This is a genomic window from Kitasatospora sp. NPDC058032, from assembly GCF_042885845.1.
Lineage (GTDB): Bacteria > Actinomycetota > Actinomycetes > Streptomycetales > Streptomycetaceae > Kitasatospora.
In genome coordinates, this window is the sequence record NZ_JBHVRK010000017.1 from 56420 (window position 1) to 109200 (window position 52781).

Genomic DNA, 52781 nt, shown 5'->3' on the forward strand with positions numbered 1-52781 from the left:
ATGCCCGCTGACCGTCCCGCCTCCGCCGCTCCACCGGCCTCCCCGGCGGATTCGTCCGCCTCATCCGCCGCACCCGCTTCGTCCGCCCGGCGGCGCCGCGCCCGGCTGCTCGTCCCGCTCGCGCTGCTGGTCGTCTGGCTCGGCCTCGGCGGCGCCTTCGGCTCCTACGCGGGCCGGCTCGGCGAGGTCGCCACCAATGACCGGGCCGCCTTCCTGCCGCGCAGCGCCGAGTCCACCGAGGCCGCCCGGCTCGGCGCGGACTTCCGGGCCGAGAACGCCCTGCCGGTGATCGTCGTCTGGGAGAGCCGCACCGGCCCCGTCGACGACACCCGGCGCGCCGCCGCCGAACAGGCCCTGCACGCCGCCGCCGCGCTGCCCGGCGCCACCGGACGCGTCTCGCCCGCCCTCCCCGCCGCCGACGGCCACGCCCTGCAGGGCGTCGTCCAACTGCGCGCCGACCTCGGCCGGGAGACCGGCGACACCGTGCGCGCGGTCCGCGCCCTCGCCGAACGCGTCCCCGACAGCACCGTCGGCCTCGCCGGACCCGCCGCGATCCTCGCGGACCTCGGCGGCGCCTTCGCCGGCATCGACGGCCTGCTGCTCGGCGTGGCGCTCGGTGTCGTCCTGCTGATCCTGCTCGCCGTCTACCGCGCCGTGCTGCTGCCCCTGCTGGTGATCCTCGGCGCCGTCTTCGCCCTCGGCATCGCCTGCGCCCTGGTCTACCTGCTCGCCGACCACGGCCTGGTCACCGTCGACGGCCAGGTCCAGGGCCTGCTGTCGATCCTCGTCATCGGCGCCGCCACCGACTACGGCCTGCTGCTCTGCGCCCGCTTCCGGGAGGAACTGCACCTGCACGGCGACCGGTTCGCCGCGATGCGCACCGCCTGGCGGCGGTCCGTCGAGCCGATCACCGCCTCCGGCGCGACCGTCGCGCTCGGCCTGCTCGTCCTGCTGCTCTCCGACCTCACCAACAACCGGGCGCTCGGCCCGGTCGGCGCCATCGGCATCGGCTGCGCGGTGCTCTCCGCGCTCACCTTCCTGCCCGCCGCCCTGGTGCTGGCCGGCCGCGCCGCCTACTGGCCGGCCCGGCCCACCGCCGACGGCCGGGCCCCGGTGCACGCCGTCTGGGGCCGGGCCGCGGCGCTGGTCGCCCGCCGCCCGCGCGCCCTGTGGGCGGCGAGCCTGGCCGTGCTGGCGGCGCTGGCCGCGCTCGCGCCCACCCTGGACGCCGGTGGCGTGCCGCAGAGCGAACTGTTCGTCAAGGCCCAGCCCTCGGCGGCCGGCCAGCGGATGCTCTCCGCGCACTTCCCCGGCGGCAGCGGCAACCCCGCGGTGGTGATCGCCGCCGCCGACCGCTCCGAGGCCGTGACCGCGGCGGTCGCCGCCGTCCCCGGGGTGGCCGGCGTGCGCGCCACCACCGCCGGGGCACCGGGCGGCGCGCCGCTGGTCGTCGACGGCCGGGTCCGGCTGGAGGCGACGCTCACCGACCCGGCCGACAGCGACGAGGCGATCGCCACCGTCCACCGGCTGCGGCAGGCCGTGCACGCCGTCCCGGACGCGGACGCGCTGGTCGGCGGCTACACCGCCCAGCAGGAGGACACCCGAACCACCGCCGCGCGCGACCGCACCCTGATCACACCGGTGGTGCTGCTGTGCGTGCTCGCCGTGCTCGTCCTGCTGCTGCGCTCGCTGCTCGCACCGGTGCTGCTGGCCGCCACCGTCGCGCTCTCCTACCTGGCGACGCTCGGCGTGAGCGCGGTGGTCTTCCCGCACGTCTTCGGGTTCTCCGCCGTCGACCCGTCCGTGCCGCTGTACGGGTACGTGTTCCTGGTCGCGCTCGGGGTCGACTACAACATCTTCCTGATGACCCGGGTGCGCGAGGAGGCCTTGCGCTCCGGCACCCGGGAGGGGGTGCTGCGCGGGCTCACCGCCACCGGCGGGGTGATCACCTCGGCGGGCGTGGTGCTGGCCGCGACCTTCGCCGCGCTGGGCGTGATCCCGCTGGCCTTCCTCGCCCAGATCGCCTTCATCGTGGCGTTCGGGGTGCTGCTGGACACCCTGCTGGTGCGCTCACTGCTGGTGCCCGCCCTGGTGCGGGACCTCGGCGACCGGGTCTGGTGGCCGGCCCGGACCGGGCGGGCGGTCCCGCGGTCGGTTCCCGCGGCGCCGGAGCCCTCGGGTGAACGGGTCGGCCCGGGGGTGTGAGCGCGGGCGGTGGGCAGTCGGCGGCGGGCGGCGGACGGCACCGTTAGGCTGAACGGGTTAGCCCGACGTCGCACGCAACCGGAGAACACGCCTTGGCGGAACAGGCGGAACAGGCGGAGCAGGGGGAACCGCGGGGCTCCGGTACGCCGGAACTCGGCCGTCTGCTGCAGGACCTCGCCTCCGAGATGAACCTGCTCGGCCACGGCTTCGCCGCCGCGAGCGGTCTGCACACCACCGACGTCCAGGCGCTGCTCGCGATCATGCGCGCCGGTCCGACGCCGCACGGCGCCCAGGACGGCCCCGCCGACCCGCCCCCGGGGATCACCCCCGGGCGGCTCGGCGAGGAGCTCGGCCTCTCCTCGGGCGCGGTCACCGCGGTGCTGGACCGCCTGGAGCGTGCCGGGCACGTCCGCCGTACCCGGGACGCGGCCGACCGGCGGCTGGTCCTGGTGCACTACCTCCCCGGCGCCGGCCGGATGGCGGCCGAGTGGTTCGCGCCGGTCGCCCGCCGCACCGAGGCGGTCCGCGCCGAGTTCACGCCCGGCGAACTCGCCGCCGTGGCCCGCTTCCTGGACCGGATGACCGGCGAGCTGGAGGACCTGCGCCACTCACGCTGAGCCGGCCGCCGGCCCGCCGCCCGGATCGCGCGGCGCTCCGCCGCCCGGTCCGCGCGCCGCCTGCTCGGTGATCCGCCGGGCCATCCCGCCGAACACCAGGGCGTGGAACGGCGCCACCGCCCACCAGTAGGCGTGCCCGGCCAGCCCGCGCGGGTGGAACAGCGCCCGCTGCCGGTAGCGGCTGCCGCCAGTGCCGTCCGGGGCGACCGTGAGTTCCAGCCAGGCCGGGCCGGGCAGCCGCATCTCCGCGCGCAGCCGCAGCAGCCGCCCCGGTTCGATCTCCTCCACCCGCCAGAAGTCCAGCGACTCGCCGACCCGCAGCCGCGCCGGGTCCCGCCGCCCCCGGCGCAGCCCCACACCGCCGACCAGCCGGTCGACCCAGCCGCGCACGGCCCAGCCGAGCGGGAAGGAGTACCAGCCGTTCTCGCCGCCGATCCCCTCCACCACCCGCCACAGCGCCCTCGGATCGGCGTCCACCCGCAGCTCCCGGACGTCCTGGTAGAGACTGCCGCCGGCCCAGTCCGGGTCGGTGGGCAGCGGGTCGCTCGGGGCGCCGGGAAGCGAGGCGGAGGACCACCGGGTGGCGACGTCGGCGTCCCGGATCCTCCGCAGCGCGAGCCCCACCGCCGAGTCGAAGCCGATGCCGCCGCCCGGGGGCTCCGGCAGGTACCGGTCGAGGTCGTGCTCGCCGCGCACCACCTCGTACCGCAGCGACTCCACCAGCGGACGGGCGAGCGACCCCGGCACCGGCGTCACCAGGCCGACCCAGAGGCTGGAGAGCCGAGGGGTCAGGACCGGGACGGCGAGGATCAGCCGGCGCGGCAACCCGGCCACCGCCGCGTAGCGCTCCATCATCCGCCGGTACGTCAGCACCTCCGGTCCGCCGATGTCGAAGGCGCGGTTCACCTCGGGCGGCAGGCCGGCGGCCCCGACCAGCAGCCGCAGCACGTCCCGCACGGCGATCGGCTGGATCCGGGTGTCCACCCAGCGCGGGGTCACCATCACCGGCAGGCGCTCGGTGAGGTACCGGAGCATCTCGAAGGAGGCCGATCCCGAACCGATGATCACTGCGGCCCGCAGCTCGGCGGTCGGCACGCCGCTGTCCCGCAGCACCCGGCCGACCTCGACCCGTGAGCGCAGGTGCGGGGAGAGCCGCCCGGTCGGAACCCCGGCGGGGGCGAGTCCGCCCAGGTAGACGATCCGGCGCACCCCGGCCCGGGCCGCCGCCCGTCCGAACGCCGCGGCGGCGGCCCGGTCGGTGGCCTCGAACCCGGCTCCGGTCCCGAGGGCGTGCACCAGGTAGTAGGCGACGTCGATCCCGGCGAAGGCGCCGTCCAGGCTCTCCGGGCGGGTGACGTCCCCGGCGGCGGCCTCCACCCGCTCGCGCCACGGGTGGTCCCGCAGCCGGTCCGGATCCCGGACCAGGCACCGGACGCCGTGTCCGGCCGCCAGCAGCTCCGGCACCAGCCGGCCGCCGATGTAGCCGGTGGCCCCGGTGACCAGGCAGCGCAGTGGGCGAGCGGGGTCGGGGTCGGGGTCGGCGGCAGCGGGCACGGTGGCTCCCGGGCGGTGGGTGGTGGATGGCGGGGTCGGTGGTCGGTGTTCGGCGGTCGCCACGATGATCTCCGCGCCGGGCCGTACTCGCACCCGCACCGTCGGCCGCCGCCGTCCTGGCCCCGCACGTCAGCCGGTGGTCGCCAGTGCTCCGGCGCAGGCCGCCGACGCCGCCGCCGCGCCGGAGGGTACGATCGGCGCCGACCGTGCCGCACCTGAACGACGACGTAATCCGGTGAGCCGATGACCACAGTCAACGCCAAGGGGATCACCCTGGGCATCGAGTCGTTCGGTGACGACGACGCGCCCCTCGTCCTGCTCGCGGGCGGGACGACGATGCTCTCCTGGCCCGACGCGCTCTGCGAACGGCTCGCCGCCGGCGGGCGCCGCGTGGTGCGCTACGACCTGCGCGACAGCGGGGAGTCGACGGCGGCGGATCCGCAGGCGCCCGCCTACACCCTGCGCGACCTCGCCGCGGACGCGGCGGCCCTCGTCGACGTGCTCGGTGGGGGACCCGCGCACCTCGCGGGCATCGGCGTCGGCGGGATGGTCGCCCAGGTGGCCGTGCTCGACCACCCGGGCGCGTTCTCGGCGCTCACCCTGGTCGGTACCCGGCCGGTCGCCCCGGGCCCGGTCGACGACGACCTCCCCGACCACGACCCGGCGACGATGAGCCGGCTGTTCGCGCGCCCGATGCCCGACTGGGCCGACCGCGAGGCGGTTGCCGCGTTTGCCGCCGCAGGCGCGGAGATCCGCGGCGACGACCCCGCCGCCGCCCGCGCCGTCGCCGCGCGCGTCTGGGACCGTACGCCCGGCACGACGCCCCCGGTCCAACTGGCCAACCAGCTGGGCCTGGTGTTCTCCGGGCTCGACTGCGCGCCCCGCTGGCGCGAGCGCCTGCGGGAGATCGCGGCCCCCGCCCTCGTCGTCCACGGCCGCCGCGACCCGTTCTTCCCCGTCGGCAACGGCGAAGCACTCGCCCGCGAGATCCCCGGGGCACGGCTGCTCGTCCTCGACGAGGCCGCCACCGCGATCCCCGGCACGGCGGTCGGCGAGGTCGCCGCGGCGATGCTCGCGCTCCGGTAGCGGACGGGCGGCCCCGGCGGGTGACCGGGAGGGCCGGCAAGCAGGTCGGCAGGCCGGTGCAGCCCGGTGTCGCCCGTCCGGCGTAGTGGCGCCGTCCCGGGTGGCGGGGCGCGGGCGGGGCGGCCCGGTGCGGTCCGGGTCTGAACGGCGTAGGGCGGGGAGGTCCTTGGTCCCGTCGATTCAGCCCCTTGGCCCCTGGCGGATCGCCCGGTCGGGGGAGATGCTCGCTGGTACAGCCGATCGGACGACAGGGGTCTGTCCGGTCGGACCGCGCCTTCGGACGAGGTGAACCGGCGTGCGGCATGCCACCGTCGAATCAGTCATGACCAGTCCCGTGGTCCAGGTCGCTCCCCAGACCGGCTTCCGGGAGATCGTCGCGCTACTGGCCGAGTACGACATCACCGGGGTGCCGGTGGTGGACGGCGACGGCCGGCCGCTCGGCATAGTCTCGGAGGCGGACCTGCTGCTCACCCTGGCGGCCCAGGAGGACCCGGGGAGCCACATGCCGCCGCCGGACCTCCCCCGGACCGGTCCGGGCGGCGCGGTCACCGCCGCCGATCTGATGACCGGCCCGGCGATCTGCACCACCCCGGAGGCCAGTGTGGTCGCGGCGGCCCGGCTGATGAGCCGGCACGGCCTGAAGCGGCTGCCGGTGCTGGACCAGGACGGCCGGGTGTTCGCCATGGTCAGCCGGGGCGACCTGTTGCGGGTCTTCCTGCGCGAGGACCGGGTGATCCGCCGGGAGATCGTGGAGGAGGTGCTCGGCCGGATCGAGGGCGTGAGCCCCGCCGAGGTGGGCGTCGAGGTCGACCAGGGGCGGGTGGTGCTCAGCGGTACGGTGCCCGAGCCGCATCTCGTCCCGATCGTGCTGAACCTCTGCCGCTCGGTCGACGGCGTGGTGTCGGTGACCGACCGGCTGAGCGCCGACATCTTCGGCGGCGTGGGCCCGGACGGCGGCTCCCCGGTCGCGTCAGACGACGGAATCGGTGGAATCGGTGGAATCGGTGGGTCGGGGGGCGTGGGCGGTGATGGCGCGCGCGGGAGCGACGCGCCTGCATCCATAGCCTGAATCCGCACGCCCGCGCACCGGGCCCGCCTCCGCGTCGTTCGACCGGACGCCCGGCTGGACCCGGAGCGTCCGGTTCGAATATCGCGCTGCGCACCGGGTATCTCACTCGGCGTGTGCGGCGGTAGCGGGCCGCCGCGCCGCCGGTTACCGGGGAGGCAGCCGTGGCCGTCGTGTTCGACGCGGACTTCACATCGACCAGCCAGTGGGTCGCGGGGCGCAGTAGCGCCTATCCCCGGATGGGGCCGACCAACCGGGGCGACCACAAACTCGACTTCCTCAGCCGCGCCTACTGCCCCGACGGGCTGTTCACCGCCACCCGGCGGCACGGCGGGGACCTGTGGACGTGCAACCTGCTCACCACCGAGGGCAGCCCGGACGGCTTCCAGCTCCGCACCGGCGACACCCTGAGCGCACAGGTCACCCTGCCCGTCGCGCTGGGCGCCTGGCCGGCGATCTGGACGTGGCGGGACGGCGGCAACGAGATCGACGTGTTCGAGTACCACCCCGACAACCCGGACCTGCTGGAGATCTCCAACCACGTCCGGGGCGGCTACCGGTACTGGCACGGGGCCGACGCCGGCATAGCCCCCGGGGCCACCTTCGGCCTGCGGGCCGTCTTCGGCGCGTACTCGGTGGACTGGTTCGTCGACGACACCCTCATCCACGCCGACCGCCGTGGTGTCGGCTCCGACTGGCACGCCTACCTGATCGTCAACCTCTCGGTCGCGGACGGCACGTACCACGCCCGCCCGCCGGCCTACGGGCCGGACCGGTTCGGCTGGACCTGCCACAGCCTGTGGGTGGAGCGCGGCGGCCCGGGTGCGGGCGCGGGAACGCCGGGGCGGACGTGACCGGCGGGTCGTGCCGTGGTGGTCGGTGCTCGGGTGGTCGGTGCCGTGGTGGTCGGTGCTGGGGTGGTCGGTGCTCGGGCGGTCAGTGCTCGGGCGGGAACATCGCCGTGATCAGGCCGCGCGGGCCCGAGCGCTGGAACCAGACCACCCGCCGGTACGGGCCGATGTGCGCGGGATACGTCACGTAGAGGTCGTTGCGCGGCGCGGACTCGTTGCCGGGCGCGAGCGCCGCGTCCACCGCGTTGGCGGCGATGGCCCGCAGCAGCGCGTGCGCGGTCGTCGCCGCGGCGTCGGGCGAGATGGCCAGCGCGGTGAGCTCGAACCAGAGCACCGTGGAGACGTAGCCGATGGAGGAGTGGCCGAGGGCGGGGTGGGGGCGGTGGTCCTGGTAGCGGAGCAGCACCCCGGCCGCGACGAGGCGCTCACGGTCGTCGGCCGGCGGGTGGTGGTTCATGGGGCGAACGCTACCCGGCCCGGTGCGGGCGGGCCCGGGCCCGGGCCCGCAGGATTCCCGGATCGCCGGGCGGGTGCCGACGCATGCTCGTCGGCTCTCCGCGCGCCGTGGCCTCCGCCCCCGTCCCCGGGTCGCCGCCCCCGTTCTTCACGCCGCTCCGACGGGCGCGGGCGCACGATGGTGGTGAGGCGCCGATCGCCCCGGTGCGGGCCGGCCGTCACGGCCGCCACCCGCCCGGCCGGGGTGGTGAGGAGGTCGTGATGAGGTACTGGAACGGCCATGGCTACGGCCATGGGTTCGGCGGCTGGGGCCTGGGTCTGATGGCGCTGGGGCTGCTGCTGGTGGTGCTGGCGCTGGTGGCCGTCGCGGTGGTCCTGGTCCGGCAGTCGCGGGCGCCCGGGCCGCCGTCCAAGGGCGCGTGGGCCGCGAGCCCGCCGGGGTCACCCGGTCCGTCGGGCGGGGCGCCGCCGGTGCCGTTGCCCGAGCAGGTCCTCGCGGAGCGGTTCGCGCGCGGTGAGATCGACGCCGAGGAGTACCGGCACCGTCTGGACGTGCTCCGTTCCACGGGCGGCGGACCGGCGCCCGGTGCGCCGCCGCCTGTTCCGCCCGCCCCGCCCGGCCCGCCTCCGCCGCCGCGTCCGCCCGAAGGGCCGGGCGGCTGACGCGGCGGGGCCCGCCGCGCACCTGCGCGACGGGCCCCGCCGACCGCTCGGATCGTCCGGCTGCTCGATCGGTTCGACCTGCGTGATCTACTCGACGACGAGCTCGACCGGGATGTTGCCGCGGGTGGCGCGGGAGTACGGGCACACCTCGTGGGCCTTCTTGACCAGCAGCTCGCCGGTCTCACCCGCCAGCGCCTCCGGCAGCTCGACCCGCAGCACCACCGAGAGGCCGAAGCCCTCGCCGTCGCGGCCGATGGACACCTCGGCGGTCACCGAGATGTCACCGGTGTCCACCTTCGACTGCCGGCCGACCAGGCTCAGCGCGCTGGCGAAGCAGGCGGAGTAGCCGGCCGCGAACAACTGCTCCGGGTTGGTGCCCTGACCGCTGCCGCCGAGGCCGGGCGGCATGGCCAGAGCGAGGTCGAGCTGCCCGTCGGAGCTGACGGCGCGGCCCTCCCGGCCGTTGGCGGTGGCCACTGCGGTGTAGAGCGCGTCCATGTCCGTTCCCTTCCGTCCTGCGTTCGAAGTCTCGGTCCGGCACGGCCCGGGCGGGCCGCCTGCCGGAGACAAGTAGAGCACGCAATTAAATTGCGCACAACTTAATCGCGCATGGGTCCTCGCTACCATGGACCCATGACCGAGCCGACCGCGCTGTCCGACCTGCCTGACGTGCCCGACCTCTCCGACCTGCCCGACGACGCCGATCTGCTCCGGCTGGACCGGCAGATCTGCTTCTCGCTGAACGCCGCCTCCCGCGCCTTCGGGGGCGTCTACCGGGTGCTGCTCAAGGACCTCGGCCTGACCTACCCGCAGTACCTGGTCATGCTCGTCCTCTGGGAGGACGGCGACCTGCCGGTCAAGCGGATCGGCGAGCGCCTGCGGCTCGACTCCGGCACCCTGTCCCCGCTGCTCAAGCGGCTGGAGGCGGCAGGCCTGGTGCGCCGCGAGCGCAGCCCCGAGGACGAACGCTCGGTCACCGTCCGCCTCACCGACGAGGGCTCGGCCCTGCGGGAGCGCGCCGGTCTGGTGCCCCGCCGTCTGCTTGCCGCCACCGGCCTGCCCGTCGAGGAACTCGCCGCCCTGCGGGCCCTGCTGGACCGGCTCACCCTCGCCCTCGACACCGCTGTCCCGGGGCTCGCCGCCGAGCACTGAGCCCTGCGGCCGGGCTCAGCTCCCGGCGGCTTGCCAAGGGTCGAAGGGGCTGTCGGCCCCCGGGCCGCTCTGCCGGGCGGTGCGCAGGACGGCGTCCGGTCCGAGCGCCAGGACGACGCGGTGGCCGACGGCGTCGAGCGCCACGGTCGGCGCGCCGACGATCAGCCGGCCGAGGTCGGACCACGCCGCGGCGGAGCCCCGGTTGGCGGCCGACTGCGAGGCCAGGCTGATCCCACCGGCGCCGTTGCGGATGGCCACGGTCGTCCGGCCGTCGGTGCCGGTCACCGCGGCGACACCTTCCAGACCGGCCGGGCCGCCCAGCGACTCGGGTGTGGTGGTCCAGGAGCCGTTCGGCCGCACGTAGCGGGTGACGACCTGTCCGGTGCCGGCCTGGTGGAAGAAGAGCCCCAGCCTGCCGTCCGCGGTGCGGCTCGCGGTGAGCGGTCCCGCCGGGGGCGGGCCGAGGAAGGCGGCGTCCCGGACGAGCGGGCCGCCGGGCGCCGACTGCCGCCAGTGCCCGATCCCGTCCCTGGTCGGCGCGAACAGCTCGACCCGGCCGTCGGCGGCGAGGGTGGCGGCCAGGCCGTCCCGCACCTGGGTGCCGCCGAGGTCGGTCCAGTCCGCGGGCCAGCCGCCGTCGGGCAGTTGGCCGAGCGCGCTGACGCCGCCGCCCGTGTTGCGGACGAAGACGGTCAGCCGCCCGTCACCGCCGAGGACGGGGACGGGGCTGCCGATGAACCCCGGGGTGACGGGGTCGGGGTTGCCGAGCACGGTCCAGTCGCCCCAGCTGCCCGGGGCGGTCTGGGCGACGGTGACGATCCGGTCGTCGTCGAGCCGGACCCCGAACAGGTGGATCAGCCCGGCGGTGTCCCGCACCACGCCGAGCGCGGCCGCGAGGCCCTCCCCGCCGGGCACGGGCACCGGTCCGCTCCATGCGCCGCCCGCTTCGGACTCGCGCCAGGACTGCACCCGGTTGTCGAGCACGGCGAAGGCGTTCAGCGCGCCGGTGCCGTCCTGCGCCGCCCATGCGGTGCCGTTCGACCAGCGCGGATACTGCCGGGACGGGAAGTCCGCGTAGAAATTCGCCTCGTCCGGATTCGCCTCGGGGTCGTACGCGCCGGAATATCCGCTGTAGGTTCCGGGGCGTTTCGGTCCCAGATAGGCGAGAAAGGTCTTCCTTTTCTCCTTCGTGGAACTGGCGGGAAGGTTCGGCGGCTCCATGCGCACGTTGTAGTCGCGGTAGTTCCGGAGAATCACCCGGCCGCTTCCGTCCGGTCCGTGATAATCGAGCGCGGCCTTTCCGGCGAATCGCGCGGTGGCGATGTGGTCGGCGTGGTCGGCGGGATTGAGCGGATCGCGGCTGTAGCCGTACGGCACGCGCGGGTCCTGGGCGCGCAGCACGGTCGGGCGGAACCGTTCCATCAGCTCGGTCAGCGTGGCCACGAGCTCGTCGTGGGTGTAGTCCTGGTGCGCGTACGCGGGGTCGCACTCCCCGTCGGCGGGCAGGCTGCCGAGCGTGGACTGGTGGGAGGGTCCGCCCGAGCCCTCGGTGAAGAGGGTGTCGAGGGTGGCCCGGTTGTGGCCGTCGGGGTAGTTCCAGTCGCCGCCCTCGTGCAGCCTGAGGAAGACCAGCTTGATCTGCGGCGCCTGGTCCAGGGTGTCGACCTGGACGGTCTTCCCGCCGGCCAGCCGTAGTGCGGTGGTGCTCCAGGTCGGCTCGGCCACCCCGGCCAGCCGGGCGTGCGCGGCCCTGGCGCCGGAGTTCCGGCTCTCGGAGTAGGCGCACGGGCTGCCGAGCGAGGTGCCCGGTGTCTCGCCGCCGGTCAGGTAGACGGTGACCGACGGCGCCGCGTACTGCCGGTTCAGGTCCGGGTTCATGAAGAGGATGTCGTCGTCCTGGTGCGCGACGATCTGCAGGAACGATTCGTCGCCCGATGCGGCGGGTGCGACGGCCGTGGTTGCCGACTCGGTGAGGTCCTTCGGGGTGGCGCCGATCGGCGCCTGGGGCGCGCTCAGGGCTGCCACGAGCAGCGTGCCCACAACCTTCGGAAATCGCATCGAGCCCCCGCTCTCCTCGCCCCCGAGCAGGAGATCGGTGGTGTCGCCCGGTCGGTCCGGAACGGACTATCCCCAAGGCGATCGGCCGACGTCAAATCCCGGTCGGCGAACCCCGCCGATCGTCGGGGGTGCGGGCCGGACTCCTCGTGATGAATCCCACAAAGAACGGATGAAATTGATCACTGCTCGCATAGCGCTCTGTACCGCTACAAACCGGACAATGGGCGGGCGGGGCATGGCGGAGGAAATCCGGGCGGGGTCGATTTCGGGTGACCGGAGGCTGCCGTGGGCGGTCCGGGGGCGGCGGGCACGCCGACGCCCGGCCGGGATCGTCCCGGCCGGGCGCGCGAATGTCGGATCCGGCGGCCGTCAGCCGTTGGTCCGCTCGTTCAGGCAGAGGATGTTGCCCTCGCTGTCCTTGAACCAGGCGGCGCGCATGCCCTCGGCCTCCGCGACGCCGTTGACGGTCTTCAGCCCGGGTATGTCGTAGTCCTCGAATTCGACGCCCCTGCCGCGCAGCGCGGCCATCTCCGCGTCCAGATCGGGAACCTTGAAACTGGCCAGGGTGTGGGCGGCCTGGCCGCCGCTGGGTGTCTCGTAGATGCCGAACTCGGTGCCGCCGCATTCGAAGGTCAGGTCGCCCTCCGGACCGGCATCAGTGAGTTTGAGGCCGAGAGTGTCGGTGTAGTAGGCCTTCGCCCGGGCCAGGTCGACGGCAGGGATGATCGCCACCAGGGGTGCGTCTCCAAGCATGTTGATCGCCTCCTCCCTCCAGCGTAGGTACGCGGCACCGGCCTCGGCCACGCAGGGCGACTGCCGGACGCCGGGCATGGCCCGGCGTGTTCGACGGACGACGGGGCGTCACACCGGGGCGAGGCGCCACAGCGATGTCACCTCGGCGGCGCGGGCGGCACGGAGCGGATCGATGCTCCGGACACCGGTGCGTCGGGTGGCCCCGGTCGCGCGCGGGTGCCGGGGGCGGATGTCGCGGCGGCCGACGACGCGCAGACCGGCGGCGGCGAAAGCCGCGTGAAGGTCGGCGCGCGACCGCAGACCGAGGTGCTCGGCGAGGTCGGAGAGGATCAGCCAGCCTTCGCCGCCGCGCGCGAGCCGCTGTGCCAGCCCGCCGAGGAAGCCGTGCAGCATTCGGCCGCCGGAGTCGTAGACGCCCTGCTCCAGAACGGAGGTGGGCTCGGCCGGCAGCCACGGTGGATTGCAGACCACCAGACCGGCCCGCCCGTCGCCGGGCGGGTAGAGGTCGGTCCCGGCCGCTCGGATGCGGTGGGCCAGGCCCAGGCGGCGCGCGTTGTCGCGGGCGCAGAGCAGGGCTCGCGGATTCACGTCGGTGACCAGCACCCGTCCGGCCCCGCGTCGCGCCAGGACGGCGGCCAGTACTCCGGTCCCGGTGCCGAGGTCGAACACGGTCCCGCCGGCGAGCACGGCGGCGGGCATCGGCGCCCGGGCCACCAGATCGACGTACTCGCCGCGGACCGGGGAGAACACGCCGTAGCACGGATGGACACGTGCGCCGAGCGCGGGCACATACACGCCCCGCTGGTGCCACTGCCACGCGCCGAGGACGCCGAGCAGTTCCCGGAGCGCGACCAGTCGCGGCCCGTCCGACGGTCCGTACGCCTCGCGGCAGGCCTGCCGGACGTCGGGTGCGCGAGGCAGCAGGAGGGCGTGGTCGGCCTCCAACCGCACCACGAGGCGGCCGAGCAGGCCCGCGGTCCGGGCGCGCTCGCGCCGCTGTTCCCGGAACGCCTCGCCCGGGGTGGTCGAGTCGGCCGTTCGAGGCGGGCGTTCCTCGCGTTCGGCTCGGCGGGCGAGCGCGGCGAGCAGTTGGCGGGCGCCGTGGTAGTCGCCTTGCCAGAGCACAGCGGCACCTTGGGAGACCAGCCGGTGGGCGGTGTCGGCGCGCAGGCGGTCGTCGGCGAGGACGACGCGGCCTGGCGGCGGCGCGTTGGTCTCGCTGTGCCAGCGGGCGGTCAGGGAATCAGCAGGAGTGAGGGCGGTGACGGTCGTGGTGACGTCGGTGCGGGTGGTTGCGGGCACCGGGACTCCTCGTGGTCGAACGTGCGAACGGACACGAAGGACACGCCGACGAGGAGGGGAACAACGGTGGGTCAGACGAGACGTGGCTCCCCGGTCGACGTGCGGACCGACGAGTCGCCGAGCACCAGGCCCGGTACGGCGCAGCCTGCCATGAGCAGCCCCTTCCCTGGGATCACCTTCTTGGGATCACGGTCACGGTGTCACGTGCTGTGGTCGTCCCGCAACCGGCTTTTGCCCGATGGCGGTCCGTCACCAGGCGTGCGGGATGCGCTCCAGGACACCGCCCGCGAAGACGTCGTACAGCGGCAGGGTCTCCAGGTGGACGTAGCCGATGTGGCAGTCGCAGACCGGCAGCGGGCAGGCGCGCGGGGCGAGGCGGGCGCGGTAGGAGCCGTCGTAGAGGTTGCCCAGCTCCTCGCGGACGAAGTGGCAGCGGCGGACGGTGCCGTCGCCGTCGACCGAGAGCACCGACTCGCCGGTGCGGCAGGGGAGGCCGGCGCTGGGGTGGGCGTGGCGGCTGAAGCCGAAGTGCGGGTCGAGCGCGGTCCAGTCGGCCGCCTCTTCGTCGGTGTAGGTGCACCCCTCGGCGGCGTTGATCCAGAGGTAGACGGCGGGGGACAGCTCGGCGCGCAGCCGCCGGGCCGCCGCCAGGTGCTCCGGCTGCCCGACCACCCCGATGCTGTACCGCGCGCCCAGGGCGTCGAGTTCGCGGCACTTGGCGAGGAAGCGGTCGTGGTCGACCTGGCCGGGGTGGTAGGTGACCCAGAGCGCGAGGGTGTCGAGGTCGGCCTCGGCCAGCCAGCCGGTGCGGCAGCTGAGGTTGGTCTGGACGGCGACCCGCCGGACGTGCGGCAGGTGGCTCAGCTCCACCATGGCGCGGCGGTACCAGGACCGCACCAGCGCCTCGCCCCAGGGGGTGAACAGCACCGAGACGGTGTCGCCGGTGCCGGCGCGGCCGGCCACCCAGTCGGCGAACCGCTCCAACGCGGCACGGTCGGCGCGCAGTTGCCCGGGCGTGTCGCGTCGCTTGGCGAACGGGCAGTACGGGCAGTCGTAGTCGCAGGAGGCCAGCGGGCCCCGGTAGAGGATGCCGAGGTCGACGGGCCGATCGGGAGCGGCGTCGGTGGAGGCCGGGCCGACGGCGGGCGGACCGGCGGTGGGCATGCCGAGGAAGGTCATTTCGCCTCGTATCCGGCCATCAGCGTGCGCACCTCGGACGAGAACAGCATCGGTCCGACCGCGTCCGAGTGCGCCAGCCCCTCGGGGGACAGCCGCAGTCGGTGGGCCGCGTCCGTGTCGTCCGCCAGCCAGCGGCGGGCCGCGAACTCCGCCAGTTCGGCGGGGAAGTCCTCGGCCGGCGTGCCGCCGAAACGGGCCCGGTAGTCGTCGAGCGCCAGCCCCTCGGCCTGGAGCAGCGACTGCACGAGGTGCCGTCGCCGTGCCTCGGCCGGTGTCATCGCCCGGCCGACCACGGCACGGTCGAACGACTCGGTCGCCACGTAGTCGTCGATGATGCGGCGCACCTCGGTCGCGTCCACCGCGTAGTCGAAGGAGTAGTGCAGCCGGGACGTGTAGGAGCGGGCACCGCAGCCGAGGCCGACCATGCCGTCGGTCTGGCAGGCGTACTCGCTCACCCCGGCCTGCGGCGCGGCCGCGCGGCGGAACATCCGCATCGACACCTGTTGGTAGCCGTGGGCGAGCAGGTGGTCGCGCCCGGCCCGGTAGAGGGCCAGCCGGCGGGCGTCCCATTCGGCCGGGCCCTCCGCCTCCCCGCGCCGGGCCAGTCCGGTCAGCGGGCGCACGTAGAGCGGGTAGAGGTACAGCTCCTCGGGCTGCCAGGCCAGTGCGGCGTCCAGCGAGTGGAGCCAGCTCGCCTCGGTCTGGCCGTCGATGCCGTAGATGAGGTCGATGTTGAGGACGGGGAACCCGGCGTCGCGGATCCGGCCCAGCGCGGCCTCGACGTCGGCGCGCTTCTGCGGGCGGACCGCCGAGCGGGCCTCCGCGTCCACGAAGGACTGCACGCCCAGGCTCAGCCGGGTGGTGCCCCGCTCGGCGAGCACCGCCAGACGGTCGGCGGTGGCGGTGGCGGGGGAGGCCTCGACCGACAGCGGGACCGCCCGCAGGTCGGCGCCCATCCGGTGCTCGGCGATGTCGCAGAGCCGCTCCAGCTCGGCGGCGCTCAGATAGGTCGGGGTGCCGCCGCCGAACGCGGCGAGCGCGAACCGGGCGCCCTCGTCCAGCGCCGCGCGCACGGCCACGGCCTGCCGGTCCAGCGCGTCCAGGTAGGCGGTGGTCAGACCGTCCGGGCCGCCGATCCGGGTGAACAGGTTGCAGAAGCCGCAGCGCACCTCGCAGAACGGGATGTGCAGGTAGAGGGAGAGCGCGTGCTGCGCCTCGCCCGCCCACAGCTCGCGCAGCGGCGGTCGGTCCGGCAGTTCCCGGTAGGCGGTCTTGTGGGGGTAGGCGTAGACGTACGACTGGTACGGGGGAGCGTACGGCGGCTCGGCGGTCGGTGCGGAGGGGGTCGCGGGCGCCGGGTCGTGGGCCGGCCGGGCGGGGGCGGTGGTCATGCGGTCTCCTCGGCGGGCGTGGCGGACGGCGGGGTGCTCGCGGGGAGCGTGAAGTGCGCGTACGGGACCGTCCAGACCACCTCGTGGCCGATGCGGTGGCCCGTGTAGCCGTCCTCGCCGTAGGCCGTGCCGTGGTCCGAGCAGACGATCGCGAAACACGGCCGACGGGCGCTCATCGCCGCGAACAGCCGGCCGATGTGGGCGTCCACGTACTCCAGGGCGGCGGCGTGGCTCGCCCGGCTGTCACCGTGCTCGCGCGTGGCACCGGGCAGGTGGAACCAGTTCGGCTGGTGCAGCGCCGAGACGTTGACGAAGAGGAAGAGCGGCTGGTCGGCGGGTTGCTCGGCGGCAACCCGCTCGGCGCGGGCGACCTGCTCCTCGAAGGAGGTCGGCGAGGGGACGCCCATCTCCGGTGACCAGTGGCTCTCCTGGAAGAGACCGGGCAGCACCGAGCCGAGCGGGCCCTGCTTGTTGAAGAAGCCGACCCCGCCGATGCAGACCGTCCGGTAGCCGGCGCCGGCGAGCGCGGTCGGGAGGTCCGGGGCGTCGAACACCCAGGTGCGCGGCGCGGTGCTCTCCGAACCGGCGAACCGGGCGGCGAACAGGCGCGGGTGCGGCCCGTTCGGCGAGGCGGGGGTCGGTAGGAAGCCGGCCAGGATCGCCTGGTGGGCGGCGTAGGTGAAGCTGCCGGGGGAGTGCCGTCGCTCCCAGCGTCCGCCGGGCAGGTGGGCGGCCAGGTGCGGGATCCGTCCGGCGGCGGCCAGTTCCTCGGCGACGTCGAAGCGCAGGGTGTCGAGCGTGACGAGCAGCAGGTCGTGGCTGCCCACCACGGCGTTCATGTCGGGGGAGTCGGCCGGGACGGCGGGGGCGGGGGTGCTGGGGCGGTGGTTCATCAGGGCTGTTCCGTACGTGGGTGGATCGTTGGTGCGGGCGCGGCGCCGAGGGCGGCGAGCTGGGCGGCGTAGGTGTCCAGGCCCTCGGCGGGGCCGCCGGGCAGGCCGGTGAGGCCGGGCAGCAGATCCCCGAAGGCGTTGACCTCGCCGACCACCGTCCGCCGCCACGCGGCGGTCGGCAGCACGTCGACGCCGACCGTCGGGGAGTTCGGGAAGCAGGCCGCCGCCCGTTCCGCCGTCTCCAGCAGGTCCGGCCAGGCCGGTCCGGCGGCCTCTCGGGCCAGGTCGAGGCTGCCCCGGGCGCCGCCGAGGTGGAGGTTGGTCATCGGCTGGGCGCTGGTGCGGACCACCGCGTGGGTGGCCCGTCCGGCGACCACCACGACCCGCAGATCGGCCGAGCGCCCCGACTGCGAGGCCTTCGGCACCCACTGCTCGACGTGCAGGCCGTCCGGGGCGAGGCGGTCGACCAGCTCCGCGACCAGCCGCTCCTCCCGGTAGCGACGCACCCGCAGCGAGTTGTACAGCCGCCCGTCGGCGAGTTCCACCGAGGTGGTGGCCCGCAGCTGGCCGCGCGGTCCGAACTCCAGCGCCACCACCCCCGACGCGGAGGAGCCGTGGGACGGTTTGACGAAGACCCGGCGCAGCCCGGCGGCGTCCAGCCGGGTGCGGAGGTCCTCCCAGCCCGTGACGGCGGCCCCGCCGAGGGCGCGCGGCACCGGCACGCCGGCGCGCGACAGCAGTGCGTGCGTCCGCCGCTTGTCGAACATCACGGCGATCTCCTCGGGGTCGCCGAGCAGCCGTACCCCGGGAGTCCCGGCCAGTGCGCGCAGCGCGGCCGTCACCCCGGCGTACCAGGCCGCGCCGCCCTCGACCCGGGTCGGCGCGTACTGCGCGCCGAGCGCCGGTCCGCGCAGCAGCGCGTCCACCGCCTCCTCCTCTCCCGGCGACTCGATGCGCAGCACGGTGCCCTCGGGCAGCCGGTAGGCACCGCGCAGCAGGTCGATCCAGGGCAGGACGGCGGGCTCGGGCAGGCCGGCGGCCCGCGCGGCGGCCGCGAACAGCGTCACCCGGCGGTGGCCGGGATTGCCGAGCACGGTCAGCCGCCCGTCCGGCGGGAGCCGGTGCTCCGGCCGGGCCGGGCGAGGAGCCCGGGCCCCGGTTCGGTCGTCGGCCCGGTCGTCGGCCCGGGGGGCGGCCTGGCCGGCGGTCTGGGGGGTCGTCGTCAGCATCGGAGCCCTCCTACTCGGCCACCGCGACGTAGCGCCACTCGTCCTCGTCGTCCTCCTCGGCGTCGGAGAGGTCGACCTCCACGCCCGGCAGGGCCTGGTGCACCCGTTCCTGCATGGCGTCGGTGAGGTAGTGGTGGTGCAGGTCGAGGGACTTGAGGTGGGTGAGCGGCTGGCCGTCGAGCAGCGCGGCCGCGCCCTCGTCGCTCAGCACGCCCATGGCCAGGCTCAGCGACTCCAACTGCGGCACCACCGGGGCGTGCGCCACGGCGGCGGCGATCTCGTCCTGGAACTCGCTGTTCTCCAGGCCGAGGTGGCGCAGCGACGGCAGCCGCGTCCCCGCCAGGAACGGCGCGAGGTCGTCGATCGTCGCGTCGCCCCCGTACTCGTCGACGCCCAGCCACAGCTCCAGGCGCTCCAGCGCGGGCAGTTCGCTCGCCGCGACCGCCCGCACCACGTCGTCCGGCAGCCCGCCGCTCTCGAAGCGCAGGCCGGTCAGCCGGTCGTGCCGGACCGGGTGGAGCACGAGTCCGTTGCCGCCGCGCACCACCAGGTCGGTGAGCTGCGGGAACGCCTTCAGCACCGGGGTGATGTCCGACATCTCCAGCCAGGAGATCTCGCAGTCCTCGGACGTCACGTCGGCGATGAAGAGCGCCTCCAGGGCAGGGAACCGCTCGGCGTCGGCGACGATCCGGGCGAGCGTCTCGCCCACCGGCACGTAGTCCCGCATCCACCAGGGGCCGATGAGCAGGGCGCGGACGGCGGCCGGGTCGACCGCGGCGAGGAAGGCCGACCAGACGTCGTCGAAGCCGGCCTTGGAGCCGTAGCCGACGGCCAGCCGCCACGCGGCGGCGTCCGCAGCCGGCAGCTCGTCGATCAGCCTGTGCCGTTCGCCCCGGTGGGGCTCGTTGAGCGAGAAGGTGACGACCGGCAGGTGGAGGAAGCGGTCGACGGATTCGGTGATGAACACGGGTGCCCCCCTGGGCGGCATGACTGGCGCTGGCGCTGGTGCTCGAGCGGATACGGGTAACGGACGGGTGGGCGTGGGCGCGGGCGTGGGCTACTCGGCGACGGCGACGTAGCGCCACTGGTCGTCGGGCCGGCCGGCCCCGGACAGGTCGATCACCACGCCCGGCAGGGACTCGCCCAGCCGCTGCTGCATGGCCTCGGTGAGGTAGTGGTGGTGCAGGTCGAGGGCCTTGAGGTGGGTGAGCGGCTGGCCCTCCAGCAGCGCCGTCGCGCCCTGGTCGGTGAACACGCCCATCGACAGGTTCAGCGACTCCAGCCGGGGCACCACCGGGGCGTGTGCGACGGCGGCGGCGATCTCGTCCTCGATCTCGCTGTTCTGCAGGCCGAGGTGGCGCAGCGCGGGGAAGCGCGTGCCGTCCAGGAACGGCTCCAGGTCGGCGAGCCGGGTGGTGCCGCCGTAGCCCGCCACGCCGAGCCAGAACTCCAGCCGCTCCAGCGCGGGCAGCTCGCTCGCCGCGACCGCCTTCGGCACCTCGCTGGGCAGGCCGCCCGACTCGAACCGCAGCGCCCGCAGGTGTTCGTGCCGCACCGGCCGGAGCGAGATGCCCTCGCCCCCGCCCGATTCGTCGGAGGCACCGCGCACGACCAGCTCGGTGAGTTGCGGGAAGGTCGTCAGCACCGGCGTCACGTCGACCATCTGGATCCAGGAGATCTCGTTCTCCTCGTACGTGATGTCGCCGATGAACAGGCCGCGCAGGGCGGGCAGCCGGCCGGCGGCGCCGAGGATCGCGGCCAGCGGTCCGGCGAAGCTCTCCGGGCCGTCCTGCGACCACTCGCCGACCACCACGGCGGTCACCCGGGCGGTGTCCACGCGTTCCAGGAACTGCTGCCAGCGCGCGGCCCAGTCCTGGTCCGCCTCGAACTCGACGGCGATCTTCCAGGCCACGGCGGCGGGCTCGGGCAGCGCGGCGCCCTCGTCGACGGCGGCGACGAAATCGAAGACGGGAAGGCCGTGGAACTCCTCGATGTGGTTGTTGACCGTCATGCGCTGCTCCTCGGAGGGTCGGTGCGGGCCGAACAAGTGTCTACCAGCCCGGACCGACAATCCGGTGCCCGGGGCGTCGCCCGGGCGCGTTGCACTCTGCTCTCCGCACGCCCCACCGGCCCCGTCCGGCACAGCCGCCACCCGGGCACCGGGCGTCGTTGTCAGACCCTTGCCCTATGGTCCGTGGCGTGGGATTCCGATGCGTCGTCGAGTCGGCGAGGGAGAGCTGATGTTCCGTCAGGGAGACGTGCTGTTGGTGCCGGTGGAGGAGCCGGCGGTGCCGGGCCGGGTGGGTTCGCTGGCCGCGCAGCCCAGGGACGCGCGGGGCCGGCTGGTGCTGGCGCTGGGCGAGGTCACCGGGCACGCGCATGCCGTGGTCGGCCCCGGGGAGCTGCGGCGCGAGTCGGGGCCGTTCGGCACGGCGTGGCTGCACCTGCCGGAGGGCGGCCGGGTGGTGCACGAGGAGCACGCGGCGATCCCGCTGCCCAAGGGCTGGTACCGGGTGGTCCGCCAGCGCGAGTACGCGCCGGGCGCGGTGCGCATGGTCGCGGACTGACGGACGGCGGCGCGCGCCGGGGCGCGCGGACGAGGGACGAGGATCGGGGCGGGCGCGCGGCGCCCGCGGCACGGCCGGGCGGGGTGCCCGGCCGGGAACGGAGAGTGTGATGGTGACTGGACAGACGGCACCGGCCCCCGTGGCGGGCGGGCCGGCCGAGGTGACGGCCCGCTGGCGGGCTGCGGCCGCCGCCACCGGTCCGGCCGACCGGGCCGGCGTCGAGCGGGCGGTGCGGGCCGCGTACCGGGCGGCGGGCCTGGCCGAGCCCGCCGCGGTGCGGTGGTTCGGCTCGCCGCAGGCGGCCGTCGAGGCGGCGTTGGAGCTGCGCGAGGCGGGCGCCGTGACGGTGCGCGAGGCGGTCCGCACCCTGCCCTGGGACGCGGTGCGCCGACAGGCCGTCGAACGGACCGGCGCGGCCGGCTGGGCGCCGCTCTGGGCACTGACCGGCGGCGAGCTCGGCCCGGTGACCAACGCGCTCGCCGACCGGATCCGCGGCGCCGTCCTGGACCGGCTCGCGCCCGAGCCGGACACCGAGAACGACGATGACGACGTGGCCGAGGCGGCCCGCGAGCGCCGGACCGCCGTCCGCATCGCGCTGCTCGACGCCGTCCGCGGCCAGCACGACGCCCCCTGGTTCGCCGCCTTCGAAGCGGCCGGGGTGCTCGGCTCCTCGTCGGACGTGCCGGGCGGCCCCGCGGGCGAGGCGATCGCCGCGCTGGCCGAGGTCGCCGGCGGCGCCGGCTGGTGGTGGCCGTACGCGGACGTGGCGCTGGTCAGCGAGCGCCCGGTGGCGCTGCACCGCGACGAGGCCGGCCGGCTCGACCGCGCCGACGGCCCGGCCCTGGCGTACTCCGACGGCTTCGCCCTGCATGCCTGGCGGGGCATGCCGGTGCCCGCCGAGTTCCTCGCCGGGCTCGGGACCGTCACCGTCGAGCGGATCCGCACCGAGGAGAACGCCGAACTGCGCCGCGTCCTGTTGGAGCACTACGGCTACGAGCGGTACCTGGCCGACTCCGGCGCCGTCCCGGTGCACCAGGACGAGACCGGGGTGCTCTGGCGGATCGAGCTGCCCGACGACGAGGCGGTGGTGATGGTCGAGGTGGTGAACTCCACCGCCGAGCCCGACGGCACCTTCCGCACCTACTGGCTGCGGGTACCGCCCAGCACGCTCACCGCCCGCGCCGGGGTGGCCTGGACCTTCGGCATACCCGAGGCGGAGTACCACCCGCAGCGTCAGACCTGAGCGCGTGGTGCTTCGCGCGGGGCAGCCGGTCCCGGACGGCGGTGCGGCCCGGGGCGTCCTCGTTCCTTGACAACAGCAGAGGGAAGCGTCGAAGGGCCGCTTCACCAGGGGAGCCGATGCCGCGCGGGCCGGGTTGCCGGGGCCGTGGCGGAAATCGGGTCGACGCGCCGAGCCGGGGGCGGCACCCTGCGGGCATGGAGTTCTTCACCTACCACCGGGACCGGCCGCACTCCAGGTCGCTGCGCCACGACCTGTCGACGATCACGTAATTCCCCAGGGCGAAGTTCACACAATTCCCCAGGCTGTGGGCCCGTGACCGGGTTCTTCGGGGGTTAGTGAGTGTGATCGATCGGAAACAACCCGCTCAGCCTCGGAGCCGTTGGGTTACCTCCGCTTCGTCGCGGACGTCCCAGCGGATGCCAGCGGGCTCTGCGTCCGACTTCGTGCTGCGGCCGTCCTCCGCCTCGACCAGGTCGTAGAAGGTGTTGCCCTCGTCGTGTGTCCCGGTCAGCGATTCGAAGGCCGTGGCCGCCACGTAGTCGAGCTCTTCCCACTCCGGCCAGTCCTCGCCCCAGGCCGACCGGGGACAGCCGACCAGCTTCCGCACCTCCGGTGCGTCAGCCAGCGTGTCTGGCTCGGCCAGGGCTCGTTCGAAGGCAACTCGCCCGAGAGCGACCAGCCAGAGCCGGAAGTAGAAGAAGCCGTCGTCCGAGCACCAGCCGCCGAAGATCCGCTCCGCGGCCGCCCACAGTTCCCAGCTGTAGCCGTCATCAGTGACCTCTTCCAGACTCGCCTGGAAGCGTACGACTTCGGCCACCGGCCGCTGCGACAGCTCGGTGTGCAGCCAGGCGAGCCGCTCGTCCCGACCGGTGGCCTGCCGTCGGCAGTCCTCGATGAGTTCCCAGAAGGCGTCGGTGTTCATAGACAAGATCTTGCCGGTGATCTCCGACAACTCACCTGGAAGCCGCCATGTCGGTCGGGTTCCGGGGCCGCTTGTTCGGTCGGTAGCTGGGGCCGTTCATGATCACCTGGTGGCTGGTGTTGATAAGCCGGTCCAGGAGCGACTCCGCGACGACCGGGTTCGGGAAGAGCGGATACCAGTCGCTGGGAGCTCGGTTGCTGGTGATGATCAGGGACCTGCCCTGCCGCTCACTGACCAGCTCGTAAAGGTCGTCGGCCTGGACCGCGGACAGTTGGCGCATCGCGAAGTCGTCGAGGATGAGCACGTCCGGGCGGATGAGCTCGCGCATCCGTTTGTCCCAGGTGCGGTCCGCGTGGCCGCCGGCCAGTTCGGCGAGGATCCGGCTGGTCTTGGCGAAACGGACGTTCGCGCCCTGCCGGACGGCCAGGTGCCCGAGCGCCTGGGCGACGTGCGTCTTCCCGACGCCGACCGGACCGAACAGAATTACGGACTCCCCGGCGTGCAGCCAGCGCAGGGCGGCCAGGTCCCGGATCTGGGCCGCAGGGAGCTTCGGGGAGGCAGTGAAGTCGAACTCCTCCAGCGTGACCTGCTGCTCGAACTTTGCTTTCTGTAGGCGACGTTGGAAGGCGACGGTCTCGCGGCGGGTGATCTCGTCCTGGCAGAGGATCTGGAGGAAGTCCAGGTGCCCGAGCTCGCCGCCGTGGGCCTGAGCGAGGCGGGCGTCGAGGGTTTCCAGCATCCCCGACAGCCGAAGCGTCTTGAGCGACTCGCGCAGTGCGGTGTCCATCACGCTCATCGCGCGACCTCCTCGGCTTCGTCACGGCCCTGGTCATCGCGGAGTTCGTTCGCGGTCTGGGTGGGGATCGTGGCGGCGAACAGGCCCTCGGGCCCGTGGAGGAAGGCCGCGGCCCCGGCGTCGCCGGTCTCCGGCTCGGGATCGGTCTCGGTGCCCGCGATCAGGATGCCCTTGATGGTGCGGTAGGACGGGTCGCCGACCGCGATGGCCTTGGCGCAGGCCGCCTCCAGCCGCTGGTCGCCGTACTTCTTCCGCAGCCCGAGGATCCCCTGGGCCGCGCGGAGCCGGTAGAGCGCGTTGACCTCCAGCAACTGGTCGATCACCTCGCGGCAGGCATCACCGACCTCGGAGGACTGACTGCGGCACCAGATCGGCGTCTTCATCTGGAAGGCGATCTTCTCCGGCGGGTAGTCGGTCCTGTCTGTCCGTTTGCCCTGGTCCAGAGCGGCGTGCGTCTTGACCAACTCGCCCTCATAGAAGACTTGGACCATGGTCGCGGTGGAGCGGACGTCGACCCGTCGCCCGATCAGTTTCCAGGGCACCGAGTAGAGGGTGCGGCCGACCTTGATGTGGATGTCCGGGCCGACCGTGGCGATGGACCAGCGGGCGAGCACGAACGGCGCGTCCGGCAGCGGCAGCAGGGCCTCGGCCTCCACGGCTTCGAACACCGACAGCGGACTGGCTCCTCCCAGGGGCCGGCACTGCCGGCGACCGGCCACGTTCCTTGCCCAGGTGATGGCCTCGGCCTGCATGTGCTCGATCGAGGTGAACTGGCGCCCGCTCCAGAACGAGTCGCGGACGTAGGGCATCGGCCGTTCGACTCGCGGCTTGTCCTTGGGATGCGAGGCTCTCGCCGGATCCACCAACGCGCCGTAGTAGGTGGCGAGTTCGGCATACGCCTTGTTGATCTTAGGGTCGTAGAGGTCGGGCTTGTCGACGCCCGTGCGCAGGTTGTCCGGCACGAGCCGGCGCGGGGCGCCTCCGAAGTAGCGGAAGGCCTCGACGTGGGCCTCGGTCCAGGCGCGCTGGTCCATATGCACGACCGGGCGGACGAACATGTGCCGCGAGCAGGGCAGCACCATCACGAACGCCCAGATCCGGTGCCGCTTGCCGGTTGACGGGTTGATCCACTGCCCCAGGAACCCGTAGTCGATCTGGGCCTCCGAGCCCGGCTCGACGTCGTCCCGCAGCACGGTGACCTTCGATCTGATCGCCTCGTCCGGCAGATTCGCGTGCACCCAGCGGCGGAACGATGAGATCGACGCCTTCAACTTTCCTTCGCCACGAAGGCGCTGGTGGATCGTGGTGACCGTGGATGTGCCCAGCAGGCTCTTGATGTAGTCGCGGTGCTGGTCGATCTCCGGCCAGGTGATCTGGTTCAACCGCCGGCTGGCGAGGTCCGGGTACCAGTTCTTGATCAGCTTCGCCCAGTCCGCCTCGCTCATCGGAGGCCCGCCCGGCGTGATCCCGGCCGCCTCCGCCGGCCCCAGGTACTTCCTGATCGTCTTGCGATCCAGCCCCAGCGACGCGGCGACCTGACTCTTCGAGCGGCCCGCGTACCAGTGGACGTAGATCTCGATGACGTCGACCACGGTGAACGTTCTCCTTGCCATCCGGTGCGTCCGTCGACCTCTCGGTCCGAAGATCGAGGAACACGGCACCTTCGCGGTGGCCCGGCCCTCGACCCGGACTCCGGCATGCCTATGGGGAATCAGGAGAATCTGGATGGATCACTACCTACTGCTCAAACCACCCCAACCAGCGAATGTCGTGCACTGATCATCCGACCTGGGGGCGGGCACCAATGGACGCGACGCCTGTCGACCGCCGTCCCCATGGGGAATTACGTGAACGTCCGGGTGGGGAATTACGTGACGCCAACACCGATGCAGGTGGGGAATTCCCTGATCGTCGCCACGACCTGCGGGAGGAGCACTGGTCCTACATGGACGGCTTCGCCGCCGAGATGATCGCCCGCGGCCCCACCTTCACCGACGCCGACACCCCCACCGGCAGCGTCCACGTCCTCGACCTGCCGGACCCCGCCGCGGCCCGCGCGTTCGCCTTCGACGAGCCCTGCTACCAGGCGGGCGCCTACCGGGACGTCCTGGTGCGCCGGTGGCGCAACCTCCTCGGCCGCACCATGGCGGAGTTCCCGGGCGGCCCGACCGGCGGCGAACGCTACCTGGTGCTCGGCCTCGGCGCCGGTCGGCCCGCCGACCTCGCGCCCCCGCCCGACCGCGACGAGCTGATCGCCTACGGTCCGCTCCTCTCCGACGACGCCGGCTGCTGGCTGGGCACCGCCGCCCTGCTCCGCGCCCCCGATCCGGACGCCGCCCGGGCCGTCCTCACCCCGCACCACTACGCCGCCGTCGAGGTCCACCGCTGGGAGTTCGGCGGCCGGCGCTGACCGTCCCGGTGCTGACCCGTCCCGGCGGGTCCGGGCGGGTGGACGCGGCACCGCCCGCGCCTGGGACGGGCGCGGGCGGTGCGTGTTCGATGCTGTGTGTTCGGTGCTGCGGTGGGGTCAGTGGACGTCGATGCCGTCGAAGGAGCCGATGATGGCGTCGCCGCCGACGTTGGTGATCTCGCCACCGGCGAGCTGGTTGCCGGTGCCGATGACGGTGATGGTCGTCGTGTTGACCGTCACCTCGTCGGCGAAGGCCTGGGTGGTGGGCAGGGAAACGGCGCCGATGGCGGCGATGAGGACGGCGAAGGTACGGACGGTGCGGTACATGGTAGGTATCCCTTCGTGAACCAACGGTGCTTCAAACCCTAGATACCGGGGCCGCGTCAAAGATAGGCATGTCACCCGAAGGGGTTGATGTGCGTGTCATCTGACCTTGTCCGTCGTTAGCGTCCGAATGGCGCCGATCAGTGGGGCGCGCATCGGGAAAACCGGATTGCGGGGCCACCGGCGCGCTGTCACAGTGCACCTACGGTCGAGCTCCGACCGGAACGGGAACGGGGGGACGGGGGAGCGCCCGTGACGGCGTCGCGATCGCCCACTGAGCTGGCGGCGGCCTACGCCCGGCCGCCCTACCGGATGCCGTCGCCGCCGGCACGGGAGAGTCGCCAGCCGGTCCTGGACGTGCTGCTGCCCTGGCGGCTGGCCGGCCGGGTCTACGGACCGTACCGGATGATGCGGCTGACCGCCTCCGGGGTCACCGCGGCCGTCGGTGCCGAGGTTCTCGGCCCGTACGCCCAACCGGTCGTGACCAGGGTCGCCGCGCAAACGCTCGACCCGGTCGTCGAACGCCTGCTCATGCCGCGCGCCCTCCTCGGCCTCGGCATCGTCCTGTTCCTCGTCCGCACGGTCACCGGCACCTGGACCTCCGGCGACCTGCTCATCGAGCTGATCGGCGAGGACAGCGTCGTCATGCTGCTCACCGGCCCGATCGCGCTGCTGCTGGGCTGTCTGCCGCTGGTTCTCCTGGCCTATCCGGGCACCCGGCGGCAGGTGGGGCGGCTGGTGGCACGGCCGCTCCTGGTGGGAGTGTTCACCGCCGTCGTGTTCGTCGTCATGATGCGGTCGGCCCTCCTTCCGCCGGCCGGCGTGCTCCTGCTGTGGCTGGCGCCGTTCAACCTGTGCGTGCTCTACCTCGTGCACCGCAACTCCTTCGCCGTGCGGGCGCATCCACTGGTGAGGCCCCTGGTGGCGACCCTGCTGGTCTGGCTGACCGCGCTCGGGCACGTCCTGTTCGTCGACAGGGACGATACCTCCACCCACGGCCCGGCACTGGTCGCGCTGCTCGCGGGCCCGGTCGGGGTGACGGTGACGGCGGTGATCGAGATCGTGCTGCTGCGGCGCCGGCACGGGGTCGGGTTCCGTGGACCGCTCGGACCGCTCGGACCGCTCGACGCGGCCGGGCCGTCCGGTCTGTCCGGCCCGTCCGGGGCGTGATCGCTGAAGACGGTCTTCAGCGGCTGCGGCCCGGCGCGGCGGCGCGGGCGAGCAGGACGGGCTGGAAGAAGCCGCTGGCGGCGGGTGGCAGCCACTCCACGTCGGTGAAGCCCGCCCCGGCGGCGAACCCGCCGATCTGGTCCCGGGTGAGCGCCCAGTAGGAGCTGCGGCGCACGCTCACCTCGCCCCACCCCGCACCGCCGCCCTCCCGCTCCGCGAGCCGGAAGTGCTCCAGGTCGTACCGCTCGCCGTCCTCGTGCCAGTGCCACAGCTGGAAGGTGACGGTCCGTCGGCCCGAGCCGTCCACGGACGGCTGGGGCGCCGTGGACGTCGGCCGGCTGCGCCGCAGTTCGTCGTACGGCCGGGTGGACAGCATCAGCAGACCGCCGGGACGCAGCACCCGGTGCAGTTCGGCGAGCGCGGCGCGCACGTCCGCCGCGGTGAGCAGGTGCGGCAGTGAGTTGTCGGCGCACACCACGGCGTCGAACCGTCCGTCGGTGCAGGGCAGTCGGCGCATGTCGGCGGCCGCGGTCGGCAGGCGCAGCCCGCGCGCCGCCGCCTCCCGGCCGGCCCGGGCGGCGGCGGCCGGGCTGAGGTCGGTACCGGTGACCCGGTGGCCGTGCGCTGCGAGGCCGATCGCCTGGGTGCCGATGCCGCAGGCGCAGTCGAGCACCTCCGCCGGCGCGTCGCCGAGCCGGTCGCGCAGGAGCGCGTCCAGGCTCGCGCCCTGCCGGGTCACACTGGCCGCCCAGTCCGCGTACACCAGGTGGTAGTCGGCGGCCAGTTGGTCGTAGAAGCGGGCGACCGAGTGGACCGGCCCGCCGGTCGGCGCAGCCTCGGACGGCGCGGTGCTCGGGACGGTCGGTTCGCTCATGCGGTCACGCTACCGAAACCCCGGCCGGCCCGTCCCGGGGGTTTCCGGTGGCCCCGCCCGGTCCGTCCCGGGCCGGTAGACCGTCAGCGCCCGGCGGTCCTTCGCCAGCCGGAGCGCGCCGGCGGCGGGCACGGACTCGCCGTCGACGGCAATCCGGCCGGCGTCGCCCAGAGCGTCCAGGTCGAGGGCGCGGATCCGGGCGGAGTGGTAGACCCGCGAGCGGGCGAGCGTGCCGGACAGGAACGCGGCGGCGAGCCGGGTCCGGGCGAACGGCCGCCCGCCGTCGACCACCCGGACGTCCAACAGGCCGTCGGCGAGCCCGGTCCGGTGGGTCGGGGCGAAGCCCGGCGGGTCGTAGACGCCGTTGCCCGCGAACAGCAGCCAGAGCCGGCGGTCGCGGCCGCCGGCCCGGACGGTGACCGGCCCGGCGGTCGCCAGCACCCGGGCGGTCGCCACCGCGAGCGCCGGCCACTTGCCCATCCGGCCCTCGAACTCCTCGCGCAGCCGGACCAGTTCGGGGTAGACGCCGAGGCTGAACGTATTGAGGAAGTGCCGGCGCCCGGTGTCGTCGGCGGCCACGCCGAGGTCCACCCCGCACGCCTGGCCGGCGGTCACGGCGGCCGCCGTCGCCTCGATGCCGTCGATGCCGAGGTCCAGCGCGAAGTGGTTGAGCGTGCCGCCGGGGAAGACCGCGAGCGGCACGTTCCGCTCGACGGCCAGCCCGGCGGCGAGGTTGACACTGCCGTCGCCCCCGCAGATTCCCAGCGCGCCGCCGGCCGCCGCGGCCCGGTCGGCGGCCTCGGCGAGCAGGGCGGGCAGGTCGTCCCCGGGCTCGCAGAGCCGGACGTCGGCCCGGGGCAGCAGGTCGCGCAGCGCGGCGACCGTGTCCTGCGGGCCGTCGCCGGAGAACGCGCCGCTGCCGGAACCGGAGTTGACCACCACCGACAGACCGGCCCCCTCGGGCAGCGCCGGGGCCGGGCGGCGCGGCGGTGCGGCGGCCGGCCGCAGGTGGGAGGCGCGCGGCCACCACCGGAGGGTGAGCACCGCCAGCGCGGAACCCAACGCGAATCCGGCCAGGACATCGCCCGGATGGTGCGCGCCCGTGTACACCCGGGAGACGCCGACGGCCAGCGCGGCCGGTGCCACCAGGGCGGCGGCGGCCGGGGACTCGATCGCCACGGCCGTGGCGAAGGCGGCGGCGGAGGCGGAGTGGCCGGAGGGGAAGGAGGTGGTGACCGGCTGGCGGAGCAACCGCCGGGTCGCCGGGACCGGGCCGAGCGGGGGTCGCGGGCGCCGGGTGAGCTGCTTGGCCGCGATGTTGGCGGCGGTGGAGGCGAGCAGCAGCGAACTCACCCCGCGCAGCGCCGCCCGCCGTTCGGCCCGCCCGCCGACGGCCCCGAGTGCGGCGGCCGTGCCGAACCAGAGCATCCCGTGGTCGGCGGCCCGGCTCAACCGGCGCAGCCAGCGGCCGGTCAGTGACCCCGTTCCGAACGGACGGTCGGCCGCGGCGACCCGGTGGAACAGAGCCCGGTCGATGACGTCCAGTCGCCTCATTCGTTCGAGCCTAGACGCGATCGGTTCCCCGCGCTCGGCGAGCGGCCGCGAGGGGCCCGGGGGATATCCGCAGCAGGCTGAGTACAGCTACTCAGGCGCTGCCCGGCGGGGCCCGCGCAGACTGGTCGGCACGACCCGCACCGCCGTCACCGAGGACCCACGCCACCACCATGCTGAGCCGCGCCTCCGCCCTCCTCGTGCCCGCCTTCGGGCGCCTGCACATCACCGCCGACACCACTGATGCCACTGACGCCACTGATGGCACTGGTGCCGCCAATGCCACTGACGCCGGCCGCCCCGCGCCGGGCAGCATCGTCGCGGCCAACCACACCTCGCTCGCCGACCCCGCAGTCGTGCTCGCCGCCCTGCACCGGCTCGGCGCCCGCCCGGTCGTCCTGGCCACCGCCGGGCTCTGGCGGGTCCCGGTGCTCGGACCGGTGCTGCGCCGGGAGGGGTACATCGCCGTCCACCGCGGCACCGCGCGGGCGGCCGAGTCGCTCGACGCGGCGGCCGAAGCCCTCGCGGCCGGGCGGGTCGTGCTGATCTACGGGGAGGGCGGGCTGCCGCGCCGCCGCGACTCCGGGGAACTGCCGCCCGGCCCGTTCCGCAGTGGCCTGGCCCGGCTGGCACGGGCCACCGGCGCCCCGGTCGTTCCGCTCGGCCAGGCCGGCGCCCGCCGGCTGACCTCCGGTGGGCCGCTCAAGCAACTCGCGGGCCTGGCCACCGCCCCCGTCCGCCGCCCCGCCCTGCACGTCCACCTCGGCAGCCCGCTGCACCTGCCGCCCGACACCGCCGAGGCCACGGCGCGGGCCCACCACGCCGTCACGGCCGCCTGGAAGGTCGCCGCCGGCCGGGCCGGGAGGGAGGCCGGGGAACGTCGGCCGACGTGAGTCGACCTGCCCCGCGGGACCGGGTGATCCGTCGTCCGGCTACGCCCCCGCAGCCGGAGCTGTCCGTCACCGCCAGGAAAAATTGCGTGGTGGACGGAGGACATCCCCGTCACAATCCCGGCCATGCCCACAACGACAGTTCTGGTGATCTGCGGTCCCGCAGGTGTCGGCAAGTCCTCGACCGCCTACGAGGTCGCCCGTCTGCTCGCCGAGCGGAACATCCCCCACGCCCTGATCGATTCCGACGAACTGGACCGCGTCCATCCCTGGCCACTGGAGGGGCGGGAATCCAGTGAGCTGGCCCGCCGCAACCTCGCCGCGCTCTGGGCCAACTTCGCGGCCCTCGGCCATACGCGGCTGATCATCGCGGGGGTGTTCGCCGCCCTCGACGACGAACTCCGCTGGATCTCCGACGCCGTCCCTGACGCCGAGATCACGCCCGTCCGCCTGATCGCCGATCTCCCCACCCTGGAGGCCAGGATCTTCCGCCGGGAGATCGGTTCGGGCGCCGACGACCAACTCCGCAGGACGATCCGGCAGCTCGACCGGATGGGGCGGTCGGACTCGACCGCCACGGTGGTCATCGACACGAGTGACCAGCAGGTCGGCGACATCGCGAAGCGGGTCATCGACATCTGGCTGGCCGGTCCCGGCGGTCGGTGACCGTTGCCGTCCTCGGCGCGGCCGGACCGGTGTCAGCGGGGTGGTCCACGGTTCGCGACATCAACGACGAACCGACGACCTCGACCGGGTGGCGGTCAGGCCGACGCAGCTCGGTGTGCCCGCCCGCCCCGGTGCGCCGGACGGCGGACCGGGCGCTCGCTGCACTTCCGGGACCTCTACGGCAACGAGCTGATCGCCGCCCAGCTGTAGGGCGGGCCGACGGCGGACGCGGCAGGATGGGCGGCATGGAGCGTACCTTCGAGGAACTGGTGGACGAGGCGGCCGAGGCCCCGGTCGACGGGTGGGACTTCTCCTGGCTGGACGGCCGGGCCTCCGAGGAGCGCCCGTCCTGGGGGTACCAGCGGTTGCTGGGGGAGCGGCTGGCGCTCGCGTCGGCGGCGCTGGACGTGCAGACCGGCGGCGGGGAGGTGCTCGCGGGCGTGGCGGACCGCTTCCCGCGCACGATGGCCGCCACCGAGGCGTGGCCGCCGAACGCGGCAAGGGCGACCTCCGTGCTCCATCCGCTCGGCGCGCTCGTGGTGGCGGATCCGGACGAGCCGCCGCTGCCCTTCGCCGACGGTGCCTTCGACCTGGTGACCAGCCGTCACCCGGTGACCGTGTGGTGGGCGGAGGTCGCCCGCGTGCTGCGCCCCGGCGGCAGCTACCTGGCCCAGCACGTGGGTCCGGCCTCGGTGTTCGAGCTGGTCGAGTTCTTCCTCGGGCCGCAGCCGGAGGCGCGCCGGGCCCGGCGGCCGGAGGACGCCGCGGACGCCGCCCGGGCCGCCGGTCTCGAGGTGGTCGACCTGCGGTCCGAGCGGCTGCGGGTGGAGTTCCTGGACATCGGCGCGGTGGTCTGGTTCCTGCGCAAGGTGATCTGGATGGTGCCGGGCTTCACCGTGGAGGCGCACTGGGCGCGGCTGCGCGAGCTGGACGCCCTGATCCGGGCGGAGGGGCCGTTCGTCGCCCACTCCGCCCGGTTCCTCATCGAGGCCCGCAAGCCCTGATGCCACCGCAGTCCCCGATACCGCCGGCCTCAGCCGGCTTCCACCGGTTTCCACCGGCCTGCGGTGTCACCGGGGCCGCGGGTCAGCCCGCGGCCACCAGGTCGAGGTAGTCCTCGCTCCACAGGTCCTCGTCCCCGCCGGGCAGCAGCAGCACCCGGTCCGGCCGCAGCGCCTCGACCGCCCCGGGGTCGTGGGTGACCAGCACGATCGCGCCCGGGTAGCCGCCCACCGCCGCCAGCACCTCGTCCCGCGAGGCCGGGTCGAGGTTGTTGGTGGGCTCGTCCAGCAGCAGCACATTGGCGCCCGAGTGGACCAGCCCGGCCAGCGCGAGCCTGGTCTTCTCGCCGCCGGACAGCACCCCGGCCGGCTTGTCCGCGTCGTCGCCCCGGAACAGGAACGCGCCGAGCACCTGCCGCACCTCACCGTCGGTGAGCGCCGGCGCCGCCGCGGCGAGGTTCTCCCCGACGGTGCGGCCCGGATCGAGGGTCTCGTGCTCCTGGGCGAAGTAGCCGAGCCGCAGTCCGGGACCGGGGACGACGCGCCCGCCGTCCGGGGTCTGCCGGCCGGCCAGGACCCGCAGCAGCGTGGTCTTGCCCGCCCCGTTGGGACCGAGCACGACGAGCCGGCTGCCCCGCTCGACGGCGAGGTCGAGCCCGTCGAGCACGGTGCGCCCGCCGTACGACTTGGTGAGGCCGACCGCGCCGAGCGGCATCCGCCCGCAGGGCGCCGGCTCGGGCAGCCGGATGCGGGCGGTGCGCTCGGCCTGGCGGACGGGTTCGAGGGCGGCGAGCATCCGGTCGGCCCGGCGGGCCATCGAGCGGGCGGTGACGGCGGTCGCCACGTTGGCCCGCATCCGGTCGGCCTGGGCGTGCAGGGCGGCGGCCTTGCGTTCGGCGTTGGCCCGCTCGCGGGAGCGGCGGCGCTCGTCGGCCGCGCGCTGTGCCAGGTAGGCGGCCCAGCCGGTGTTGTGGACGTCGACCGTGGCGCGCTGCGGGTCGAGGTGGAACACCCGGTTGACGGTGCCGGCCAGCAGCGGCACGTCGTGGCTGATCAGCACCAGGCCGCCGGGGTAGCCGGCCAGGTAGCCGCGCAGCCAGGCGACGGCGTCCGCGTCGAGGTGGTTGGTGGGCTCGTCGAGCAGCAGGGTGGCGTGGTCGGCGAAGAGCATCCGGGCCAGCTCGACCCGGCGCCGCTGGCCGCCGGAGAGCGCGCCGAGCGGGCTGTCCAGCAGCCGGTCGGGCAGGCCGAGGCCGGCCGCGACCCGCGCGGCCTCGGCCTCCGCCGGGTAGCCGCCACGGGCCTGGAACTCGGCCTCGGCCCGGGTGTAGGCGGTCATCGCGCGGCGTTGCGCGCGCTCGTCGCCGGCCGTGGCCATGGCCCTCTCGGCGGCGCGCAGTTCCCGGACGGCGGTGTCCAGGCCGCGGGCGGACAGGATCCGCCCGGTGACGGTCACGGCCGGGTCACCGGTACGGGAGTCCTGCGCCAGGTAGCCGACCGGTCCGGTGCGGGTGACGGTGCCGGCGGCGGGGCGCAGCTGCCCGGCGAGGGTGGCGAGCAGGGTGGTCTTGCCGGCGCCGTTGCGGCCGACCAGGCCGATGCGGTCGCCGGGGGCGATGTGGAGGGTGAGGTCGGACAGCAGCAGGCGGGCGGCGACGCGCACGTCGACACCACGGGTGGTGATCAAGGGGATGACGCTCCGTAACAGCTAGCGGACACGCGGGTGGCGTGGAGGCGGGTCCGTCAGCTAGGAGATGCGGGGCGTCGACATGGCGCCGAGGTTAACCCGCGGCGCCCGGCGGGCGCATCCCGATTTACCGGGGGACCGACATTCCGGAAAGTCCTTGCCCGGGCATGTCCGTGACATGTTCGATGTGCCCATGGGGCGTAGCGAGCTCGTTCTGATGACCGATCACAGCTCGACCGAAGGCAGCCGGGAGGCGTTGGCGGCCGCCGTTCGGCGGCTCACCGGACGGGCACCGGTGCTGCTCGACGCGCGGCACTTCATGACCGGCGGACCGGACGGGCCGGCCGGCGGCGGCCGGGTGCGCGGCACCGGCGACGGCGTCGCCCTGGAGGTTCCCGCCGAGGGCCTCGCGGTGACCGCCCGGTCGGTGATCCTCTACGAGATACCGCCGCACCGGCGCCCGGAGCTCGTCGACTGCCAGCGGATCCTGCGCGAGCACGGCGTCCGCTCGCTCGGCACCGCCGCCGACGGATGGCGGACGGCGAGCGACAAGCGGCTCACCGTCGAGAGCTTCGCCCGCGACGGCGTGCGCCAGATGCCCACCGTCACGCTCTCCCGGCCCACCGCCGCCGAGGCCGCCGAGGTGTTCGACCGGCTCGGCGGCGACGTCTGGGCCCGCCCGACCGTCGGTATGAGCGGGCAGGACGTCTTCCACGTCACCACCCACGCCCAGCTCGCCGAGGCGGCCGAGTGCTACGCGCAGGTCGGCAGCGACTGGCTGCTCGCCCGGGACGCCCGCAACTTCACCGCCGACGGCCGCCGCCACCAGTACCGGGTGACCGTGCTCGGCGGGCGGGCACTGCGCGCCGTCGAACACGTGCAGGACGACCCGGACGAGCCGTGCAACCTCGCCCGGGGCGCCGTCTCCACCCCGCTGCCGCTGGCGGAGCTGCCCGCCGGGCTGGCGGAGCTGGCGGTGGCGGCCACCGGGTCGGTCGGGCTGCCGTTCGCGGCCGTCGACCTCGCGGCGGAGAGCGGCGGCGTGGTCTTCGAGGTCAACGTCCACCCCGCGTTCGGCTCGCCCGGCGCGCTGGAGGCGGTCGCCGTGCCGTACGTGGCGGCCCACCTCGGGTCCTCCCACTGACCCCGGAGCCGCCCCCCGAAGCCGCTCCCGATCCGGCTCCGGCCCGACCCCCGGTCCACCCGAGGAACGTGACGCGGCGTCGGAGAACCGCGCGCAGCGGTGCCCGCCGCCGCTGCGCGCCCCTGCCGGGTCACCGCAGGACCCCCGGTCGAAGGACCCCTTTCGGGGGTACTAGACTCGGGGAGGTTGTGAAGGCACCTCGTTCGGTGAGGCGTCGCCATGGACACAGGCCACTGACCCCACGACGTCGAGAGACGCCCAGGGTCAGGACAGGTCTCCCCGGCCTAAGGGGTGACCCCAAGTGGCTGCACCCCGGAATCCCGGGGCGCTACGCCGTGGCGTGCCAAAGCTCTGACGAGATTCAGGGGTGCCCGCCCGTCGTCGCGGCGCCCGTGTGCGCCCGCTCGGCGGTGTGGAGCCTCCTGGTGGCCCGGTAACGGCGACCCCGCGCGGGCGCCCCGACGGCGAGGAGGTGAGAGCAGTGGAGTGCGGTAGTCCGGGTCGAAGTCGGCCCCGCCCCAGGACGTCCCCCACTCTTCCTGGCACCCGGCACCCCTCCTCCCGTACCGCTCCCGACCCCCGCCGCACCGCCCGCCGCTGACCCCGGCGCGGACGCGCGCGGCCCGGGCGCGGTGCGTGGTGGAGGACGGCCGGGCGCCTCCCGCCCGCCCCGCATCCCGCGACGTGCCACGTCCCCGGGTGCGGCGGCCCCCGAACCGCGGAGGTACCCCGTCATGTCCGACTGGCGTGTGCGCGCTGTGCGCGCGAGCAAGCGTCCCTTCACCCGTCCCGTCACCCCGGCCGGCGGCGCGCCCGCCCAGCCCGCCCCCGAGCACTCCATGGACCCGCGCCCGGACCAGCCGGTCGAGCACGTGAGCCTGGAGCGCTCCGTCGTCGACGCGGCCGTCTACCGCGACGGCCACCGGGTGCAGTCGGCCGCCAACCTGGCCGACGTCTACCGCGAACTGCCCGGCAAGCCCGGCACGATGGCCTGGATCGGGCTCTACCGCCCCGCCGAGGCCCAGCTGCTGGAGGCCGCCGAGCGGTTCAACCTGCACGAACTGGCCGTCGAGGACGCCATCGTCGCCCACCAGCGCCCCAAGCTGGAGCGCTACGGCGACACCCTCTTCGTGGTCCTGCGCGCCGCCCGCTACCTGGACGACGTGGAGGAGGTCGACTTCGGCGAGATCCACCTCTTCGTCGGCCCCGACTTCGTCCTCACCGTCCGCCACTCCCAGGCCCCCGACCTCTCCGCCGTCCGCCGCCGCGTGGAGGCCGACCCCGAACTGCTGGCCCTCGGCCCCGAGGCCGTCCTGTACGCCGTGCTCGACGCCGTCGTCGACGGCTACGCCCCGGTCATCGCCGGCCTCCAGCACGACATCGACGAGATCGAGACCGAGGTCTTCGGCGGCGACCCGCAGGTGTCCCGGCGCATCTACGAACTCTCCCGCGAGGTCATCGAGTTCCAGCGCGCCACCCGCCCGCTGCTGGAGATCATGAAGAGCCTGGAGGCCGGCTTCGGCAAGTACGGCACCGACGAGGAGCTCCAGCGCTACCTGCGCGACGTCGCCGACCACGCCACCTACGCCGCCGAGCGCGTCGACGGCTTCCGCCAGATGCTGCAGAACATCCTCACCGTCAACGCCACCCTGGTCTCCCAGCGGCAGAACGAGGAGATGAAGCAGCTCGCCGAGGCCGGCCACGCCCAGAACGACGAGATCAAGAAGATCTCCTCCTGGGCGGCCATCCTCTTCGCCCCGACCCTGATCGGCACCGTCTACGGCATGAACTTCGACGAGATGCCGGAACTCCACTGGGCCTTCGGCTATCCCTTCGCCATCGCGCTGATGGCCCTCGTCTGCACCAGCCTCTACTTGATCTTCAAGCGCCGCAACTGGCTGTAGACGGCGAGTCTGTCTCGCCGATCAACAGCACACCAGCAAACGACGTGCGCGGTCGACTCCAGTCCGTGGGGAGAGCGAACGGCGGCGGCTGGGTACCCGACGGGGCCATGAGTTGTCGGCCCCTGCTTGAGCAGCCATGGCATCGGGACCCGGACCGCAGAGGTCCGGGTCCCGATCGGGCAGTTCCACTACTCGGTGCTCTGCACCAGATCCCGGGCCTTGTCCGCCCATTCCCCCATGCAGCTGACGGCAGAGGTCATCTGCTTCACCGCGGCGGAGATGTCCCTCACCGGCTTGCGGAGGTGTCGGCTCAAACGAACCAGGCCCTCCGCAGACGTGCCGAGAGAACCGATCTGTGACAGTCCTGTCTGAGCGGACTCGTCCAGTGCGATGAGCTGTTCCAGGAATTCGTTCGTTCCTGCGTCCCGTTCGCTGGGCGGCGTCACTTCGACGAGGCCGAGCGCGGCTCTCATGCCGCTGTCCATGACGGCCATCTGCTCCGCGAAGGCCCCTGCGGTGGCGTTCATTTCCCCGGCTGGTGCGCTGAGCAACTCCGCGTAGCGGATCACAGCGGCAAGCCGTGCGCTCGCCGGGGCGTTCGACTGGGTGAGATCGGTGATCTCGACGTTGCTCTGTTCGGTCAGCGTCCCGATGGTCTCGATCGTCTTTGTGATCGTGCTCAGGTGAGCGGCCATCGCCTCGAGCCCGTCTTCGATCGCGGCGAAGTCGTCGAGCAGGCCCGGCAGGTTCTCGTCGGTTTCGTCCTCCAGATCCGGGCTCTGCTGGGATGGCAACTGCCCGTCGGAGGTCTCGAGTGCCCGCACCACCCGTGCCGGGGTGAGGAGTTCGAAGCCGTCCCGAATCCCTACTTCGAGGGCGCTCTCGATCTCGCGCCGCGCACCGGCCAAGTGGCTGCGCGCCCGTTGATAGCGGATCGTCCTGATCGAGGCGATGTCGAAGGGCAACTGCCCCGCCTCACCGATGTGGATCGTCGGCTTGCCGATGATGTGACGTAATCCCAGCTCGTACATCACGTTGGGGTTGCCGCCGCTGACGTCGGCGATGACGAGGTCGGAATCGATGACGTGCCGGCAGATCTGTTCGTTGATGTCACCCGCCTGTGCGATGCCATCCGCACGCACAGCGGTGATGTCGTACTTCTCGCAGGCAGGGGCGATGACCTGTTCGAAGATCCCGAGGTGGTGCTCGTATGCCTCACGCTCGGGGGTGCCATGGGGGGCGTAGCGATCGCCGATCGGCCCGACGACGAAACACATACGGGGCCGGTCGGACTCGCGCCGGAGAGCTTGCGACGCGCTCATGTGAGGTCCTCCGTTGTCTGAGGGTGGGTGTTGTCGAGTAGGGCGGCGTGTCTAGCGCCGGCTTCGAGGTCGGCGGCGTACACCGGTCGCTCCTCGATGCCGAGGGAACGCAGTAGGTGCGCGGTCGGGATGCGGTAGTTCCTGCCGACACGCAGTACGGGGCACGGGAAGCTACCGAAGCGGATCAGTTTGTACGCTGTACCGGGACAGACCCCGAAGGCCCGGGCGGCGGTACGCAGGTCCACGCTCAGGGGTAGGTCGAAGGCCTCTGCGAAGCCCAGGGGCGGGCCGGACCGGGCGCTCATCGTCGGGCTCGCGCAGGGTGCAGCACCAAGGTGCCGATGAGGTCGGCCTCGTCGTGACGGCGGGCCCGAAACACGATGTCGGGCAGGCCCACGCAGTATGCGAGAGCCCCGACCCGCTCCCCTTCGCGCCGAGTGGGCGACTCCGCGAAGCGAATGGTCGCCGCCAACCCGTCACGCCGTGGCGGGGGAGTGAGATGGAGTTCCCATCTGTCGGCCGGCTGCCATGGTTGATCCTGGGCCACCGTGACGTTGCGGGATTCGGCAAAACGGGCGATGTCGATGACGGGTACCTCCCTCCTGACGCGGTTGGCAAATGCCCACATCTGATTCACCGCCTCCTTGATCATCTGACCACCCGCGTCCGGGTCATCCGGCTCGCTGGTGTCAATAGCCGCGAGTAGGGCCAGTACGGCCTCGGCCTCAAGGTCGGCGCGTTCGACTCTTGACTGGCGTAGGATCCGGTGCAGATTGCGGTAGAGGCCGGGGACCGCCAGCCAGACGACGACCAGGCGTCCGGTGCCGACTCCCCCGCGAGGCTCTTGCCGGGCATCCGCGACTACCTGCCGCCAGATTGCCGTCCCCAGACGTTCGTTGCGTGTCGGCCCGTACAGGGCGTTCCGGCACTCGTCCAGGGACAGTCGTACCGGTCGGTCGCCCACATTGATCGTGAGGGGCCGCCGTGGACCGCCGGGTGTCCGGAGAAGGGCTTGCCCGATCTGGGCGAACGCGCCGCCCGGGTCATTCGTGGTCATTGTTTCTCCTCTCCGACCTCAAGAGGGCGACGTGCGACATGGCTACGGCGGCTCGCTCGCAGGTGCGCCGAAGGGCAGCCAGCGCCGACTGCAAAGCCGCATGGCTCCTCATCGAGATCGGGCTCACCGCCTCGGACTGGAACCGGGACGGTCCAACCGCGGCGGCGGGGGTGTGAAGATGGATGTCGCCGTACATGTTGTGGCCGACGTTCACCCCGATGTCGGCCCACTGGGTGCTGTCCGCTTCGGGGCGGAGTGCGGGCTCCTGCGGGGCGGTCACCAAGGTCGCCAGGGGTCGGCCGACGAGGGCGTCGCGGGCAGGCCGACACTCAGACCACCGCTGACGTCCCGGCCAACGGCGACGCCGTGGTGGACGTACTGGGAGAGGTTCTTCCGACACGTGGCGGGGGCGGTGGCTGACGGCAGTGGCGTAGCCATTCCATCGACGATCGGTCGCACGCGGTCGGGCCCGTAGCCCGGCACACGGATCCAGCCGTAGCCCTCGAACTCCTTGACCTGTACGTGGACGCGAACGTACTGTGCCGGGTCGAGACCGGGGTACCCGTACCGCACGACATCCTGGTACAGCCGGTCGGACACGATAAGGGCGAGATCGGCTGAGGTGAGGGCGGCCAGTACGGTCACCACCTGTGGAGCGTTCACGTAGCGTGCCACGGCCACCGGCGCGGGTCCGGCGTGGCCGAGGGCGGCGTCTGCCGCGATCCCGGCGTCGACGGCCAGTCGGAGCCTGATGCGCGGGACGGCCGGGCGGGTGTTGAGTGCGCTGAGGCCGGCCGCCAGATGGTTCACGAAGGGACCAAGAACCTCGGCTTCCGGTGCGGCATCGGGAAGGACGGAGAACTCCAGGTCGCCTTGCGGCTGGCGGGCCCAAGCCGCGCGGTCCAGTCCGGCCAGCGATGCAGCCTCGTCCAACACGCGGACCAGGTCGGCCTGAGCGGCCGACTGCGCCCGAGTGTCGAGACGGCTGTATTGCGACATGTCCGCCGCGATGCACAGTCGGCGGTGCGGGATGCCGTCCAGGGGGTGAGCGGAGGAAGTGTCGTTCATGGCAGCTGCCACCTTCCAGCGGTTGTTGGGTGCCGTGCACGCCAACTGTGCGGGAGGATCCGGCGCCGTCGAAGAAATCCGCATTAATGCGGATTTATTGTCATGTCTTCAGAGGCTCGGCACGGTGAGCCGGGCCACTTGGCACAGCCGAGGCAGATCTCGCACGTAGGTCTGCCGCTCGCCGGTATTGATGAGTCCGTCCCTGCGCAGCCGGGCCAGCGTCTTGTGCACGGTGTGGGTCTTGGACCCAATGAGGGCGGCGAACTCGGACTGGGAGAGGCTCACGTCGATGCGTACCGCGTTCCACTCCCGTCGGCCGTGCGACACGGCCAGCTCGACGAGCACGCGGGCCAGCCGGACCAGGACGGGGTATCCGGCGAACTCCAGACGCCAGCGGTCGGACCGACGCAAACGGCCACAGAAGACATTCATCAGGGGCGCCAGTGCCTCAGGATTGGATTGGAGGAACGGCAGTAGTTCATGTCTCGGCACGACGGTGGCGACCACGTCACCGCAGGCGGTGACCGTTGCCGATCGCGGTTCGCGGTCGATCGCCGCAATCTCACCCACTACGTCTCCGGCGATCTTGATGTCCAAGAGTGACGCCCGGTCGCCGTCGAGCCGGGCAGTCACCTTCACCATTCCCTTGTGGATCACCAGCAGTTCGTGGGTGTGGTCGCCCTCGTTGATCAGTACGTCCCCCGCGGCGAAGGTGTGCCGACTTCCGAGCTGGGCGAAGGCTGCGTGTGCCCCAGGCGTCAGGGTGTCGAGAAACGGTTGTCCATTCGTATTTGAAGCGTGAATCATATGTACAGCACATCAGGCCTTCGGCGCGGCGGTTCGCATTGCCGCTCGGACCGCAGGTGCAAAGGGCACACTCGGGGGCGCACGGCGGCGCGCAGCCGGAATGCCCGCTGCTCGCCATTTTGGAGGGGCGGCCGCACTCTGCACTGCCGATTGCTGCGGCTGCACCGTAGGCAGAGTGCATTGAAGGGAACTGTCGCTGCAGGACGCCAGCCTCTACTTGATCTGCGAGCGTCGCGACTGGCTCTGACGGCTGGTATGGGCGGTCTTCTCGCTGCGGCGAGTCCAGGGCAGGATGCGGCAGCGATGGCGGCGACGCCGAAGAGTCGGCGGTGCGGGCCGGAGAAGAGGGCAAGTGTCAGCCGGACCGGAGCCCGGGTGAGCTGGACGGCGAGTGACTGGGCGGAAAGGGCGGTGGCCCGGTCTCGGGCGGGACGTGCCGGTGGTGATGTGCGTCGGCCGGCCCGAGCGGCAGTCAGAGGAGCGGCGTGACCGTCAGGTGCCCGAGGCAGGGCAGTTGCACTCGTTGGGTGGTGCGCTCGTGCGATCCCGCCCGGTGGAGGGCGCTCTCCGGCGTCACGGACGACGAAGGGGTGCCAGGGGAGGATGGCCGCCGCAGGCGCTTCGCGATAGGAGGTCTGCCGACGGGGCGCCCACGGATGGTCACGATTCGGGAGCGCCGCGCTTGGTCCGAGCGCGGTCCCTTGCGGCGGGAGGTGACCTGGCGTCAGTAAAGGGATGGCGTGGGCGACTTGGTTGGGAGGCGAAGCCTTCGTGTCAAGGCCCGTGGCGGTGCTGTCGGTGGTGGTGCGGACCTTCAGGAGGATGAGGTGCCGGGGTCGGGGGCCCGACCGGAGGCGGAGGGAGGATCCGCCTGTCGGCGCATGGGCCGGTAGTCGGTGTGCCTGCTAATTTCCCGGACCATGGGATCACGTGGAGCACGTGGGATGGCGGCGCAACAGGCGATCGAGGGGCTCCGGGAACTCGTCGGAGCGGGGCTGACGGCCGAGAAGGTGTTCCGCAGGGCCGACGAACTGCTGCGCACGCTCCTGGAGTACGACGCGGTCTGCTGGCACTCGGCGGACCCGGCGACCGGGTTGGTGACCTCGGTGCTGAGCGACGACCTCAGCCTGGTGGGGTTCGAGAACGCCGTGCGTCTGGAGGTGTGGGCGGACGACGTGGCGACCTTTCCCGCGATCCGCCGCAGTGGTGTCCGCGCGGAGACGCTCAGCCGGGCGACCAAGGGCCGGCCGGCGGACAGTGTGCGGTTCCGCGAACTGATCGGCCCGGCCGGGTTCGGCGACGAACTGCGGGCGGTGTTCGACGCACATGGTGGGATGTGGGGCTGCGCGGCGTTCATGCGGGCCGCCGACCGGGGGCCGTTCCTGGCCCAGCAGCGGGAGCTCGCGGACCTCGCCGCGCGCCACCTGGGCAATGCCCTGCGGGCCTGCCACGTGCCGCCGGCCGTCGCCGAGGGCCGCGGGGAGGCGGAGCCGGGCTGGTCGCGGGACGACGGTCCGGCCGTGGTGGTGCTCGGTCCGGCGAACCGGCCGCTGGCACTGTCCGGGCCGGCGGAGGAGCTGCTCGGCCGGTTGGCCGACCCGAGCCGGACCTCGCTCGGTGTGCCGACCGCGTTCGCGGTGGCCGCCGAACAGGCCCGCCGGGCGGCGCGCGGGCTGGCCACGCCGCAGTCGAAGATCCGGGTGCAGGACGGTGACGGCCGGTGGTACGTGCTGCACGGTTCGACCCTGAAGGGCGGCAGCGAGGGCGAGGTGACGGTGGTCGCGGCCCCGGCGACCCCCGCCGACGCGATGCCGCTCTACCTCTCCGCGTACGGGCTGACGGCGCGTGAGCAGGAGGTGGCGCTGCTGCTGGTGCGCGGGTGCGACACCCGGGACGTGTCGCGGCTGTTGGCGATGAAGCCCTACACCGTGCAGGACCACCTGAAGTCGGTGTTCGCCAAGGCCGGGGTGGCCAGCCGCCGTGAGCTGGTGGCGCGGATCATGCTCGGCGGCGGGACGGCGTAGCAGGGGGCGACCCGGTCGGGTGGCCTGCCTGGGCACGGGGTCGCGGGTGTACGTTCTGACGGGTCGGCGGGAACCACCGTTCGTTAGCTGACAACGGGGGGTCCCGCGGCGGGGCCCGCCGGGCCGTCCGGAGGGGGCCAGGGATGAGCATCGAGGAGACCGCGGGTTCGGCGGGCAACGGTGAGGCCGGTGCGGGCGCCGGCCCGGCGAGCGGCCCGGCGGGCGCAGCGGGGACGGGGGAGGCGGCGTCGTCCGCCGTCCCGGCGGCCTCGGCTGCCGCGGGCACCGCGACCGCCACGCAGGGACCGGAGGGGCCGGACGGCTCGCACGGTCCGGACGGGCCGCAAGGGCCGGGGGAGGACGGCGAGGGCAGCGGCGCGGCCGACGGCGGCCGGCGTGGCAAGGCGGCGAAGAAGAAGCGGCCGCTCTGGCAGGAGCTGCCGATCCTCATCGGCATCGCCCTGCTGCTCTCACTGGGCATCAAGACCTTCTTCGTCCAGGCGTTCTCCATCCCGTCCGGCTCGATGCAGCACACGCTGGAGAAGAACGACCGGGTCCTGGTCGACAAGTTCACGCCGTGGTTCGGTGCCGAGCCGGAGCGCGGCGAGGTGGTGGTCTTCAAGGACCCGGGCGGCTGGCTGGACTCGGTGCCGCGGGAGAAGGGCAACGCCGTCGTCGAGGGCATCCGCACGGTGCTCAGCACCGTGGGCCTGCTGCCGTCCGACAACGAGAAGGACCTGATCAAGCGGGTGATCGCGGTCGGCGGCGACACCGTTGAGTGCCGGCAGGGCAGCCCGCTGAAGGTCAACGGGGTGGCGCTGGACGAGCCGTACCTGTTCCCGGGTGCCACGCCTTGCGACGACGCGCCGGTGGGCGAGGTGACCGTCCCCAAGGACCATCTGTGGGTGATGGGCGACCACCGCAACGACTCGCGCGACTCGCGCTTCCACGTCAACGAGCCGGGCAACGGGTTCGTGCCGGTGAAGAACGTGATCGGCCGGGCGTTCGTGATCGCGTGGCCGCTGTCGCGCTGGGACACCCTGCCGGTGCCGGACACCTTCGGGCAGCAGGGCCTGGCGTCCGGCGCGCCTGCCCGGGTCGCCGGGGATGTCGGGGACGCCGGGAGCGGTCGACCCGGCGGCGACCGGCCGGCCGAGCCTTCGGCGCCCGAGGCCGCCGCCGTGGCCGCGGCCGTGCCGTTCGCGCTCTGGCAGCGGCGCCGGGCCGCGCGGGCCGGGGCCGGGGACCGCTGACGTCGGCTCCGGTTCCGGCCGGACAGGTCACCGGGTCACCGCCGCCGCCTCCGTCCCGGTCGTTCCGGGGTCGGGGGCGGCGGGTCCGTTCACGCCGGGCCGTGCCAGCGCGGGGCGGTGCCGTAGCGGGCGAGGAAGAGGTCGACGCCCGCCCCGATGACCCGGGCGAGTTCGGCCTCGTCCACGGGGGTGGCGGGGGCGAAGGTGTACACCAGCTGCGGGATGCCGACGGTACTGGCCACCAGCTGCTGGACGGCGAGCTTCGGGTCGGACACGTGCAGCGCGCCGCTGTCGGTCAGCTCGGTGAGCAGGTCGACCAGCGGGCCGTTGTTCATGTCGTAGGTGACGCGGTACCAGAGCCGGCCGAGCTGCGGGAAGCGGTCGATCTCGCCGATCACCAGACGGCGCAGCAGCATCACCTCGGGGCGCAGCAGGATGCGGGCGAGCGCGGTGGCGTGGCGCACGAGCGCCGTGCGCAGGTCCGGGGCGTCGGCGAGGGTACGGGCGGGCGGCGTCAGATCGGCGTAGGTCTTGGGCAGCACGCCGCCGACGACGGCCAGGAACAGGCGCTCCTTGCTGCCGAAGTGCTTGTAGATGGTGGCCTTGGAGACGCCCGACCGGCCGGTGATGGTGTCCATCGAGGCGGCGGAGTAGCCCTCGGCGAGGAACTCGGCGAGCGCGGCGTCGATGATGGCCTGTCGCTTGCGCGTCGCGGCGTCGCCCGGGTCGGGAATGATCGGGATGCCGTACTCGTCGGTGGCGTCCTGGCGCTCGGCTGCCATGTGCGGCCGCCCTTTCATCGGGTGGGGGAGTGCTGAGGGTGGGAGTGCCGACCGGGTACTGACCGGTCCGGTCCGTTGTCCTGGACGGTTCGTTCGGTGGACTGCACAGGTCAGCCTATGAACTGAACCGTTCGGTACGCAAAAGCCTCGGGTCTCGGACCGACTGAACTATACGGACCGGTCTGCAGTCAAGACTGAACTGTTCAGTTGACAGACTGAACTGGTCCGTTTAGTTTTCTCGATGTCGGCGAGCCCGACGCCCAACGGAAGCCCGATCACCCGCACCACGTCCGAGGAGCCCCTCATGACCGCGTCCAAGATCTTCGCCATCTCCGGCTCGCTGCGCGCCGACTCCCACAACACCCGCCTGCTGCGTGCCGCGCAGAAGTTCAACCCGGGCGGCCAGGAGATCGAGATCTACGAGGGCCTGCGCGAGATCCCGCCGTACGACCTGGACCTCGACACCCCCGAGCTGCGGCCGGCCGTCGTCCAGGACCTGCGTCGCCGGGTCCAGGAGGCCGACGGCCTGCTGATCGCGACCCCCGAGTTCAACTACTCCGTCCCCGGTGTCCTGAAGAACGCCCTCGACTGGCTGAGCACCGACTGGACGCGCAGCGAGGGTCTGCCGTTGCACCGCAAGCCGGCCGCGATCCTCGGCGCCGCGCCGACCAACTTCGGCACCGTCCGGGCCCAGCTGGCGCTGCGCCAGGTGTTCGTCTGGACCGACACCGACGTCGTGGTGAAGCCCGAGGTCATCGTCTTCCGGGCGCACGAGCGCTTCGACGAGAACGGCGACCTGACCGACGGGACCACCATCGAGCTCCTCCAGGGACTGCTCGTCGCGCTCCAGGAGAAGATCGACGCCAAGGCGGCTCGCGCGGCGAGCTGAACCGCGACGCCGCCGGACCGGCGCACCCGGCGCACCCGGCGCACCCGGAGCCCCCGGCAGACCCGGCAAGCCCGGGCCGCCCGGGCCGCTCGGCAGACCCGGCGTCCTCGGCCGGTGGAGCGACCGAGGGGCCGTCTCGGGGCCACAGGGCCCGAATTGGACCTGTTCCCGCCGCGCCACGCCCCGCCAGCATGGGCGGCATGAGCGACCACCACCGCGCGCTGCGCCCCGAGAGCCGGATCGTCCACCCGCCCGTCGAAGAGGTGACCGGCAGCCGCCCGCTGGGCGTGCCGCTGCACCAGGGCCACGTCTTCGCCTTCCCCGACAGCGACACGCTCGCGGACGCCTTCGGCGGCCCCGACGGGGCGTTCCTCTACAGCCGGTTCGGCAATCCGACGGTCCGCTCGCTGGAGCGCGCGGTGGCCGATCTGGAGGGCGGCAGCGGTGCGCTGGCGGCCTCCTCCGGCATGGGCGCGATCACCACCGTGCTGCTCGCGCTACTCCGCTCCGGTGACCACGTGATCGCCCAGCAGAGCCTGTACGGCGGCACCTTCGCGGCCCTCGCCGACCTGACGGCGCGCTGGGGCGTCACGGTCACCTTCGTGCGCGGCGACGACCCGGAGGAGGTGCGGGCCGCCCTGCGGCCGACCACCCGGCTGCTGTACCTGGAGACCGTCTCCAACCCCGTCGCGCGCGTCACCGACCTGCCGGCGCTGATCGGCGCGGCTCGCGAGGCCGGTGTGCTGAGCGTGGTGGACAACACCTTCACCACGCCGCTGCTCTGCCGCCCGATCGAGCACGGCGCGGACATCGTGCTCCACTCGGCCACTAAGTACCTCGGCGGCCACTCCGACGTCCTGGCCGGGCTCGCCGTCTTCGCCGACGCCGGGCTGCACCGCCGCGTCTGGCACCACGCCCTGGAGCAGGGCGCGGCGCTCGACCCGTTCGCCGCCTGGCTGACGCTGCGCGGGATGCAGACCCTGGGCCTGCGGATGCGCCGGCACAACGAGGTCGCGCTCGACCTGGCCGGGCGGCTCGCCGCCCACCCGGCGGTCGCCGCGGTGCACCACCCGGGCCTGCCCGGCCACCCCGACCACGAGCGGGCCCGCCGACTGCTGCCGGACGGTCAGGGCGGGGTGTTCGCCTTCGACCTGGCCGGTGGGCGGGAGGCCGCGCGCGTCTTCGTCGGCGCGGTCCGTCTGGCCTCGCTCGCGCCCTCGCTGGGGGGCGTGCACACCCTGGTCCTGCACCCGGCCAGCACCTCCCACCGCCAGCTGTCCGACGACGAGCTGACCGCCGCGGGCATCGGCCCCGGCACGGTGCGGATCGCCGTCGGCATCGAGCACCCCGAGGACCTTTGGGCCGATCTGGAGCAGGCTCTGGCCGGACTCTGACCGGCGCCGGTCGGGGCGCCGGTCGGGGGGCGGCCGGGGGCGGGGATCACCGGCCGTGACCCTCCGCCGTGACCCTACGCCGCGGGCCGGGGCCGCGGCCGGGCCGCCAGCACGGCGATGTCGTCCTCCGCCGGGTGGCCCGCATCCGGGCCGACGCCGCGCAGCGCCGCGTCCAGCAGGTCCTCCAGCGGCCCGGCGGCCGGCAGCCGCAGCGCGGCGAGGCGGGCCAGCGAGGCGTCGATGTCCTCGCCGCGCCGCTCCACCAGACCGTCCGTGTACAGCAGCAGGGTCTCGCCCGGCAGCAGGTCGCGGCCTGCCTGCTCGTACCCGCCGAGCCCGGTGCCGAGCGGCGGCCCGGTCGGGAGCCGCAGCAGTTCGGTGGGCCGGCCCGGGGCGATTAGGGCCGGCGGGAGGTGCCCGGCGCTGGCGAAGGTCCACCGGCCCCGGCCCGGGTCGGCGAGGGCGAGCAGGCAGGTGGCCGGGCGGGCGGACTCGTTGGCGGCGATGACGGTGTCCAGCTGGCGCAGGATCCGGTGCGGTGGCAGGTCCATCGCGGCGACGTCGCGCAGGGTGGCGCGGTAGCTGCTCATGTCGACGGCCGCCTCGACGCCGTGGCCCATCACGTCGCCCATGACCAGCAGGGTGCGCCCGAACGGCAGGCGGACCGTCTCGTACCAGTCGCCGCCGACCACCGAGCTGCTGCCGGACGGCAGGTAGCGGGAGGCGAGTTCGAGGTTCTGGTGCGGGTGGCCGGGCTCGCTGAGCAGCGCGCGCTGGAGGTCGAGCGCGATGCCCTGCGAACGGCTGTAGCGGCGCGCGTTGTCGATGCCGGTGGCGGCCCGGGCGGCGAGGTCGCCGACCAGCACCGCGTCGTCGGGCCCGAAAGCGGGGGAGGCGGCGGTGCGGGCCAGCGTCAGCAGTCCGATCAGCCGGCCGCGCGCCGTCAGCGGCACCACCAGCAGCGAGGTCACCCCGGCGACCCGGTACACGGCCGCGCTGTCCCGGTCGGGCGCCGCCTCGGCCAGCTCCTCGGCGGTGCGCAGCGCGACCAGCACGGCGACCCCGGAGGCCAGGGCCCGGGCCGCCGTCGAATCCTCCCGGTGGCGCACCGACTCGCCCGGGCGCGGCAGCCGGTCCACGGCCGGCCGCAGCCCCTCCGCGCAGTCGAGCGCGGCCCGGTGGAAGCGACGGCCCGGCGCCCGGCCGGTGCGGGCGTCGGCGTCCGGCGGCAGGACGTCGACGGTGGCCAGTTCGGCCAGCCGGGGCACGGCGAACGCCGCCAGTTCGGCGCAGGTGGTGTCGACGTCCAGGGTGGTGCCGATCCGTTCGGCGGCGGCCTCCAGGAGGGCGAGGCGGGTACGCGCCTGGGCGAGCTCGCGCCGCAGCTCCTGGTCCGGGTCGGGGTCGTCGAGGACCAGGACCACCACGCCGGCGGGGCGGCCGTCGGCGGTCAGCGGCCGGTAGCGCACCCGCAGGCCGGGCGGCACCGGCGCGCCCGGACCGTCCGGTCCGCCGGTGGTGCGCTCGCGGTCCCGCCCGTCGGCCAGCACGCGGCGCAGCGTGCCGACGGCGTCCGCGAAGGCCGTGGCCTCCACCGGCCGGCCCTGCAGGTCGGCCCGGCGCAGGCCGGTGACCGTGCTGAAGGCCGGGTTCAGGTAGAGCCAGCGCAGTTCGGCGTCGAGCAGCGCCACTCCGGCCGGCAGGACGCCGATCAGCTCACCGAGCAGATCCGGACCGTCGCCCTCCGTGGCGCCGTAGGCCCTCCCGCGGAGCGCCGCGGCCGCCGCCGTGAGCGCGCCGGTGTCCGCGCCCGCCGGGGTGCCGCCCTCTCCTCCTCCGCCGCCGTGTCGGAACCGCATAGCCCCATGATCACGCCCCGGGGCGCGGCGCGCCCACGGAGTGGCGGGTGCTTGACCGGTCGACGGGTTTCCGATAATGCGACCGTAGGGCGACCGGGTCGGGGATGCCTCAGGCTTCCGGGCCGTGCTTGAGCTTCGCCCAGACCCTCTCCAGCGCGGCGATGTCGGCGTCGTCGAGGCGGTCGTCGAAGGCCTCGGCGAGTGCGGCGCGGCGGGTCGCGTCGGCGGCGGTGAACAACTGCCGGCCCTCCGGCGTCAGCGCGATCCGCACCGAGCGGGCGTCGATGGGGGAGGTGGCGCGCTCGACCAGGCCGCGCGCCTGCAGGGCGTCGGCGACCCGGGAGACCTGGCTGCGGCTCAGCAGCGTCTTGGCCCCCAGGTCGGAGGCGGCCACCGGCCGGTCCTGGGCGTAGAGCCAGAGCATCACCTCGAACCAGGAGAGCGGCAGGTCGTGGGCCCGGGTGAGGGCCTGGTCGACCCGGGTGCTGAGGGTGGTGCCGGCCCAGACCAGGCCGTAGAAGGCGTGATCGCGGGCGGTGAGGTCTCCCAGGGTGAGGTCGGTGCGCTGCGCCATGCCCGTCAGCCTACCTTTGTGCGTGCGCGCACACACATCTTGCTATGGTGTGTGTGCACGCACGCAAGCCGAAGCCGCAGCACGAAGGAGCCCTCATGGCCGGCGACCGGATCGTCCTCATCACCGGCACCTCCAGCGGCATCGGCCTCGCCGCCGCGGTCGCGGCGGCCCGCGCAGGCTTCCGCGTCATCGCCACCATGCGCGACACCGGGCGCTCCGGCGCGCTGCTCAAGGCCGCCGAGGCGGCCGGGGTTGCCGACCGGGTCGAGCTCGCCCGGCTCGACGTCACCGACGCCGCCTCCGTTGCCGAGTGCCTGGCCGGGGTCCTCGACCGGCACGGCCGGCTCGACGCGGTGGTCAACAACGCGGGCGCCGGGCGGGTCGGCACCGTCGAGCAGGACGGGCTCCTCCCCGTCCGCGAGGTCATGGAGGTCAACTTCTTCGGCGTCGTCGAGGTGACCCGGGCCGCCCTGCCGCACCTGCGGGCCACCGGCGGCCGGGTGGTCACCGTGACCAGCGTCGGCGGCGTGGTCGGCCAGCCGTTCAACGAGGCCTACTGCGCGGCCAAGTTCGCCGTCGAGGGGTTCATGGAGTCGCTCGCCCCGGTCGCCGCCACCGTCGGCGTGTCCGTCTCCGTCGTCGAACCCGGCGCGGTGGCCAGCGAGTTCGTCGCCAGCCAGGGCATCGACCTGCCCGCCCTGCTGGCCGCCGCCGGCCCGTACGCGCCCGCCCTGGAGGCCTATGCGGCGCGCACCCGGGCCGCCTTCGACCAGGCGCAGACGTCCGAGCAGGCCGCCGAGACCGTGCTCGACGCGCTCACCGCCGAGCGGCCGCCGTTCCGCCTGCAGACCTCCGACCGGGCCCGCGCCTTCGTCGGCGCCAAGCTCGCCGACCTCGACGGTTCCGCCGTTCAGGGTGTGACGGGCGGCTGGGTGGCCTGAGCCTGCGCCCGAGCCTGAGTCTGCGCCTGAGCCTGGGCTTGCGCGTGAGCCTGCGCCCGCGCCGCCTGCCCCGTTTCAGCATGTTCACCTAAAGATCATTGACCCGCCGTCAGTGCCGCTGGAACGATTCGGGGTCATGACTACGCGCGTAAACCTTCTGTCACGTCGGCTGATCTCCCCGTTACGGTGGGCGGCCCTGCTGTCCGTGCTGGTATCGGTCGGGGTCTTCTTCGCCGGCGCCGGAGCGGCCCAGGCGGCGCCCGCCTGCGGGGTGCTCTCCACCGGTGCGGCGCCCCAGGCCACCGCCGCCGTCCGCTCCGCCTGCGGGCTGATCGGCACCCCGTACTCGTGGGGCGGCGGGCACGGCGCGACGCCCGGCCCGACGTACGGGCTCTGCGACCCCGCCAACGGCGCGCCCAACGACTGCAACGTCCGCGGCCTGGACTGCTCCGGCATGGTCCGCTACGCCTACGACCTGGCCGTCGGCGAGGACGTCATCAACGGCACCACCCGCACCCAGTGGCCGACCTCCAGAGCGATCGCCCGCTACTACCGGGCGGACGGAACGGCGCCGCTGCTCCCCGGCGACCTGGTGTACTTCGGCAACACCGCCTCCACCATCCACCACGTCGCCATGTACCTCGGGCAGGGCTGGATCGTCGAGGCCCCGTACTCGGGCGGTTACGTCCAGGTGGCGGCGCTCTCCTCGCACGGCGACTACTACGGCGCCATCCGGCTGTACGGATCCGGCTCCTCCTCGACCACGCCTCCGACCACGCCCCCGTCGGGCGGTGGCCAGTACTGGGTGGACACCTTCTCCAATGCCCCGGTGTACGGTTCGCCGACGTCGACCAGCAGTACGGGGACGCTGTACCAGGGGACGAACTACGTGTACTGCAAGGCGTGGGGCCGTGAGGTGTCCAGTGGTGGCAGCTTCAACCACTGGTGGCTGAAGACGGACCCGGACGTCGGCCCGGGCGGTCAGTGGGTGTCGGCGTTCTACCTGTCCCGGTGGGGCAACGACACGGCCAAGGACAACAACGGCACCACCGTCCCCGACTGCCCGGGCGGCGGCACCTCGCCCGCCGCCGGCAAGTACTGGGTGGACACGCTCTCCAATGCCCCGGTGTACGGTTCGCCGACGTCGACCAGCAGTACGGGGACGCTGTACCAGGGGACGAACTACGTGTACTGCAAGGCGTGGGGC

49 protein-coding genes and 1 riboswitch are annotated in these 52781 nt (G+C 73.6%); of the genes, 22 read left to right on the top strand and 27 right to left on the bottom strand.

The features are described from left to right. A complete protein-coding gene (locus ACFVUH_RS25365; protein WP_387915488.1) occupies positions 1 to 2205 on the top strand; it encodes an MMPL family transporter in 2205 nt (734 codons plus the stop codon). Positions 2206 to 2297: 92 nt separating this feature from the next. Next, the gene (locus ACFVUH_RS25370; protein WP_387915489.1) at positions 2298 to 2822 is read left to right on the top strand and encodes a MarR family winged helix-turn-helix transcriptional regulator; all 525 of its coding nucleotides are present in this window, start codon (positions 2298 to 2300) and stop codon (positions 2820 to 2822) included. On the opposite strand, the gene ACFVUH_RS25375 is transcribed toward ACFVUH_RS25370, so the two are convergent. Further along, complete coding sequence (locus tag ACFVUH_RS25375) at positions 2814 to 4376, bottom strand: SDR family oxidoreductase (RefSeq protein WP_387915490.1); 1563 nt, start codon at positions 4374 to 4376, stop codon at positions 2814 to 2816. The genes ACFVUH_RS25370 and ACFVUH_RS25375 overlap by 9 nt on opposite strands. A 243-nt stretch (positions 4377 to 4619) precedes the next feature. Between ACFVUH_RS25375 and ACFVUH_RS25380 the strand changes: the two genes are divergently transcribed. The 3 genes from ACFVUH_RS25380 (at position 4620) to ACFVUH_RS25390 (ending at position 7382) form a co-directional block, all read left to right on the top strand. Next, on the top strand, positions 4620 to 5462 hold the full coding sequence (locus ACFVUH_RS25380; protein ID WP_387915491.1) for an alpha/beta fold hydrolase: 843 nt from the start codon (positions 4620 to 4622) through the stop codon (positions 5460 to 5462). Positions 5463 to 5784: 322 nt separating this feature from the next. After that, positions 5785 to 6531 carry a CBS domain-containing protein gene (locus ACFVUH_RS25385; protein WP_387915492.1) on the top strand — a complete coding sequence of 249 codons (747 nt, stop codon included), beginning with the start codon at positions 5785 to 5787 and terminating at the stop codon, positions 6529 to 6531. A gap of 161 nt (positions 6532 to 6692) precedes the next feature. Continuing rightward, positions 6693 to 7382 (top strand): beta-glucanase, encoded by a 690-nt coding sequence (locus tag ACFVUH_RS25390; RefSeq protein ID WP_387915493.1) that lies wholly within the window; start codon positions 6693 to 6695, stop codon positions 7380 to 7382. A gap of 82 nt (positions 7383 to 7464) precedes the next feature. On the opposite strand, the gene ACFVUH_RS25395 is transcribed toward ACFVUH_RS25390, so the two are convergent. After that, complete coding sequence (locus tag ACFVUH_RS25395) at positions 7465 to 7836, bottom strand: hypothetical protein (RefSeq protein ID WP_355359055.1); 372 nt, start codon at positions 7834 to 7836, stop codon at positions 7465 to 7467. A gap of 260 nt (positions 7837 to 8096) precedes the next feature. Between ACFVUH_RS25395 and ACFVUH_RS25400 the strand changes: the two genes are divergently transcribed. Then, positions 8097 to 8498 (top strand): SHOCT domain-containing protein, encoded by a 402-nt coding sequence (locus ACFVUH_RS25400; protein ID WP_387915494.1) that lies wholly within the window; start codon positions 8097 to 8099, stop codon positions 8496 to 8498. 87 nt (positions 8499 to 8585) lie between these two features. Here the strand turns inward: ACFVUH_RS25400 and ACFVUH_RS25405 are convergent, their stop codons facing one another. After that, a complete protein-coding gene (locus ACFVUH_RS25405) occupies positions 8586 to 8996 on the bottom strand; it encodes an organic hydroperoxide resistance protein (RefSeq protein ID WP_355359061.1) in 411 nt (136 codons plus the stop codon). Positions 8997 to 9131: 135 nt separating this feature from the next. Between ACFVUH_RS25405 and ACFVUH_RS25410 the strand changes: the two genes are divergently transcribed. Continuing rightward, complete coding sequence (locus ACFVUH_RS25410) at positions 9132 to 9650, top strand: MarR family transcriptional regulator (RefSeq protein ID WP_355359064.1); 519 nt, start codon at positions 9132 to 9134, stop codon at positions 9648 to 9650. Between the two features lie 15 nt (positions 9651 to 9665). Here ACFVUH_RS25410 and ACFVUH_RS25415 read toward each other — a convergent pair whose 3' ends face one another. From ACFVUH_RS25415 to ACFVUH_RS25455, 9 genes are all read right to left on the bottom strand, one after another. Further along, positions 9666 to 11708 carry a PIG-L family deacetylase gene (locus tag ACFVUH_RS25415; RefSeq protein ID WP_387915495.1) on the bottom strand — a complete coding sequence of 681 codons (2043 nt, stop codon included), beginning with the start codon at positions 11706 to 11708 and terminating at the stop codon, positions 9666 to 9668. A gap of 369 nt (positions 11709 to 12077) precedes the next feature. Next, positions 12078 to 12461, bottom strand: a complete 384-nt coding sequence (locus ACFVUH_RS25420; RefSeq protein ID WP_355359070.1) for a VOC family protein — start codon at positions 12459 to 12461, stop codon at positions 12078 to 12080. A gap of 108 nt (positions 12462 to 12569) precedes the next feature. Then, positions 12570 to 13700, bottom strand: coding sequence for a methyltransferase (locus ACFVUH_RS25425; RefSeq protein ID WP_387915577.1), 1131 nt, complete (start codon positions 13698 to 13700; stop codon positions 12570 to 12572). A gap of 312 nt (positions 13701 to 14012) precedes the next feature. Then, positions 14013 to 14927 (bottom strand): STM4011 family radical SAM protein, encoded by a 915-nt coding sequence (locus ACFVUH_RS25430; RefSeq protein WP_387915496.1) that lies wholly within the window; start codon positions 14925 to 14927, stop codon positions 14013 to 14015. 11 nt (positions 14928 to 14938) lie between these two features. Further along, the gene (locus tag ACFVUH_RS25435; protein WP_387915497.1) at positions 14939 to 16333 is read right to left on the bottom strand and encodes an STM4012 family radical SAM protein; all 1395 of its coding nucleotides are present in this window, start codon (positions 16331 to 16333) and stop codon (positions 14939 to 14941) included. Further along, a complete protein-coding gene (locus tag ACFVUH_RS25440; protein ID WP_387915579.1) occupies positions 16330 to 17172 on the bottom strand; it encodes an STM4013/SEN3800 family hydrolase in 843 nt (280 codons plus the stop codon). Before ACFVUH_RS25440 ends, ACFVUH_RS25435 begins: the two co-directional genes overlap by 4 nt. 53 nt (positions 17173 to 17225) lie before the next feature. Further along, complete coding sequence (locus tag ACFVUH_RS25445) at positions 17226 to 18455, bottom strand: STM4014 family protein (protein ID WP_387915498.1); 1230 nt, start codon at positions 18453 to 18455, stop codon at positions 17226 to 17228. A gap of 10 nt (positions 18456 to 18465) precedes the next feature. Beyond that, the gene (locus ACFVUH_RS25450) at positions 18466 to 19443 is read right to left on the bottom strand and encodes an STM4015 family protein (protein ID WP_387915499.1); all 978 of its coding nucleotides are present in this window, start codon (positions 19441 to 19443) and stop codon (positions 18466 to 18468) included. A gap of 69 nt (positions 19444 to 19512) precedes the next feature. Next, positions 19513 to 20466, bottom strand: coding sequence for an STM4015 family protein (locus ACFVUH_RS25455; RefSeq protein WP_355359085.1), 954 nt, complete (start codon positions 20464 to 20466; stop codon positions 19513 to 19515). A gap of 229 nt (positions 20467 to 20695) precedes the next feature. On the opposite strand from ACFVUH_RS25455, the gene ACFVUH_RS25460 reads away from it, so the two are divergent. Both ACFVUH_RS25460 and ACFVUH_RS25465 read left to right on the top strand, forming a co-directional pair. Then, positions 20696 to 21022, top strand: a complete 327-nt coding sequence (locus ACFVUH_RS25460; protein WP_355359088.1) for a hypothetical protein — start codon at positions 20696 to 20698, stop codon at positions 21020 to 21022. Positions 21023 to 21131: 109 nt separating this feature from the next. Next, a complete protein-coding gene (locus ACFVUH_RS25465; protein ID WP_387915500.1) occupies positions 21132 to 22265 on the top strand; it encodes a DUF6745 domain-containing protein in 1134 nt (377 codons plus the stop codon). Positions 22266 to 22629: 364 nt separating this feature from the next. On the opposite strand, the gene ACFVUH_RS25470 is transcribed toward ACFVUH_RS25465, so the two are convergent. Genes ACFVUH_RS25470 through istA form a run of 3 tightly spaced genes read right to left on the bottom strand, consistent with a single transcriptional unit; the run spans position 22630 to position 25575 of the window. Next, the gene (locus tag ACFVUH_RS25470; RefSeq protein ID WP_387915501.1) at positions 22630 to 23187 is read right to left on the bottom strand and encodes a DUF4240 domain-containing protein; all 558 of its coding nucleotides are present in this window, start codon (positions 23185 to 23187) and stop codon (positions 22630 to 22632) included. A 31-nt stretch (positions 23188 to 23218) separates the two neighbouring features. Continuing rightward, a complete protein-coding gene (gene istB / locus ACFVUH_RS25475) occupies positions 23219 to 23983 on the bottom strand; it encodes an IS21-like element helper ATPase IstB (protein WP_387915502.1) in 765 nt (254 codons plus the stop codon). Continuing rightward, complete coding sequence (gene istA, locus ACFVUH_RS25480; protein ID WP_387915503.1) at positions 23980 to 25575, bottom strand: IS21 family transposase; 1596 nt, start codon at positions 25573 to 25575, stop codon at positions 23980 to 23982. The genes istB and istA overlap by 4 nt, the downstream gene beginning before the upstream one ends. Before the next feature lie 212 nt (positions 25576 to 25787). Between istA and ACFVUH_RS25485 the strand changes: the two genes are divergently transcribed. Then, entirely contained in the window at positions 25788 to 26393 is a 606-nt protein-coding gene (locus tag ACFVUH_RS25485; protein ID WP_387915504.1) for a YciI family protein, read from the top strand. A gap of 117 nt (positions 26394 to 26510) precedes the next feature. Here the strand turns inward: ACFVUH_RS25485 and ACFVUH_RS25490 are convergent, their stop codons facing one another. After that, positions 26511 to 26720 carry a hypothetical protein gene (locus ACFVUH_RS25490; protein ID WP_355359097.1) on the bottom strand — a complete coding sequence of 70 codons (210 nt, stop codon included), beginning with the start codon at positions 26718 to 26720 and terminating at the stop codon, positions 26511 to 26513. 249 nt (positions 26721 to 26969) lie between these two features. On the opposite strand from ACFVUH_RS25490, the gene ACFVUH_RS25495 reads away from it, so the two are divergent. Next, positions 26970 to 27887 (top strand): hypothetical protein, encoded by a 918-nt coding sequence (locus ACFVUH_RS25495; protein WP_387915505.1) that lies wholly within the window; start codon positions 26970 to 26972, stop codon positions 27885 to 27887. A gap of 16 nt (positions 27888 to 27903) precedes the next feature. Here the strand turns inward: ACFVUH_RS25495 and ACFVUH_RS25500 are convergent, their stop codons facing one another. Together ACFVUH_RS25500 and ACFVUH_RS25505 are read right to left on the bottom strand one after the other, a co-directional pair. Then, complete coding sequence (locus ACFVUH_RS25500; protein WP_387915506.1) at positions 27904 to 28761, bottom strand: class I SAM-dependent methyltransferase; 858 nt, start codon at positions 28759 to 28761, stop codon at positions 27904 to 27906. A gap of 9 nt (positions 28762 to 28770) precedes the next feature. Beyond that, positions 28771 to 30315, bottom strand: coding sequence for a bifunctional phosphatase PAP2/diacylglycerol kinase family protein (locus ACFVUH_RS25505; protein WP_387915507.1), 1545 nt, complete (start codon positions 30313 to 30315; stop codon positions 28771 to 28773). 170 nt (positions 30316 to 30485) lie between these two features. Between ACFVUH_RS25505 and ACFVUH_RS25510 the strand changes: the two genes are divergently transcribed. The 3 genes from ACFVUH_RS25510 (at position 30486) to ACFVUH_RS25520 (ending at position 32872) form a co-directional block, all read left to right on the top strand. After that, complete coding sequence (locus tag ACFVUH_RS25510) at positions 30486 to 31205, top strand: lysophospholipid acyltransferase family protein (protein WP_387915508.1); 720 nt, start codon at positions 30486 to 30488, stop codon at positions 31203 to 31205. A 123-nt stretch (positions 31206 to 31328) separates the two neighbouring features. Further along, the gene (locus ACFVUH_RS25515) at positions 31329 to 31868 is read left to right on the top strand and encodes a hypothetical protein (protein WP_387915509.1); all 540 of its coding nucleotides are present in this window, start codon (positions 31329 to 31331) and stop codon (positions 31866 to 31868) included. A gap of 245 nt (positions 31869 to 32113) precedes the next feature. Continuing rightward, a complete protein-coding gene (locus ACFVUH_RS25520) occupies positions 32114 to 32872 on the top strand; it encodes a methyltransferase domain-containing protein (protein ID WP_387915510.1) in 759 nt (252 codons plus the stop codon). An 82-nt stretch (positions 32873 to 32954) separates the two neighbouring features. Here the strand turns inward: ACFVUH_RS25520 and ACFVUH_RS25525 are convergent, their stop codons facing one another. After that, entirely contained in the window at positions 32955 to 34556 is a 1602-nt protein-coding gene (locus tag ACFVUH_RS25525; protein WP_387915511.1) for an ABC-F family ATP-binding cassette domain-containing protein, read from the bottom strand. Between the two features lie 217 nt (positions 34557 to 34773). On the opposite strand from ACFVUH_RS25525, the gene ACFVUH_RS25530 reads away from it, so the two are divergent. Together ACFVUH_RS25530 and ACFVUH_RS25535 are read left to right on the top strand one after the other, a co-directional pair. Continuing rightward, positions 34774 to 35700, top strand: a complete 927-nt coding sequence (locus ACFVUH_RS25530; RefSeq protein ID WP_387915512.1) for a RimK family alpha-L-glutamate ligase — start codon at positions 34774 to 34776, stop codon at positions 35698 to 35700. Positions 35701 to 35891: 191 nt separating this feature from the next. Next, positions 35892 to 36066: riboswitch (M-box (ykoK) riboswitch) on the top strand. 368 nt (positions 36067 to 36434) lie between these two features. Beyond that, the gene (locus ACFVUH_RS25535; RefSeq protein WP_355359124.1) at positions 36435 to 37604 is read left to right on the top strand and encodes a magnesium and cobalt transport protein CorA; all 1170 of its coding nucleotides are present in this window, start codon (positions 36435 to 36437) and stop codon (positions 37602 to 37604) included. 188 nt (positions 37605 to 37792) lie between these two features. Here ACFVUH_RS25535 and ACFVUH_RS25540 read toward each other — a convergent pair whose 3' ends face one another. The 5 genes from ACFVUH_RS25540 to ACFVUH_RS25560 all read right to left on the bottom strand — a co-directional run bounded on the left by ACFVUH_RS25540 (position 37793) and on the right by ACFVUH_RS25560 (position 41858). Then, positions 37793 to 38926, bottom strand: coding sequence for a hypothetical protein (locus tag ACFVUH_RS25540; RefSeq protein WP_387915513.1), 1134 nt, complete (start codon positions 38924 to 38926; stop codon positions 37793 to 37795). Next, positions 38923 to 39231, bottom strand: a complete 309-nt coding sequence (locus ACFVUH_RS25545; protein WP_387915514.1) for a helix-turn-helix domain-containing protein — start codon at positions 39229 to 39231, stop codon at positions 38923 to 38925. The genes ACFVUH_RS25540 and ACFVUH_RS25545 overlap by 4 nt, the downstream gene beginning before the upstream one ends. Continuing rightward, positions 39228 to 39983 (bottom strand): hypothetical protein, encoded by a 756-nt coding sequence (locus ACFVUH_RS25550; RefSeq protein ID WP_387915515.1) that lies wholly within the window; start codon positions 39981 to 39983, stop codon positions 39228 to 39230. The genes ACFVUH_RS25545 and ACFVUH_RS25550 overlap by 4 nt, the downstream gene beginning before the upstream one ends. Positions 39984 to 40259: 276 nt before the next feature. Next, positions 40260 to 41051 carry a hypothetical protein gene (locus ACFVUH_RS25555; protein ID WP_387915516.1) on the bottom strand — a complete coding sequence of 264 codons (792 nt, stop codon included), beginning with the start codon at positions 41049 to 41051 and terminating at the stop codon, positions 40260 to 40262. A gap of 108 nt (positions 41052 to 41159) precedes the next feature. After that, entirely contained in the window at positions 41160 to 41858 is a 699-nt protein-coding gene (locus ACFVUH_RS25560) for a Crp/Fnr family transcriptional regulator (protein ID WP_387915517.1), read from the bottom strand. A 944-nt stretch (positions 41859 to 42802) separates the two neighbouring features. Here ACFVUH_RS25560 and ACFVUH_RS25565 point away from each other — a divergent pair. Next, complete coding sequence (locus ACFVUH_RS25565; RefSeq protein ID WP_355359127.1) at positions 42803 to 43882, top strand: helix-turn-helix transcriptional regulator; 1080 nt, start codon at positions 42803 to 42805, stop codon at positions 43880 to 43882. A 143-nt stretch (positions 43883 to 44025) separates the two neighbouring features. After that, positions 44026 to 45135: a signal peptidase I gene (lepB, locus tag ACFVUH_RS25570; protein WP_387915518.1), complete on the top strand. Its 1110-nt coding sequence runs from the start codon at positions 44026 to 44028 to the stop codon at positions 45133 to 45135. A gap of 89 nt (positions 45136 to 45224) precedes the next feature. Here the strand turns inward: lepB and ACFVUH_RS25575 are convergent, their stop codons facing one another. Beyond that, entirely contained in the window at positions 45225 to 45917 is a 693-nt protein-coding gene (locus ACFVUH_RS25575) for a TetR/AcrR family transcriptional regulator (protein ID WP_387915519.1), read from the bottom strand. 304 nt (positions 45918 to 46221) lie between these two features. Here ACFVUH_RS25575 and ACFVUH_RS25580 point away from each other — a divergent pair, with 304 nt between their 5' ends. Together ACFVUH_RS25580 and ACFVUH_RS25585 are read left to right on the top strand one after the other, a co-directional pair. Further along, positions 46222 to 46806 carry an NADPH-dependent FMN reductase gene (locus ACFVUH_RS25580; RefSeq protein WP_387915520.1) on the top strand — a complete coding sequence of 195 codons (585 nt, stop codon included), beginning with the start codon at positions 46222 to 46224 and terminating at the stop codon, positions 46804 to 46806. A 200-nt stretch (positions 46807 to 47006) separates the two neighbouring features. Further along, positions 47007 to 48200: an aminotransferase class I/II-fold pyridoxal phosphate-dependent enzyme gene (locus ACFVUH_RS25585; RefSeq protein ID WP_355359139.1), complete on the top strand. Its 1194-nt coding sequence runs from the start codon at positions 47007 to 47009 to the stop codon at positions 48198 to 48200. A 74-nt stretch (positions 48201 to 48274) separates the two neighbouring features. On the opposite strand, the gene ACFVUH_RS25590 is transcribed toward ACFVUH_RS25585, so the two are convergent. Both ACFVUH_RS25590 and ACFVUH_RS25595 read right to left on the bottom strand, forming a co-directional pair. Next, the gene (locus tag ACFVUH_RS25590) at positions 48275 to 50059 is read right to left on the bottom strand and encodes a SpoIIE family protein phosphatase (RefSeq protein WP_387915521.1); all 1785 of its coding nucleotides are present in this window, start codon (positions 50057 to 50059) and stop codon (positions 48275 to 48277) included. 109 nt (positions 50060 to 50168) lie between these two features. After that, the gene (locus ACFVUH_RS25595; RefSeq protein ID WP_387915522.1) at positions 50169 to 50633 is read right to left on the bottom strand and encodes a MarR family winged helix-turn-helix transcriptional regulator; all 465 of its coding nucleotides are present in this window, start codon (positions 50631 to 50633) and stop codon (positions 50169 to 50171) included. A gap of 95 nt (positions 50634 to 50728) precedes the next feature. On the opposite strand from ACFVUH_RS25595, the gene ACFVUH_RS25600 reads away from it, so the two are divergent. Then, positions 50729 to 51574: an SDR family NAD(P)-dependent oxidoreductase gene (locus tag ACFVUH_RS25600; protein WP_387915523.1), complete on the top strand. Its 846-nt coding sequence runs from the start codon at positions 50729 to 50731 to the stop codon at positions 51572 to 51574. Positions 51575 to 51710: 136 nt separating this feature from the next. Further along, positions 51711 to 52781: C40 family peptidase (locus ACFVUH_RS25605; protein WP_387915524.1), on the top strand; the 1071-nt coding region annotated here is incomplete at its 3' end.

What these genes read in the sequence shown, in the direction of transcription:
- ACFVUH_RS25460 (WP_355359088.1), top strand. Translation starts at nt 20,696, where the DNA reads ATGTTCCGTCAGGGAGACGTGCTGTTGGTGCCGGTGGAGGAGCCGGCG.
- ACFVUH_RS25450 (WP_387915499.1), bottom strand. Translation starts at nt 19,443, where the DNA reads ATGCCGCCCAGGGGGGCACCCGTGTTCATCACCGAATCCGTCGACCGC.
- ACFVUH_RS25465 (WP_387915500.1), top strand. Translation starts at nt 21,132, where the DNA reads ATGGTGACTGGACAGACGGCACCGGCCCCCGTGGCGGGCGGGCCGGCC.
- ACFVUH_RS25585 (WP_355359139.1), top strand. Translation starts at nt 47,007, where the DNA reads ATGAGCGACCACCACCGCGCGCTGCGCCCCGAGAGCCGGATCGTCCAC.
- ACFVUH_RS25555 (WP_387915516.1), bottom strand. Translation starts at nt 41,051, where the DNA reads ATGAACGACACTTCCTCCGCTCACCCCCTGGACGGCATCCCGCACCGC.
- ACFVUH_RS25420 (WP_355359070.1), bottom strand. Translation starts at nt 12,461, where the DNA reads ATGCTTGGAGACGCACCCCTGGTGGCGATCATCCCTGCCGTCGACCTG.
- ACFVUH_RS25365 (WP_387915488.1), top strand. Translation starts at nt 1, where the DNA reads ATGCCCGCTGACCGTCCCGCCTCCGCCGCTCCACCGGCCTCCCCGGCG.
- ACFVUH_RS25385 (WP_387915492.1), top strand. Translation starts at nt 5,785, where the DNA reads ATGACCAGTCCCGTGGTCCAGGTCGCTCCCCAGACCGGCTTCCGGGAG.
- ACFVUH_RS25600 (WP_387915523.1), top strand. Translation starts at nt 50,729, where the DNA reads ATGGCCGGCGACCGGATCGTCCTCATCACCGGCACCTCCAGCGGCATC.
- ACFVUH_RS25490 (WP_355359097.1), bottom strand. Translation starts at nt 26,720, where the DNA reads ATGTACCGCACCGTCCGTACCTTCGCCGTCCTCATCGCCGCCATCGGC.
- ACFVUH_RS25575 (WP_387915519.1), bottom strand. Translation starts at nt 45,917, where the DNA reads ATGGCAGCCGAGCGCCAGGACGCCACCGACGAGTACGGCATCCCGATC.
- ACFVUH_RS25430 (WP_387915496.1), bottom strand. Translation starts at nt 14,927, where the DNA reads ATGCCCACCGCCGGTCCGCCCGCCGTCGGCCCGGCCTCCACCGACGCC.
- ACFVUH_RS25440 (WP_387915579.1), bottom strand. Translation starts at nt 17,172, where the DNA reads ATGAACGCCGTGGTGGGCAGCCACGACCTGCTGCTCGTCACGCTCGAC.
- ACFVUH_RS25595 (WP_387915522.1), bottom strand. Translation starts at nt 50,633, where the DNA reads ATGGCGCAGCGCACCGACCTCACCCTGGGAGACCTCACCGCCCGCGAT.
- ACFVUH_RS25395 (WP_355359055.1), bottom strand. Translation starts at nt 7,836, where the DNA reads ATGAACCACCACCCGCCGGCCGACGACCGTGAGCGCCTCGTCGCGGCC.
- ACFVUH_RS25505 (WP_387915507.1), bottom strand. Translation starts at nt 30,315, where the DNA reads ATGAGGCGACTGGACGTCATCGACCGGGCTCTGTTCCACCGGGTCGCC.
- ACFVUH_RS25545 (WP_387915514.1), bottom strand. Translation starts at nt 39,231, where the DNA reads ATGAGCGCCCGGTCCGGCCCGCCCCTGGGCTTCGCAGAGGCCTTCGAC.
- ACFVUH_RS25435 (WP_387915497.1), bottom strand. Translation starts at nt 16,333, where the DNA reads ATGACCACCGCCCCCGCCCGGCCGGCCCACGACCCGGCGCCCGCGACC.
- ACFVUH_RS25470 (WP_387915501.1), bottom strand. Translation starts at nt 23,187, where the DNA reads ATGAACACCGACGCCTTCTGGGAACTCATCGAGGACTGCCGACGGCAG.
- ACFVUH_RS25590 (WP_387915521.1), bottom strand. Translation starts at nt 50,059, where the DNA reads ATGCGGTTCCGACACGGCGGCGGAGGAGGAGAGGGCGGCACCCCGGCG.
- ACFVUH_RS25550 (WP_387915515.1), bottom strand. Translation starts at nt 39,983, where the DNA reads ATGACCACGAATGACCCGGGCGGCGCGTTCGCCCAGATCGGGCAAGCC.
- ACFVUH_RS25580 (WP_387915520.1), top strand. Translation starts at nt 46,222, where the DNA reads ATGACCGCGTCCAAGATCTTCGCCATCTCCGGCTCGCTGCGCGCCGAC.
- ACFVUH_RS25500 (WP_387915506.1), bottom strand. Translation starts at nt 28,761, where the DNA reads ATGAGCGAACCGACCGTCCCGAGCACCGCGCCGTCCGAGGCTGCGCCG.
- ACFVUH_RS25520 (WP_387915510.1), top strand. Translation starts at nt 32,114, where the DNA reads ATGGAGCGTACCTTCGAGGAACTGGTGGACGAGGCGGCCGAGGCCCCG.
- ACFVUH_RS25485 (WP_387915504.1), top strand. Translation starts at nt 25,788, where the DNA reads ATGGACGCGACGCCTGTCGACCGCCGTCCCCATGGGGAATTACGTGAA.
- ACFVUH_RS25455 (WP_355359085.1), bottom strand. Translation starts at nt 20,466, where the DNA reads ATGACGGTCAACAACCACATCGAGGAGTTCCACGGCCTTCCCGTCTTC.
- ACFVUH_RS25400 (WP_387915494.1), top strand. Translation starts at nt 8,097, where the DNA reads ATGAGGTACTGGAACGGCCATGGCTACGGCCATGGGTTCGGCGGCTGG.
- ACFVUH_RS25515 (WP_387915509.1), top strand. Translation starts at nt 31,329, where the DNA reads ATGCCCACAACGACAGTTCTGGTGATCTGCGGTCCCGCAGGTGTCGGC.
- ACFVUH_RS25415 (WP_387915495.1), bottom strand. Translation starts at nt 11,708, where the DNA reads ATGCGATTTCCGAAGGTTGTGGGCACGCTGCTCGTGGCAGCCCTGAGC.
- ACFVUH_RS25540 (WP_387915513.1), bottom strand. Translation starts at nt 38,926, where the DNA reads ATGAGCGCGTCGCAAGCTCTCCGGCGCGAGTCCGACCGGCCCCGTATG.
- ACFVUH_RS25410 (WP_355359064.1), top strand. Translation starts at nt 9,132, where the DNA reads ATGACCGAGCCGACCGCGCTGTCCGACCTGCCTGACGTGCCCGACCTC.
- ACFVUH_RS25530 (WP_387915512.1), top strand. Translation starts at nt 34,774, where the DNA reads ATGACCGATCACAGCTCGACCGAAGGCAGCCGGGAGGCGTTGGCGGCC.
- ACFVUH_RS25445 (WP_387915498.1), bottom strand. Translation starts at nt 18,455, where the DNA reads ATGCTGACGACGACCCCCCAGACCGCCGGCCAGGCCGCCCCCCGGGCC.
- ACFVUH_RS25565 (WP_355359127.1), top strand. Translation starts at nt 42,803, where the DNA reads ATGGCGGCGCAACAGGCGATCGAGGGGCTCCGGGAACTCGTCGGAGCG.
- lepB (WP_387915518.1), top strand. Translation starts at nt 44,026, where the DNA reads ATGAGCATCGAGGAGACCGCGGGTTCGGCGGGCAACGGTGAGGCCGGT.
- ACFVUH_RS25535 (WP_355359124.1), top strand. Translation starts at nt 36,435, where the DNA reads ATGTCCGACTGGCGTGTGCGCGCTGTGCGCGCGAGCAAGCGTCCCTTC.
- ACFVUH_RS25380 (WP_387915491.1), top strand. Translation starts at nt 4,620, where the DNA reads ATGACCACAGTCAACGCCAAGGGGATCACCCTGGGCATCGAGTCGTTC.
- istB (WP_387915502.1), bottom strand. Translation starts at nt 23,983, where the DNA reads ATGAGCGTGATGGACACCGCACTGCGCGAGTCGCTCAAGACGCTTCGG.
- ACFVUH_RS25510 (WP_387915508.1), top strand. Translation starts at nt 30,486, where the DNA reads ATGCTGAGCCGCGCCTCCGCCCTCCTCGTGCCCGCCTTCGGGCGCCTG.
- ACFVUH_RS25560 (WP_387915517.1), bottom strand. Translation starts at nt 41,858, where the DNA reads ATGATTCACGCTTCAAATACGAATGGACAACCGTTTCTCGACACCCTG.
- ACFVUH_RS25405 (WP_355359061.1), bottom strand. Translation starts at nt 8,996, where the DNA reads ATGGACGCGCTCTACACCGCAGTGGCCACCGCCAACGGCCGGGAGGGC.